The 57,249-nt window shown below is 62.9% G+C and carries 54 protein-coding genes (2 of these 54 running past the window's edge); 39 read left to right on the forward strand and 15 right to left on the reverse strand.

All coding sequences use genetic code 11. From position 1 onward, the window contains the following. The 9 genes from AC1DMA_RS20080 to AC1DMA_RS20120 all read right to left on the reverse strand — a co-directional run. Positions 1-269, reverse strand: partial view of an FHA domain-containing protein gene (locus AC1DMA_RS20080; RefSeq protein ID WP_478145309.1) — the 5' portion only. It extends 100 nt beyond the left edge of the window; only the first 269 of its 369 coding nucleotides appear in the window; it begins with the start codon at positions 267-269; the stop codon falls past the left edge of the window. Between the two features lie 70 nt (positions 270-339). Further along, on the reverse strand, positions 340-744 hold the full coding sequence (locus AC1DMA_RS20085; RefSeq protein WP_478145310.1) for a hypothetical protein: 405 nt from the start codon (positions 742-744) through the stop codon (positions 340-342). Positions 745-752: 8 nt separating this feature from the next. Next, entirely contained in the window at positions 753-914 is a 162-nt protein-coding gene (locus tag AC1DMA_RS20090; protein ID WP_478125429.1) for a hypothetical protein, read from the reverse strand. A gap of 136 nt (positions 915-1,050) precedes the next feature. Further along, positions 1,051-1,425, reverse strand: coding sequence for a hypothetical protein (locus AC1DMA_RS20095; RefSeq protein WP_478125430.1), 375 nt, complete (start codon positions 1,423-1,425; stop codon positions 1,051-1,053). Between the two features lie 77 nt (positions 1,426-1,502). Next, complete coding sequence (locus AC1DMA_RS20100) at positions 1,503-2,135, reverse strand: response regulator (protein ID WP_478125431.1); 633 nt, start codon at positions 2,133-2,135, stop codon at positions 1,503-1,505. A 107-nt stretch (positions 2,136-2,242) separates the two neighbouring features. After that, on the reverse strand, positions 2,243-3,898 hold the full coding sequence (gene pgm, locus AC1DMA_RS20105; protein WP_478125432.1) for a phosphoglucomutase (alpha-D-glucose-1,6-bisphosphate-dependent): 1,656 nt from the start codon (positions 3,896-3,898) through the stop codon (positions 2,243-2,245). Positions 3,899-3,909: 11 nt separating this feature from the next. Next, positions 3,910-5,979, reverse strand: a complete 2,070-nt coding sequence (gene tkt / locus AC1DMA_RS20110; protein ID WP_478125433.1) for a transketolase — start codon at positions 5,977-5,979, stop codon at positions 3,910-3,912. Positions 5,980-5,998: 19 nt separating this feature from the next. Further along, a complete protein-coding gene (gnd, locus tag AC1DMA_RS20115) occupies positions 5,999-7,033 on the reverse strand; it encodes a phosphogluconate dehydrogenase (NAD(+)-dependent, decarboxylating) (protein WP_478125434.1) in 1,035 nt (344 codons plus the stop codon). Between the two features lie 128 nt (positions 7,034-7,161). Further along, positions 7,162-8,760: a phospholipase D family protein gene (locus AC1DMA_RS20120; protein WP_478145311.1), complete on the reverse strand. Its 1,599-nt coding sequence runs from the start codon at positions 8,758-8,760 to the stop codon at positions 7,162-7,164. Between the two features lie 118 nt (positions 8,761-8,878). Between AC1DMA_RS20120 and AC1DMA_RS20125 the strand changes: the two genes are divergently transcribed. Together AC1DMA_RS20125 and AC1DMA_RS20130 are read left to right on the forward strand one after the other, a co-directional pair. Beyond that, complete coding sequence (locus tag AC1DMA_RS20125; RefSeq protein WP_478145312.1) at positions 8,879-10,996, forward strand: TonB-dependent receptor family protein; 2,118 nt, start codon at positions 8,879-8,881, stop codon at positions 10,994-10,996. 19 nt (positions 10,997-11,015) lie between these two features. Continuing rightward, positions 11,016-11,648: a phosphoribosyltransferase gene (locus AC1DMA_RS20130; RefSeq protein ID WP_478145313.1), complete on the forward strand. Its 633-nt coding sequence runs from the start codon at positions 11,016-11,018 to the stop codon at positions 11,646-11,648. A 74-nt stretch (positions 11,649-11,722) separates the two neighbouring features. Here AC1DMA_RS20130 and metK read toward each other — a convergent pair whose 3' ends face one another. Further along, on the reverse strand, positions 11,723-12,904 hold the full coding sequence (metK, locus tag AC1DMA_RS20135) for a methionine adenosyltransferase (RefSeq protein WP_478125438.1): 1,182 nt from the start codon (positions 12,902-12,904) through the stop codon (positions 11,723-11,725). A gap of 183 nt (positions 12,905-13,087) precedes the next feature. On the opposite strand from metK, the gene AC1DMA_RS20140 reads away from it, so the two are divergent. Further along, positions 13,088-13,978: a lysophospholipid acyltransferase family protein gene (locus AC1DMA_RS20140; RefSeq protein WP_478125439.1), complete on the forward strand. Its 891-nt coding sequence runs from the start codon at positions 13,088-13,090 to the stop codon at positions 13,976-13,978. Then, entirely contained in the window at positions 13,975-14,859 is an 885-nt protein-coding gene (locus tag AC1DMA_RS20145) for an LpxL/LpxP family acyltransferase (RefSeq protein ID WP_478125440.1), read from the forward strand. The genes AC1DMA_RS20140 and AC1DMA_RS20145 overlap by 4 nt, the downstream gene beginning before the upstream one ends. Here the strand turns inward: AC1DMA_RS20145 and AC1DMA_RS20150 are convergent. Further along, the gene (locus tag AC1DMA_RS20150; protein ID WP_478125441.1) at positions 14,853-15,788 is read right to left on the reverse strand and encodes an alpha/beta fold hydrolase; all 936 of its coding nucleotides are present in this window, start codon (positions 15,786-15,788) and stop codon (positions 14,853-14,855) included. The genes AC1DMA_RS20145 and AC1DMA_RS20150 overlap by 7 nt on opposite strands. 75 nt (positions 15,789-15,863) lie before the next feature. Beyond that, on the reverse strand, positions 15,864-16,622 hold the full coding sequence (gene yihA / locus AC1DMA_RS20155) for a ribosome biogenesis GTP-binding protein YihA/YsxC (RefSeq protein ID WP_478125442.1): 759 nt from the start codon (positions 16,620-16,622) through the stop codon (positions 15,864-15,866). A gap of 70 nt (positions 16,623-16,692) precedes the next feature. On the opposite strand from yihA, the gene AC1DMA_RS20160 reads away from it, so the two are divergent. From AC1DMA_RS20160 to AC1DMA_RS20180, 5 genes are all read left to right on the forward strand, one after another. Further along, complete coding sequence (locus AC1DMA_RS20160; protein WP_478145314.1) at positions 16,693-17,367, forward strand: c-type cytochrome; 675 nt, start codon at positions 16,693-16,695, stop codon at positions 17,365-17,367. 106 nt (positions 17,368-17,473) lie between these two features. After that, positions 17,474-19,612, forward strand: a complete 2,139-nt coding sequence (locus AC1DMA_RS20165; RefSeq protein ID WP_478145315.1) for a cytochrome c biogenesis protein ResB — start codon at positions 17,474-17,476, stop codon at positions 19,610-19,612. Then, entirely contained in the window at positions 19,609-20,925 is a 1,317-nt protein-coding gene (gene ccsB, locus AC1DMA_RS20170; RefSeq protein ID WP_478125445.1) for a c-type cytochrome biogenesis protein CcsB, read from the forward strand. Before AC1DMA_RS20165 ends, ccsB begins: the two co-directional genes overlap by 4 nt. A gap of 85 nt (positions 20,926-21,010) precedes the next feature. Then, the gene (gene msrP, locus AC1DMA_RS20175) at positions 21,011-22,009 is read left to right on the forward strand and encodes a protein-methionine-sulfoxide reductase catalytic subunit MsrP (protein ID WP_478125446.1); all 999 of its coding nucleotides are present in this window, start codon (positions 21,011-21,013) and stop codon (positions 22,007-22,009) included. 11 nt (positions 22,010-22,020) lie between these two features. Further along, entirely contained in the window at positions 22,021-22,668 is a 648-nt protein-coding gene (locus tag AC1DMA_RS20180) for a protein-methionine-sulfoxide reductase heme-binding subunit MsrQ (RefSeq protein WP_478145316.1), read from the forward strand. A gap of 30 nt (positions 22,669-22,698) precedes the next feature. Here AC1DMA_RS20180 and lysA read toward each other — a convergent pair whose 3' ends face one another. Next, positions 22,699-23,982 (reverse strand): diaminopimelate decarboxylase, encoded by a 1,284-nt coding sequence (gene lysA / locus AC1DMA_RS20185; RefSeq protein WP_478145317.1) that lies wholly within the window; start codon positions 23,980-23,982, stop codon positions 22,699-22,701. Continuing rightward, a complete protein-coding gene (gene lptM / locus AC1DMA_RS20190) occupies positions 23,979-24,275 on the reverse strand; it encodes an LPS translocon maturation chaperone LptM (RefSeq protein ID WP_478145318.1) in 297 nt (98 codons plus the stop codon). Before lptM ends, lysA begins: the two co-directional genes overlap by 4 nt. A 12-nt stretch (positions 24,276-24,287) precedes the next feature. On the opposite strand from lptM, the gene cyaY reads away from it, so the two are divergent. Beyond that, on the forward strand, positions 24,288-24,620 hold the full coding sequence (gene cyaY, locus AC1DMA_RS20195) for an iron donor protein CyaY (RefSeq protein WP_478125450.1): 333 nt from the start codon (positions 24,288-24,290) through the stop codon (positions 24,618-24,620). A gap of 46 nt (positions 24,621-24,666) precedes the next feature. On the opposite strand, the gene AC1DMA_RS20200 is transcribed toward cyaY, so the two are convergent. Then, entirely contained in the window at positions 24,667-27,075 is a 2,409-nt protein-coding gene (locus AC1DMA_RS20200; protein WP_478145319.1) for a penicillin-binding protein 1A, read from the reverse strand. 240 nt (positions 27,076-27,315) lie between these two features. Here AC1DMA_RS20200 and AC1DMA_RS20205 point away from each other — a divergent pair, with 240 nt between their 5' ends. The 29 genes from AC1DMA_RS20205 to hisC all read left to right on the forward strand — a co-directional run. Next, on the forward strand, positions 27,316-28,395 hold the full coding sequence (locus tag AC1DMA_RS20205; protein WP_478098530.1) for a pilus assembly protein PilM: 1,080 nt from the start codon (positions 27,316-27,318) through the stop codon (positions 28,393-28,395). Continuing rightward, positions 28,392-29,039, forward strand: coding sequence for a PilN domain-containing protein (locus tag AC1DMA_RS20210; RefSeq protein ID WP_478145320.1), 648 nt, complete (start codon positions 28,392-28,394; stop codon positions 29,037-29,039). Before AC1DMA_RS20205 ends, AC1DMA_RS20210 begins: the two co-directional genes overlap by 4 nt. A gap of 9 nt (positions 29,040-29,048) precedes the next feature. Next, a complete protein-coding gene (locus AC1DMA_RS20215; RefSeq protein ID WP_478125453.1) occupies positions 29,049-29,723 on the forward strand; it encodes a type IV pilus inner membrane component PilO in 675 nt (224 codons plus the stop codon). Beyond that, positions 29,720-30,259, forward strand: coding sequence for a pilus assembly protein PilP (locus tag AC1DMA_RS20220; protein ID WP_478125454.1), 540 nt, complete (start codon positions 29,720-29,722; stop codon positions 30,257-30,259). The genes AC1DMA_RS20215 and AC1DMA_RS20220 overlap by 4 nt, the downstream gene beginning before the upstream one ends. After that, positions 30,256-32,388 carry a type IV pilus secretin PilQ gene (locus AC1DMA_RS20225; protein WP_478145321.1) on the forward strand — a complete coding sequence of 711 codons (2,133 nt, stop codon included), beginning with the start codon at positions 30,256-30,258 and terminating at the stop codon, positions 32,386-32,388. The genes AC1DMA_RS20220 and AC1DMA_RS20225 overlap by 4 nt, the downstream gene beginning before the upstream one ends. A gap of 52 nt (positions 32,389-32,440) precedes the next feature. After that, complete coding sequence (locus AC1DMA_RS20230) at positions 32,441-33,994, forward strand: Ig-like domain-containing protein (protein ID WP_478125456.1); 1,554 nt, start codon at positions 32,441-32,443, stop codon at positions 33,992-33,994. A 189-nt stretch (positions 33,995-34,183) separates the two neighbouring features. Continuing rightward, positions 34,184-34,729 carry a shikimate kinase gene (locus AC1DMA_RS20235; RefSeq protein WP_478125457.1) on the forward strand — a complete coding sequence of 182 codons (546 nt, stop codon included), beginning with the start codon at positions 34,184-34,186 and terminating at the stop codon, positions 34,727-34,729. Positions 34,730-34,765: 36 nt separating this feature from the next. After that, positions 34,766-35,866 carry a 3-dehydroquinate synthase gene (aroB, locus tag AC1DMA_RS20240; RefSeq protein WP_478125458.1) on the forward strand — a complete coding sequence of 367 codons (1,101 nt, stop codon included), beginning with the start codon at positions 34,766-34,768 and terminating at the stop codon, positions 35,864-35,866. A 20-nt stretch (positions 35,867-35,886) separates the two neighbouring features. After that, the gene (locus AC1DMA_RS20245) at positions 35,887-37,017 is read left to right on the forward strand and encodes a deoxyguanosinetriphosphate triphosphohydrolase (protein ID WP_478145400.1); all 1,131 of its coding nucleotides are present in this window, start codon (positions 35,887-35,889) and stop codon (positions 37,015-37,017) included. Then, positions 37,014-38,276, forward strand: coding sequence for an MFS transporter (locus tag AC1DMA_RS20250; protein WP_478145322.1), 1,263 nt, complete (start codon positions 37,014-37,016; stop codon positions 38,274-38,276). The genes AC1DMA_RS20245 and AC1DMA_RS20250 overlap by 4 nt, the downstream gene beginning before the upstream one ends. A gap of 1 nt (position 38,277) precedes the next feature. After that, positions 38,278-38,853, forward strand: a complete 576-nt coding sequence (locus AC1DMA_RS20255; protein ID WP_478145323.1) for a DUF1415 domain-containing protein — start codon at positions 38,278-38,280, stop codon at positions 38,851-38,853. Then, positions 38,850-39,710, forward strand: coding sequence for a class I SAM-dependent methyltransferase (locus AC1DMA_RS20260; RefSeq protein ID WP_478145324.1), 861 nt, complete (start codon positions 38,850-38,852; stop codon positions 39,708-39,710). Before AC1DMA_RS20255 ends, AC1DMA_RS20260 begins: the two co-directional genes overlap by 4 nt. A 25-nt stretch (positions 39,711-39,735) precedes the next feature. After that, positions 39,736-40,431: a transposase gene (locus AC1DMA_RS20265; RefSeq protein ID WP_478125462.1), complete on the forward strand. Its 696-nt coding sequence runs from the start codon at positions 39,736-39,738 to the stop codon at positions 40,429-40,431. 181 nt (positions 40,432-40,612) lie between these two features. Then, complete coding sequence (locus AC1DMA_RS20270; protein WP_478145325.1) at positions 40,613-45,361, forward strand: glutamate synthase-related protein; 4,749 nt, start codon at positions 40,613-40,615, stop codon at positions 45,359-45,361. A 33-nt stretch (positions 45,362-45,394) separates the two neighbouring features. Further along, entirely contained in the window at positions 45,395-46,873 is a 1,479-nt protein-coding gene (locus AC1DMA_RS20275; RefSeq protein WP_478145326.1) for a glutamate synthase subunit beta, read from the forward strand. Positions 46,874-47,021: 148 nt separating this feature from the next. Continuing rightward, positions 47,022-47,846, forward strand: a complete 825-nt coding sequence (locus tag AC1DMA_RS20280) for an ABC transporter ATP-binding protein (RefSeq protein WP_478125465.1) — start codon at positions 47,022-47,024, stop codon at positions 47,844-47,846. Beyond that, on the forward strand, positions 47,843-48,625 hold the full coding sequence (gene mlaE, locus AC1DMA_RS20285; RefSeq protein ID WP_478145327.1) for a lipid asymmetry maintenance ABC transporter permease subunit MlaE: 783 nt from the start codon (positions 47,843-47,845) through the stop codon (positions 48,623-48,625). The genes AC1DMA_RS20280 and mlaE overlap by 4 nt, the downstream gene beginning before the upstream one ends. A 26-nt stretch (positions 48,626-48,651) precedes the next feature. Next, positions 48,652-49,140, forward strand: a complete 489-nt coding sequence (mlaD, locus tag AC1DMA_RS20290; protein WP_478125467.1) for an outer membrane lipid asymmetry maintenance protein MlaD — start codon at positions 48,652-48,654, stop codon at positions 49,138-49,140. Positions 49,141-49,160: 20 nt separating this feature from the next. Next, positions 49,161-49,865 carry an MlaA family lipoprotein gene (locus tag AC1DMA_RS20295; protein ID WP_478145401.1) on the forward strand — a complete coding sequence of 235 codons (705 nt, stop codon included), beginning with the start codon at positions 49,161-49,163 and terminating at the stop codon, positions 49,863-49,865. Between the two features lie 127 nt (positions 49,866-49,992). Then, positions 49,993-50,655 carry an MlaC/ttg2D family ABC transporter substrate-binding protein gene (locus AC1DMA_RS20300; RefSeq protein WP_478125468.1) on the forward strand — a complete coding sequence of 221 codons (663 nt, stop codon included), beginning with the start codon at positions 49,993-49,995 and terminating at the stop codon, positions 50,653-50,655. A gap of 6 nt (positions 50,656-50,661) precedes the next feature. Continuing rightward, positions 50,662-50,934 carry an STAS domain-containing protein gene (locus AC1DMA_RS20305; RefSeq protein WP_478145328.1) on the forward strand — a complete coding sequence of 91 codons (273 nt, stop codon included), beginning with the start codon at positions 50,662-50,664 and terminating at the stop codon, positions 50,932-50,934. A 34-nt stretch (positions 50,935-50,968) separates the two neighbouring features. After that, positions 50,969-51,916 carry an ABC transporter ATP-binding protein gene (locus AC1DMA_RS20310; protein WP_478125470.1) on the forward strand — a complete coding sequence of 316 codons (948 nt, stop codon included), beginning with the start codon at positions 50,969-50,971 and terminating at the stop codon, positions 51,914-51,916. Beyond that, complete coding sequence (locus tag AC1DMA_RS20315; RefSeq protein ID WP_478125834.1) at positions 51,916-52,680, forward strand: ABC transporter permease; 765 nt, start codon at positions 51,916-51,918, stop codon at positions 52,678-52,680. The genes AC1DMA_RS20310 and AC1DMA_RS20315 overlap by 1 nt, the downstream gene beginning before the upstream one ends. Positions 52,681-52,687: 7 nt before the next feature. After that, a complete protein-coding gene (locus tag AC1DMA_RS20320) occupies positions 52,688-52,942 on the forward strand; it encodes a BolA family protein (RefSeq protein WP_478125471.1) in 255 nt (84 codons plus the stop codon). An 18-nt stretch (positions 52,943-52,960) separates the two neighbouring features. Continuing rightward, entirely contained in the window at positions 52,961-54,247 is a 1,287-nt protein-coding gene (gene murA / locus AC1DMA_RS20325) for a UDP-N-acetylglucosamine 1-carboxyvinyltransferase (RefSeq protein ID WP_478125472.1), read from the forward strand. Beyond that, on the forward strand, positions 54,244-54,885 hold the full coding sequence (gene hisG, locus AC1DMA_RS20330) for an ATP phosphoribosyltransferase (protein ID WP_478125473.1): 642 nt from the start codon (positions 54,244-54,246) through the stop codon (positions 54,883-54,885). The genes murA and hisG overlap by 4 nt, the downstream gene beginning before the upstream one ends. 13 nt (positions 54,886-54,898) lie before the next feature. After that, positions 54,899-56,215, forward strand: a complete 1,317-nt coding sequence (hisD, locus tag AC1DMA_RS20335) for a histidinol dehydrogenase (RefSeq protein WP_478145329.1) — start codon at positions 54,899-54,901, stop codon at positions 56,213-56,215. 39 nt (positions 56,216-56,254) lie between these two features. Further along, a complete protein-coding gene (locus AC1DMA_RS20340) occupies positions 56,255-56,608 on the forward strand; it encodes a hypothetical protein (protein ID WP_478145330.1) in 354 nt (117 codons plus the stop codon). Between the two features lie 5 nt (positions 56,609-56,613). Then, positions 56,614-57,249, forward strand: the 5' portion of a protein-coding gene (hisC, locus tag AC1DMA_RS20345) for a histidinol-phosphate transaminase (RefSeq protein WP_478145331.1). It continues 456 nt past the right edge of the window; 636 of the gene's 1,092 nt are visible here — the first part of the coding sequence; the start codon lies at positions 56,614-56,616; its stop codon lies off the right edge, out of view.

The following is a 57,249-nucleotide window of genomic DNA, read 5'->3' on the forward strand; positions in this document are numbered from 1 at the left end:
GCTTCGACCTTGCTGAACTCCTGGTCGCCGGCGATGAAACGGATTTCATACTCGCCCAATCGGATCACGTCATCATGAACCAGCATTTGGGACAGGATCCGGTCGCCATTGACGAAGGTGCCGTTGCGGCTGCCCAGGTCGGTGATCGTGACGAATGCCGGCTCGACCGTGACCACCGCATGCACGCGGCTTGCCTGGGGCGAGTCGACGGCGATGCTGTTTTGCGGGCCTCGGCCGATGGTGTTTTCATTGGGTGCGAGCGAGATCAACCTCGTTTCGCCAGAGATCGTCTTCATGATCAATTGAGGCATGTCGCGGAGTATGAGTTGTTTCGCCCGGTCAAGGGGGCGTGCGATGTCTCGGCCGCTTGAGGTAGGCATCGCGAACGATCAGCGCCATCGTCTCGACAGGGGTGAAGACAAGCGATGCGCTCGCAAACACGGCCAAGCAGAAGTCGCCAAGCTGGAACACCGGCGCCGGATCCGGCTGAGCGAGAAACCCGCTGAGAGCCACCGCGTGGATGACGAAGAGAAGGAAGTTGGTTGCGACCGCCACCGCGAGCAATCGGTTCGGAAACATGGCGGAGCAGATGAGCGCCTGCAATGTCGCGGCGGCCAGGAGCGCCATGGCAAGGGGATATCCCGCGGTATATGCCTCCAGGCCCAGCGCCGCGAGGATGAGCGACGCCGCGGCGAGAAGCGCAGATTTGCGACGAACCGACGCAATGGCGGCCGGCGGCCGCATCGACGCCATCAGCGGTCTGGCGTGCCGCCGATCGCGTCAGCGGACCGGCCGAGCTGCAGACGGAGTTCACGCGCAAGATCGGAGTTGCTCCATGGTCCGGCATGGTTCATCAGCCATCCGCACATGAGCACCATCGCAAGCACGCCCAGGGTGTAGAAGTCGGTTTCCATGTCCGTATTCCTCGCTGTTCCGATGCGTGCAGTCTGCAGCGTGACGGATCGATTGGATATCTGCCAATCGACAGGTGTCGGCAGGTGTTGACAGGTGTTGCCCTTCGGCACCTATTGCTTTCGACATCGGATTCCTTCACTTCCGGCGCGACCCGAGCAACCTGGATCGGTCTTTCTCCAGTTGCCTGAGCTGATCCAGCTGTGCAGGGCAATCGGCCTGGGTTCCGATGAGCATGACGGGGTTTCTTCGCAGAGTGGTGACGGTCTTTTCGACTTGCACCGGATCCCGATGTTTGACGACCAGGCCGGCGGCGACGGCCGCCTTCGACTGCTTGTAGAAGCCCCTCTCGAAAGCCGGCGTGCCACAGCGCGCAGCGATCACGCGGTAGTCGGCCTCCTGTTGCTCGATCGACAACGGCGAAGCATCCACGGCTTGCTGGGCTGCAGCAAACCACGGAGCCCCGAGCGATATCGGAAGAAGACTTGCGGCAAAGACGAAGCGCGCATTCATGGATACCTCGCATTCACGCGGTGCGCGAATGAAGATAAGAGCGCGTTTCGACCGAAGAGTTGCGACTCGTCAACTGATCAGCTGATCAACTGGTTTTTCAGCGCGTAGTAGGTCAGGTCGCTGTTGGACGAAAGATTCATCTTCTCCATCAGGCGGCTGCGATACGTGCTCACTGTCTTGACCGAAAGCGAGAGGTGTTCCGCGATGCTGCCGGCGGTCTCGCCGGTCGCGAGCTTGAGGAACACCTGGAACTCCCTCTCCGACAACTGCTCGTGCGGTGCCACATCGTTGTTCCGGTCGAGCTGGCGCGCGAGGAGTTCGGCCACGCCGGGCGTGATGTAGCGACGCCCCAGCGAAATCGTGCGGATGGCCTCGACGATCTCCGCCGGATCGCATTCCTTGTTCAGGTAGCCGCTCGCGCCCTGGCGGATCAGGTTCATGGCGTAGTGTTCTTCGGGATAGCCGCTCAGGATCAGAATGCCCGTATCGGGTGCCTTGGCGCGAACCATCGCAATGGCATCGATGCCACTCTGGCCCGGCATGGAGAGGTCCATGACCAGCACGTCGATTTCTGTTGAGCGAACGAGGTCGATGGCTTCGCGGCCGCTGGATGCCTCGCCGACGACGCGCAGGTCAACATGCTGCGAGAAAAAGTCGCGGAGACCCGAACGCACGATGGCATGGTCGTCCACGATTCCGATCTTGATCATCTGATTCCCCTCGTTGTTGGCAGCCGAGAGAATGCCCTCGAAGGACGCAGGAGCCCGTCTGCCTCGGCGCCGATGGCGCGTAGGAGAGAGGCCAAGATCGCCGAAGGTCAGGGGGCGGGCGCGATCGCCTTGTCGACGATGGACTGTGCCTCAGCCAAGATGCGTTGCAGATGTTCGGCGCCGCGAAAGCTTTCACCGTAGATCTTGTAGATGTTCTCGGTCCCTGAGGGTCGGGCCGCGAACCATCCGCCTTCAGAGATGACCTTGATGCCGCCGATGGCCGCGCCATTTCCGGGTGCGTGGCTCAGCACGTTCACGATCTTGTCTCCGGCGAGTTCGCTCGCGCTCAACTGCTGCGGAGACAGCGCGGCCAGCTGTTTCTTCTGCGGCGGTGTTGCTGGCGCATCGATCCGGTCGCCCACGGGATGATCGAATTCGTCGGCAAGCGCTGCATAGAGCGCTCCCGGATCGCGGCCTGTGCGCGCAGTGATCTCGGCCGAGAGCAGTGCCGCCGTGATGCCGTCCTTGTCGGTCGTCCACACCGAGCCGTCGCGCCGAAGGAAGGTGGCGCCCGCGCTTTCTTCGCCGACGAACCCGAGTGACGCGTCCTGCAAACCGTCCACGAACCACTTGAATCCAACCGGCACTTCATAAAGGCGCAGGCCCAGCCTTGCGGCGAGCCTGTCGATAAGCTGCGTCGAGACGACAGTCTTGCCCACGGCGGCGCTGGCGGGCCACTGGGGTCGATGTTGGAACAGGTAGTCGATCGCCACCGACAGATAGTGGTTCGGCGCGAGCAAACCCGCGCTGCGGGTGACGATGCCGTGGCGATCGTGATCGGTGTCGCAGGCAAAGCCCACGTCGAAGCGATCCTTCATGTCGAGCAGCCGCTGCATGGCGTACGGGGACGAAGGGTCCATGCGAATCTGGCCGTCCCAGTCGAGCGTCATGAAGCCGAACTGGGGGTCGACCGCTTCGCTGACCACGGCGAGGTCGATGTTGTACCGGTCTGCGATCGCCGCCCAGTAGTGCACGCCTGCGCCGCCGAGCGGATCGACGCCCATGCTGACCTTGGCGCCACGGATTGCGTCCATGTCGATGACGTTGCCCAGGTCGCCCACGTAGGCGTCGATGAAATCATGACGGCGCGTCGTCGCAGCCCGCAATGCCGCGCCGTGCGGAATGCGCTTGACGCCATCGAGCCGCCGCTCGAGATAGCGGTTGGCAGCGGCTTCCATCCAGGACGTGATGCCCTGGGCAGCCGGGCCCCCGTTCGGCGGGTTGTACTTGAAGCCGCCATCGCGCGGCGGGTTGTGCGACGGCGTGATCACGATGCCGTCGGCCAGGCGATCCGGAAGGCCGCGGTTGTGCGTCAGGATCGCGTGCGATACGGCGGGCGTGGGAGTGAACTCGTCGTTCGTCGCGATCATGACGTCCACGCCGTTGGCCGCGAGGACTTCGAGCGCGCTTTCGCCCGCGGGGCGCGACAACGCGTGAGTGTCGATGCCGAGGAACAGTGGGCCATCGATGCCCTGGGTCTTGCGGTAGTCGCAGATTGCCTGCGTGATCGCAAGCACATGCCATTCGTTGAACGAGCATTCCAGCGCCGTGCCGCGATGCCCGGACGTGCCGAAAGCGACGCGCTGCGCAGCAACGCCGGGGTCCGGAACGTTGTCGCGGTAAGCGGCGATGAGTCCATCGACGTCGATCAGCGACGCCTCGGGCGCCGGCTTTCCGGCGAGGGGACTGAGTCGTGTCGACATGGAGGCCTCACCTATGGGTTATGCGCATGCCTCGCCAATTGCGCCTTGGCAGCAGCAACGACATGCGCCGCGTCGAAGCCGAAATGCGCCTCGGCAACCTTGCCGGGCGCCGAGAGCCCGAAGCTGCGCATGCCGATGACCGCGCCGCCGCGGCCGACATAGCGCTCCCAGCCCAGCGCCGAGGCTTCTTCGACGGCGACGCGCGCGGCAACGTCCGGCGGCAGCACGCTGTCGCGGTACTCATCGCGCTGTTGTTCGAAGAGGTCCCACGAAGGCATGCTGACGACGCGTGCCTTGATGCCCTCTGCCTTCAACTGCTCGTAGGCATCGATGCAGAGCCTGACCTCGCTTCCGGTGCCCAGCAGCAGAACGTCCGGTCGCCCGCTGTCGGCATCGGCGAGCACATAGGCGCCGCGTGCTACGCCGCTGGCGCTGGCGTACTTGCCGCGGTCGAACGTGGGCACCGCCTGCCGCGAGAGCACGAGGCTTGCCGGACGATCGGTGAGGCGCATGACGATCCGCCAGGCTTCGACGACTTCGTTCGCGTCTGCCGGACGCAGCAACACCATGCCGGGCATGGCGCGGAACGAGGCGAGTTGTTCGACCGGCTGGTGGGTCGGTCCGTCTTCGCCCATGCTGATCGAATCGTGCGTCCACACGTAGATCACGGGGATGCCCATCATCGCGCTAAGCCGCACCGCGCCGCGGCAGTAGTCCGTGAAGATGAAAAAAGTCGACGCGTAGGCGCGCAGCTTCGACAGGGTCATGCCGCTCACGGCTGCGCACATCGCGTGCTCGCGGACACCGAAGTGGAAGTTGCGGCCGCGATGTCCGGCACTGTCGAATTCGCCTGCGCCCTCGAAGCCGAGCGAGGTCTTCGTCGACGGCGACAGATCGGCAGCGCCACCGAGCAGCCACGGCATGCGCTTGGCGATGGCGTTCAGCACCTTGCCTGAAGATTCGCGCGTGGCGACGCCCTTTGCGTCCGCCGGAAAGGTCGGCAAATCGCTGTCCCATCCGACGGGGAGTTCGCCGCGCTGCATGTGTTCAATTTGCGCCGCGAGGTCGGCATGCTGCGTGCGGTAGGCGGCGAAGCGTTCGTTCCATGCATCGCGCGCGCTTGTTCCGCGCTGGCCGAAGTTCGCGTGGAAGTGCTCCCGCACGCCGTCCGGCACGGCGAACTGAGCGTCCGGATCGAAGCCGTAGAACTGCTTGGCCAGCCGCACTTCATCGGCGCCGAGCGCCTCGCCATGCGCTTCCTTGGTGTCCTGCCTGTGCGGCGCGCCATAGCCGATGTGGCTGCGGACGATGATGAGCGTCGGCCTGTCTTGGGTCTCGCTGAATTCCTCGAGGCCTCGGGTCACTGCTTCCAGGTCGTTTGCATCGGCAACGCGAAGGACCTTCCATCCATAGGCCTCGAAGCGGGCGCCGACGTTCTCGTCGAAGGCCAGCGAGGTCGAGCCTTCGATGCTGATCTGGTTGGCGTCGTAGATCCAGCAGAGGTTCGATAGCTTCAGGTGTCCGGCGAGCGATGCGGCTTCGGCACATACACCTTCCATCATGTCGCCGTCGCCGCACAGCGCATAGACGTTGTAGTCGAACAGCGCATGGCCCGGCTTGTTGTAGGTGCCCGCCAGCCATTCCCCCGCGATGGCCATGCCGACGCTGGTCGCCGCGCCCTGGCCCAGCGGGCCGGTGGTGGTTTCCACACCGGAAGTCCATGCATATTCAGGATGGCCGGTGCAACGGCTTCCGGCCTGGCGAAAGGTCTGGAGATCTTCCATGGTGACCGCAAGGCCTTCGCCCTCGTAGTGAGGTCCCTTGCCCTTCACGCCGCACAGATACAGCATGCTGTACAGCAGCGCCGAAGCATGTCCGGCGGACAAGACGAAGCGATCGCGATTCAGCCACTCAGGATCGTTCGGGTCGAAGCGCAGGAAGCGCTGCCAGAGGCAGTACGCAGTGGGCGCCGCACCCATCGGCGTTCCCGGATGTCCCGAGTTCGCCTTTTGAACCGCATCGATCGACAAGGTGCGCAGCGTGTTGATGCACAGCAGGTCGAGGGTCTTGTCTTGCGTCATCGCATCCGTCTCCGAAGGATCATCCTTGGGTTTTCGGCGGCCGCTCGGGCTTTTCCGCATGTCCGCCGAATTGGTGCCGCAGTGCCGACAAGACACGGTTCGAAAAATCCGCCTCGCCGCGCGAACTGAAGCGCGCGTAGAGTGCTGCGGTCAGTACTGGCGCCGGCACGCCTTCGTCAATGGCGGCCTGCACGGTCCAGCGGCCTTCGCCGGAATCCGAAACCCGCCCCTGGAAAGTCTCCAGCCCCGGATCGGTCGTGAGCGCGGCGGCAGTCAGGTCGAGCAGCCATGAACTGATGACGCTGCCCCTTCGCCAGAGTTCCGTGATCTCCGGGAGGTTCATGTCGTACTGATAAAGCTCGGGGTCGCGCAGGGGGGTGGTTTCGGCATCGATGTCGTGCGTGTGCTTGCCGATCCCGGCGCCTCGCAGGATGTTCAAGCCTTCCGCATAGGCAGCCATCAAGCCATATTCGATGCCGTTGTGAACCATCTTGACGAAATGACCTGCGCCATGCGGCCCACAATGCAGATACCCCTGTTCGGCGGTTCCGCTGCCGGGTACGCGCCCGGGTGTCGGCTTGAGATCGCCCGCGCCGGGCGCCAGTGTCGCGAACAGCGGCGAGAGGTGCTGAACGGTCTCAGGCTCGCCGCCGATCATCAGGCAGTAGCCGCGGTCGAATCCCGCGACACCGCCGCTGGTGCCGACATCGACGTAGTGCAGGCCTGAATTGCGCAACAGGGTCGCGCGGCGGATGTCGTCGCGGTAGTAGGAGTTGCCGCCGTCGATCACGATGTCACCGGCGTCGAGCAACGGTGTCAGGCTTTCGAGCGCCGAATCGACAACCGCAGCGGGCACCATCAGCCAGATTGCGCGCGGGCGCGTCAGCTTGGCGACGAAATCCTGCAGCGTGGCCGCGCCGGTCGCGCCTTGCGCGGCAACCCGTTCGATCGAAGCCGGGGCGTTGTCGTGCACCACACATTGGTGACCCCCGCGCATCAGGCGGCTGGTCATGTTGGCGCCCATGCGTCCGAGTCCGATCATGCCGAGTTGCATCGTTTGCTCCTGCCCGTTCAAAGCCATTGGTTGAGGATCGTGATCGGCGATCATCTTCCCGGCCAACCGAAATGTCGAGCGCGCCCCTGTAGGCCAACCGCGCTTCTGAACCCATCCTTCAGAGGCGATCAGAGCAGGTCGGTCGGCACGAACCACGAGAACAGCAGCAGCTTCAGCTTGACCAGCGCGCTGGCGTCGGGCTCCCGATCGAGGACCATGTTTTCGCCGTCGGTGGTGACCCACTGGATCGTGTCGGTGCCCGGCTTCAGCCGGACCTTGTAGACGCTTTCGACGTTGTCGATCTGGAACGCATCGAGCAACCGGTGCGTCACCTCATAGCTTTGCAGGCGCACGCCGAGTTCGGTGTTGATGTAGGCCGAACGCGGATCGAAGTTGAGCGAGCCGACCAGCGCCCATTCACGATCGATCAGCGCGAGCTTGGCGTGCAGGGCGCCGCGCGACTGCTTGAACACCTTGCGCAGATTGATGCTTCGCTTGATCTGTTCGGAGCTCACTTCATAGAGCGTGACACCGAGCTTCAGCATCTCGACTCGGAAGCGGTTGTAGTGGAAGTTGACGAGCGGCTCGTCGGTGTCGGCCAGCGAATTGGTTGCGACGGTGACGCGGATGCCGCGCGCGCGCAATCGCGCAATGTGATCCATGCCCGCATCGCCCGGCAGGAAGTACGGCGTGATGATGTTGATGTCCGACTTGGCCTCGTCGAAAAGCTCGCGCATCCGCTCGGCGACGGTGGGTGGGCGATTCGGCGGGGGCTCGTCGTCGTCCTCCAGCAGAAGCGCCTTCGTTGGCGAATCCGCAACGGCATTGGCGCGGGTCGGAACCAACTCCAGCTTGCCTTGCGCGAGGGCGGCGCTCACGGACGGGTCGCCGAACATGTCGCCATCCGCGAGGGGTGGAGGCGGCGGCGCCTCGGTCGGCGAAGTCAGCTTGTCGAACCTTGCGCGCGACGCCTCTGGTGGTTCAGTGGGCTGCACGATGTCGTGGAGCGGATAGACCACTTCGCTGTTCCAGTAGTTGTCGAAGATGGTTTCGAGTTCGGTCACCACCGGCCCCGCAAGCAGCACGTCGAGGTCGATGAAATTGGCGCCGGCGCTGCGCAGGAAGTACTCGTCAGCGAGATTTCGCCCCCCCGCGATCGCGATGGCACCGTCGACGACGAAGAGCTTGTTGTGCATCCGATGGTTGAGTCGCCGAAAGTCGGTCGCGAAGTTGAGCCATCGGGTCGCACTGTGGTCCCGACCCGCAACGATGGGGTTGAAGAGTCGGATCTCCACGTTCGGATAGGCGGCAAGCCCCAGCAGCATCGGGTCGAGCTTGGTGGTGTAGAAGTCGTCGAGCAGAAGCCTGACGCGCACACCCCGGCGAGCAGCGTCGCGCAACTCGCGCAGGATCAACTTGCCGGTCTTGTCGTTGCCCAGCAGGTAATACTGCAGGTCGAGCGCGGTCTGGGCGTGCCGAATGAGGGCGAGGCGCGCATCCAGCGCGTACGCCGCCTGCGGCAGCACCCGCGCGCCGGACAAGCCCTCGGGCTCCGCATGGACGGCCGCGGTCAGCCTGCCCAGTTCGGTAGCCGGGGAAAAGGTGGCGGCCGGCTCATAGCTCACTGCGGTGCGCGATGGCAAGCTGGCGCAGGCCGAAACCAGGCAGACGAGCGCAATCGCGAAACAACGAAACGCAGTAGCAAGCAACACGCGAGATTTGGACATGGACCGCCGGTGAACCGGCGGGCGGATGGTAGCCGCGCCCGCGCGTCCTGGCTGCATAGGGGCGATCCTAGGGTCAGTCCCCGCATCGCAGGCGCGCGGCCGCCTCAGAATCGCCGCGATGAAGTTTTCCGTTGTCGCCTCTGCCTGCCTGTTGCTCGCCAACTCTTTGGCGGCCCATGCGCAAGACGTCGGCAACCCCCCGACACTCGGCGAGGTCACCGTCTCCACGCCGCGCGGGACCGAGCCGGTCTTCGATGTCGCCGGCTCCGTGGATCGTGTGGAAGGCGCAGACATGCGCGACAGCCGGCTGGGCGTGAACCTGTCGGAGAGCCTGAACTCAGTGCCCGGGCTGCAGATCCAGAACCGCCAGAACTACGCGCAGGACCTGCAGTTGTCCATCCGCGGCTTCGGCGCGCGCTCGAGCTTCGGCGTGCGCGGCGTGCGGCTGTACGTCGACGGCATCCCCGCGACCTTGCCCGACGGACAGGGGCAGACCTCCAACATCGACATCGGCTCGATCGACCGCGTCGAAGTACTGCGCGGGCCTTTTTCCTCGCTCTACGGCAACTCCTCGGGCGGCGTGATCCAGACCTTTACCGAGACCGGCGAAGGTCCGCCCAAACTGGGCTTCTCGATCGCCGGGGGGAGCTTCGGCACGCTGCGGATCGGTTCGATCATCAGCGGCTCTTCCGGCGCGGTGGACTACCTGCTGAGCGGCAGCCACTTCGAGACCGACGGCTATCGCGACCACAGCGCCGCAACGCGCGACATCGTCAACGGCAAGTTGGGCATCACCTTCGACGACGGCAGCCGCCTCAGCCTGGTCGCCAACACGGTGCACCTCGATGCCCAGGACCCACTGGGGCTCACCGCCGATCAATATGCGCTGAACCCCCGCAGCGCGAGCGTGGCCACGCAGTTCGATACCCGCAAGAGCGTCGACCAGACGCAAGCAGGCCTGACCTACGACCGCCGCATCGACGCGGACAACACATTGCGCCTCATGGTGTATGGCGGTGAGCGCAAGACCAGCCAGTTCCAGGCCATTCCGCCTTCGGCCCAGGTGAGCCCGCTGAGTGCCGGTGGCGTGATTGGCCTCGCGCGAGACTTCGGCGGTGTCGACCTGCGATGGACGTCGCAGCTGAAGCTGGCCGATCGCCCTTTCGAGCTCGTCGCGGGGCTGGACTATGACGACCTGCGCGAGCACCGCACCGGCTACGAGAACTACATCGGCGCGGTGTCCAAGCCCATCCTGGGCGTGCAGGGCAGGCTGCGGCGCAACGAGACCAATACGGTGCACAACCTGGACCCCTATGTGCAGGGCACCTGGCACTTTGCCGAGCGCTGGACGCTCGAAGCGGGCGTGCGCCGCAGCACGGTCGACTTCGATTCGCGGGATCAATACATCATCGGTGCGAACCGGGACGACAGCGGCAGCGCTCGCTACGCCGAGACGCTGCCCGTGGCGTCGCTGCGCTACCAGCCGACGCGCGACCTGGCGTTCTACACCTCCGTGGGCCGCGGCTTCGAGACGCCGACGCTCAACGAGTTGTCCTACCGCGCTGATGGCTTGGGGGGGCTGAATTTCGCCCTCCAACCCGCGACCAACGAAAGCGTCGAAGTGGGAGCCAAGGCGCGCATCGCAGGGGGCCTGCTCACTGCCGCGGTGTTCCAGACGCGCACCGACGACGAGATCGTGACCGCCACGAACATCGGGGGCCGGGCAACCTACCAAAACGCCGGCCGCACCCGGCGCGATGGCTTCGAGCTGGCCTGGCAGCACGAGACGGAAAACCACTGGCGCACCCAGCTTGCCTACACCTGGCTCGATGCGCGCTACAGCGACCCGTTTTGCTCGACCGTGCCGTGCAGCGCGGGCAGCTTCGTGCCGGCCGGCAATCACATCCCGGGCATTGCCCCGCAGATGTTCTTCGCCTCGTTCGGCTGGGTGCCGCCTGAGGGCTGGCGCGCGGGCACCGAAGTGCGAGCGATGGCGAGCGTGCAGGCCAACGATCGCAACACGATCAGCGCACCGGGCTATGGCCTGCTGGCGCTGTTCGCGGGCTACGTCAAGCATTGGGAGCACTGGGAAATCAACGCCTTCGCGCGCATCGACAACGTGCTCGACAAGCGCTACATCGGCTCGGTCATCGTCAACGAGGGCAACTTTCGTTACTTCGAGCCGGCACCAGGGCGCAACTGGACGCTGGGCGTGAGTGGGGCGTATCGTTTCTGAATTCCGACAGGGGGTGCCTATGGAATTCAAGGATCGACACGATGCGGGCCGCGTGCTCGCCAAGGCGCTCGATGCATGGCGCGGGCGTCAGGATGTGCAAGTGCTGGCGCTGCCGCGCGGCGGTGTGCCCGTTGCGTGGGAGGTCGCGCAAGCATTGGGAGCGCCGCTGGACGTGCTGGTCGTGCGCAAGCTGGGCCTGCCAGGGCACGAAGAGTTCGCGATGGGCGCCATCGCATCGGGCGGCGTGCGGGTGATGGAAGAGCTGAGCCACGCCTGGCCCGTGTCCGAAGAGGCGGTCGAAGCGGTGGTTGCGCGCGAGCAGGCCGAACTGGTGCGCCGGGAGCAGCTTTATCGCAGCGGCCGGCCGCCGCTGGAACTGGCAGGGCGCGTGCTGATCATCGTTGATGACGGCCTGGCAACGGGTGCCACCATGCGCGCGGCCGTGATGGCGGCTCGGGCGGGCAAGCCTGAACGGATCATCGTCGCGATACCCGTAGCGTCTTCAGAGGCCGTGCAGAGTGTGGGTGCGGTTGCCGATGAGGTGGTTTGTGTTTTCGCGCCGGAGCACTTTCGTGCCGTGGGCCTCTGGTACCAGGACTTCGAGCAGACGAGCGATGAAGAGGTCAGGCAATTGCTGACCGGCAGCCGTTGACTTCGAGAAAGCAAAAAGGCCCGCCGGACGCTTGAAACGTCTGCGGGCCTTGGTCGGCGATGCGCCGAACTGAATCAGAGACCGGCTGCCTCGCGCAGGGCGGCGGCTTGTGCCGTGCTCTCCCACGTGAACTCGGGCTCTTCGCGGCCAAAGTGGCCGTAAGCCGCGGTCTTGGCATAGATCGGGCGCAGCAGGTCGAGCATCTGGATGATGCCCTTGGGACGCAGATCGAAGTGCTCTTGAATCAGCGCTGCGATCTTGTCGTCGGAAATCACGCCCGTGCCTTCGGTATAGACGGTTACGTTCATCGGCTTTGCCACACCGATCGCGTAGGCGACCTGGATCTGGCATTGCCGCGCCAGCCCGGCGGCGACGATGTTCTTGGCGACGTAGCGTGCAGCGTAGGCGGCCGAGCGGTCGACCTTGCTCGGGTCCTTGCCCGAGAACGCGCCGCCACCGTGCGGGCAAGCGCCGCCGTAGGTGTCGACGATGATCTTGCGGCCGGTGAGGCCGCAGTCGCCCTGTGGGCCGCCGATGACGAAGCGGCCGGTCGGGTTGATCAGGTAGCGCGTGTCCTTGAGCCATTCCTTTGGCAGCACCGGCTTGATGATTTCCTCGATGACCGCCTCGACGAAGGAAGGCTTCATCTGGGTTGCGGTCTCGCTCTGGTCAGGGTGGTGCTGTGTGGAAAGCACGACGGTGTCGATGCTGTGCGGCTTGCCGTCGACATAGCGCATCGTCACCTGGCTCTTGGCATCGGGACGCAGAAAGGGCAGGCGGCCGTCCTTGCGCAACTGGGCCTGGCGTTCGACGAGGCGATGGGCGTAGTAGATGGGCGCCGGCATCAGTTCGGGTGTCTCGTCGCAGGCATAGCCGAACATCAGGCCCTGGTCGCCGGCGCCGGTGTTGAGGTGGTCGTCGCTCGCGTGGTCCACGCCCTGTGCGATGTCGTTGGACTGCTTGTCATAGCAGACCATTACTGCGCAGCCCTTGTAGTCGATGCCGTAGTCGGTGTTGTCGTAGCCGATGCGCTTGATGGTATCGCGCGCTACCTGGATGTAGTCGACATGCGCGTTGGTGGTGATTTCGCCGGCCAGCACGACGAGACCGGTGTTGGTCAGCGTCTCGGCAGCGACGCGCGAGCGGGGGTCCTGTGCAAAGATCGCGTCGAGGATTGCATCGGAAATCTGGTCGGCCACCTTGTCTGGATGGCCCTCGGAAACCGATTCGGAAGTGAAGAGAAAGTCGTTCGCCATTTCGATGTAACTCCATGCTGGTCGGTTGGCGCGTTGCCAACCCTATTGGAGCTTTGGCGAACGCTTTAGCAGTGTTGTTTAAGGTCGCCCTGCAAGTAGTTCCATAACTCAGCGACAATTTGGATTCTATTCGAGCCGCGCTGTAGGCTGCGCGCGCGTCATGGTTTCACCCCCCTTGCTTCGATGATTTTTCTGTTCCGATTGCTTGCTCGTGTGCCGTTGCCGTGGATGCACGCGCTCGGCGGCGGCCTGGGCTGGCTGGTCTGGTGGACGGCGCCGGACTACCGCCGGCGCTTTCGGGAAAACGCCGAGGCAGCCGGCTTCACGCCCGGCGAGTACCGCCCGGCCATTGCCGCGGCGGGGGCCATGGTGGGCGAACTTCCGTGGGTCTGGGCTCGGCCACGGGGTGAAAGCCTGCTGCCGCACATCGTGCGATGGGACGGCATCGAGGCATTCGAAGCAGCGCTGGCCGAACGCAAGGGCGTGATCCTCGTGTCGCCTCATCTCGGCAGTTGGGAAACGTTTGGCCAAGCCGTGGGCGAACGCTTCTTCGAGAAGTACGGACCGATCACGGCACTCTTTCGACCCGCTCGCAAGAAATTCATGGCCAATCTGATTGCCGGCTCGCGCGACAGGCCTGGTCTGCAGACCTTGCCGACCACTGTTTCCGGCGTGCGTGGACTCATCCGCACGTTGCGCGGCGGGGGCTACACCGGCATCCTGCCCGACCAGGTACCGCCGCTCGGGCAGGGCGTCTGGGCTCCGTTTCTCGGCCGGCCGGCCTACACGATGACCTTGCTGCCGCGTCTTGCTCAGCAGACGGGCGCTCGCGTTTTCCTCGGCGTGTGCGAGCGGCTACCTCGCGGCGCAGGCTACGCCATACGCTTCGAGCCATTCGATGGCACCGCCATGAGCGATCCCAAGGCCACGCCAGAGGCCGCCGCCACCGCGATGAACCAAGGGATCGAGCGGCTGATCCGCAGCCTTCCTGGCCAGTACGTTTGGGACTACGCGCGCTACAAGCAGCCGCGCGCCGAAACGGTCACGGCGGCATCGCCAGGGGATCGCGCATGAGCCTGACTTCCAAGCTCGGCATCGAGTTCATGCGGGCCTTGGCGCATGTGCCATTGCCACTGATACGCGGCTTCGGCAAGGCGCTCGGGCCGGTCTTGCACGCGCTCGCCGCGCCGCGCCGGCGTGTCGTGGATGCCAATCTGGCGCTGTGCTTTCCCGAAAAATCCGCGGCGGAGCGTCGGCGCATCGCGCGCGAGACGTTTGTCTACGTGGCGCAATCGTGGCTGGACCGAAGCTGGCTCTGGCATGCGCCGGAGCACGTTGTCGCCAGCCGGCTCAAGGTGGTGGGCGCTGCCAGCGAAATCGACGAAATTGCCAATGGCAAGGAGCCGATGATTTTGTTCGCGCCGCATTTCTACGGCCTCGATGCCGCAGCCACGGCGCTGACCATGCATACGGCGCGTCCTTCGACCACCATCTACACCACGCAACGCGACCCCCTGATCGACGAGTGGATCAGCGAAGGCCGCAAGCGCTTCGGCAACGTGATCACGCTCAACCGCGTCGACGGCATCAAGCCCATCATCGCGGGTCTGCGAAAAGGAGGGTTGCTCTACCTCTTGCCGGACATGGATTTCGGCCGCGACCAGACTGTGTTCGTGCCGTTCTACGGTGTACAGGCTGCCACCGTGCCGTCGCTCTCGCGCTTCGCGCGGTTGGGGCGCGCCAAGGTGGTGCCGATCGTGTCGAAGCTCGTCAAGGGGGGCTATGAAATCCAGGTGCTGCCCGCCTGGCAGAACTTCCCGACCGATGACGTGATCGCCGATACGACGCTCATGAACGAGCGCTTGCAAGGCTATATCGACACGATGCCGTCGCAGTACTACTGGGTGCATCGCCGCTTCAAGACGCGACCCGAAGGAGAAGCGAGCGTCTATTGAGAGGGCTTTCGAGAGGGATTTCGGTTCCCCTTGACGAAGGCTTCTATTTCGGCGGCGACCCGTTGAGACTGTTCGTGAACGATCCAGTGCGTAGCGCCCGGGATCTTCCTGATGTCGAGGTCCGGCACGTAGTCGTCCAGACCGTCGAGCAGACCCGGCAGGAGCGCTGCATCATCCATGGCCCAGAGCACCAGCGTCGGGGCGCTGACGGTCAAGCGTTCTCTCGGCAGCGTCGGAATCTGTGACGGCTGCCCGGGCATCGGCGGCTTCAGCGGAGTCACGCGGTACAGATTGCACGCCCCGGTCAGGCCGGCGTCCCATACCTCGCGATATTGGTTCTTGACGTCTTCCGTAAGCCAGCCGAAGCCATCGGCGCCGGCCTTCATCAGTTCGAAGAACGGCCACATGCGGCGATAGTCGTCGGCTGAAAGCAGCGTCTCGGCATCGGGCCGTGCAAGGAAGTTCATGTAGGCGCTGGCGGCCTGCTGTGCGGGGTTGTTCTGCAGTTCTCGCATGAACGTGCCCGGGTGCGGCGAATTGATGATGACCAGCTTGCCGAGTTTGTCGGGATGTTGGTTTGCATAGCCCCAGCCAAATGCACCGCCCCAGTCGTGCGCGACGAGCACGTCGATCTTTCCGTCCTTGCTTTCGCTTGCGGCAAGCTCGAAGACGTCCTGCACGAGCAGATGCGGGCGATAGGCCGCCACGTCTTTGGGCGAACTGGATTTCTCGAAGCCCCGAAGGTTTGGCGCCACGCACCGAAAGCCGCCATGCTCGGGCTTGGCGAAGTGCTCGAGCAATTCGTCCCAGATGAAAGCCGCTTCGGGAAAGCCATGCAGGAACAGCATCAGCGGCCGGCCGGGCGCGCCGGTCGCCCTGCAGCTGAGCGTGGTGCCGTTGGGGAGCTGGCGGGCGAAAGTTTCGATCACGGGGTCTCCTTCATTGCGCTTCGTTGAATGTCACGGTTCGTCCGGAGGCAAGAGGAAGAAGGAGTCGCCGTCGCGTCAGGGCCCTTCGTCAGCCGATCCGGCCGATCCAGCCGGTTCGGTCGGCTCGGCAGCATTTGCGTCGCCCGGATGCGCCCACTGCCACAGCAACTCGGCGGCTTCGTCCACCCCTTGCAGCTTCAATGCGGAGAACAGTTTGACCTCGCCGCCGCCGGCTTGCAGTCGCGTAATCGACAGCACCTTCGCTCCGTCGGAGCGCGTGAGCTTGTCGGCCTTGGTGAGCAGCACGAGGAACTTGAGCCCTTGCTCGACCCTCGGCCGGATGACCTCGAGCAGGATCTCGTCCAGTTCGGTGAGGCCGTGGCGTGGGTCGCACATCAGCACGACACCCCGCAGGTTCTCGCGCGTCATCAGATAGTTTCCCATGACGCGCTGCCACCGCAACTTGGCTTCCCTGGGCACTGCTGCGTAACCGTAGCCGGGGAGGTCGGCCAGCACTGCGTCGTCGACCTTCTGCTTGCCGACGCCGAAGAGATTGATGTGCTGCGTGCGGCCCGGCGTCTTGGATGCGAAGGCGAGCCGGGTCTGCTGGGTCAGCGTATTGATGGCAGTCGACTTGCCCGCGTTGGAGCGACCGACGAAGGCGATCTCCGGCAGGTCGAACATGGGTAGGTGCTCCAGCTGCGGAGCACTGGTGAGGAAGTGGGCGGTGTGCAGCCATCCGCGCGCGACACGAACGCGCTCGGCGGTTGCGGCGTCGACGGCGGGCGCCGTGCGGGAATAGGATGCGGCCGGCTTGCGCGGCGGGGTGGTCATCAATGAGCTTTCGTAGCGGGGCGCCATTGTAGAATCGCCGGGTTTTGCGCCATAAATCTAAGCCCCCGATATGAAGTTGTTTGCCCATTTTCTGCTTGCAGCCCTTCTGGGCGCCGCCGCCAATGTCAGCTTCGCGGCTGACGAGCCTGCCGACAAGGCGGCTGCCGAAGCACCCGCCAAAGCGGCCAAGCCGGATCCGGCCAAGGGGGACACCCTCTTCAATACGGCACCTCCGAACARCCAGAGCTGTGCGTCGTGCCACAACGCCGACGGCAATTCGGCCATTGCGGGCAATCCCAAGCTGGCGCAACAGCATCCCGAATACATCTTCAAGCAGTTGCAGGACTTCAAGTCCGGCAAGCGCAAGAGCGCGATCATGAGGCCCATGGCCGAGCGCCTGTCTGAAGAGGACATGCGCAACATCGCCTGGTTCGTCGGATCCAAGAAGGTCAAGATCGGCTATTCGAAGGAAAAGGACCTCGTAGGCCTTGGCGAAAAAATCTTCCGCGGCGGCCTGGCCGATCGGCAGATTCCGGCCTGCGCCGGCTGCCACAGCCCAGACGGTGCCGGCATTCCCGCGCAATACCCGCGCCTGGGTGGCCAGCATGCCGAGTACACGGTGGCGCAGTTGACCATGTTCCGCGACGGCGGGCGCCTCAATTCGCCGCAGATGAAGGGCGTCACCGCCAAGCTCAGCGATCGCGAAATCAGGGCGGTGGCCGACTACATTGCCGGACTGCGTTGACCCCCTGCGGTTCATCGTGAACTAACCGCCAACAACAAACCCCAAACAGGGCGGGCCGATCCAGACAGGATGGCCCGCCTTTTTGCTTTTCAACGACTTGCTCTCCATGTCAGTTTCCACGCACGGGCTTCGAGTACGACACGGTCCCCAGGCGGTCCGTGCGGCGGTGGAGTTGTTTTCTTCGATGCGCTTTGCGATCGCCTTGCTGACGATCATCTGCACTGCATCCATCATCGGCACCGTGCTGAAGCAGCACGAGCCAATCGGCAACTATGTCAACCAGTTCGGACCTTTCTGGGCGGAGCTCTTTCACACGGCGAAGCTGGACACGATCTACAGCGCCTGGTGGTTCCTGCTCATCCTCACATTCCTGGTCATCAGCACGTCGCTGTGCATCGCGCGCAATACGCCGCGCATCTTTGCGGACCTCAAGACCTACAAGGAAGACATCCGGGCGCAAAGCCTCAAGGCATTCGGCCAGCGCGCCGAAACCGTGCTCGACGAAACGCCTGACGTCGCCGCCAATCGAATCGGGCAACTTCTGGTCAGCGGCGGTTGGAAGGTCAAGCTCCAGCAGCGCGAGGGCAAAGGCTGGATGGTCGCTGCGCGCGCGGGCGGCGCACACAAGCTCGGCTACATCGCCGCGCACAGCGCTATCGTGCTCGTGTGCATTGGCGGCTTGTTCGACGGCGACCTTGTCGTGCGCGCCCAGACCTGGTTCAACGGAAAGAGCGTCTACACGGGCGGCGGACTGATCTCCGACGTTGCACCGCAGCACCGGCTGTCGCCGAACAATCCGACCTTCAGGGGCAACATTCTGGTGCCGGAGGGCGGACAGTCGAGCGTGGCGATCCTGAATCAGGCAGACGGGGTGCTGCTCCAGGATCTGCCCTTTTCGATCGAGCTGAAGAAGTTCATCGTCGACTACTACTCGACCGGCATGCCCAAGCTGTTCGCGAGCGAGGTGGTGCTGCACGATCGCGAGACGGGCAAGGAGATTCCGGCGCGCATCGAGGTGAACCATCCGGCCAGCTACAAAGGCGTCGAGATCTATCAGTCGAGCTTTGACGATGGCGGGTCGACCGTGAAGCTCAAGGCCGTCCCCATGGGTGCGGCATCGAAGCCGTTCGAGATTGAAGGCACCATCGGGAGCAGCACCGAGATCACCAACGGCAGCGATCGGCTCACGCTCGAGTACACGGCTCTGCGCGTGATCAACGTCGAGAACTTCGGCGATAGCTCTGGCGAGATGACGAGCGGGGCGGACGTTCGCAAGGTCGATCTGCGCGGGGAACTCGAATCTCGCCTGGGCGCCGCCAACAAGACCAACAAACCGAAAACCTTGCGCAACATCGGCCCGAGCATTGGCTACAAGTTGCGCGACGCTGCCGGTCAAGCGCGCGAATACCAGAACTACATGGTCCCCGTCGACACCGGCGACGGCCACCCGGTCTTCCTGCTCGGCGTGCGTGATCGCCCTGAAGATCCCTTCCGTTATCTTCGCGTGCCCGCCGACGACAAGGGCTCAATGGACGGTTTCGTGCGCATGCGCGAGACGCTCGCGGACCCCAAGGGGCGAGCGCTCGCCATCGACCGCTACATCGAGCGGACCACCGATCCGAAACGTCCCGAGCTGGCGAACCAACTGCGCACGTCGGCCACGCGCGCGCTCGCGCTGTTCGCGGGCACGGAACGGGCCAAGGCCGATGCGGTGAGCACCGGCGGCTGGCAGGCCATTGCCGAATTCATGGAGGCGAACGTGCCCGAGGCCGAGCGCGAACGCGCGGGCGCGGTGCTGGTGCGCATCCTCAACGATGTGCTCTTTGAAGTGCTCAATGTGAGCCGGGAGAGGGCGAGTCTCGCTCCGCTGCCGCCTGACGAGAACTCGCAGGCATTTCTCACCCAGGCCGTCCTGGCGATCAGCGATGCGCACTTCTATCCCGCCCCGGTGGCGATGATGATGACGGACTTCAAGCAGGTGCAGGCCAGTGTCTTTCAGGTGGCTCGGGCGCCGGGCAAGAACATCGTCTATCTTGGATGCCTGTTGCTGATCATCGGCATTTTTGCGATGCTTTACGTCCGGGAGCGCAGACTGTGGGTCTGGCTGACGAAGGACGGCGTGACGAGACCCGGAACGTCCGCCACCATGGCTTTTTCGGTCAATCGCAAGACCATCGATAGCGATCGCGAATTCGAGCATCTGAAAGACAAGCTGCTCGCCATCAGGAAAGACACGGCGTCATGACTACCACCACCCTCACGCTCAACGACAGCTGGCTGTCGCGCCGAAACACCTTCGACTGGATCTTTGCGGCCCTGGTCGTGGCGGGCGGGCTCTTTGCCTTCTCGCGCTATGCCGGCTCGATGGACTATTACGAAAAGGTGATCCTGGTCGCGGCGATGGTCGCCGGTGTCTGGATCGGCTGGTTCTGGCGGCCCCTGCGGGTGCTCGCCATCGTGGTTGGGTGTGCGACGCTGCTGGCGATCACGTCTTACCAGGGTGATCTGGCGCGTGCCGATTCGGTCTTCTGGCTCAAGTACTTCCTGTCGAGCCAGTCGGCCATCCTGTGGATGAGCGTGCTCTTCTTCATGAGCACGCTGTTCTACTGGATCGGCTTCTTCGGTGGCAAGCAGGGTGACGCCATGGATCTCATCGGCTCGCGGCTGGCCTGGGCCGCTGTGACGATGGCGCTGATCGGCACGATGGTTCGCTGGTACGAGAGCCATCAGCTGGGCCCGGATATCGGCCATATCCCCGTCAGCAACCTGTACGAGGTATTCGTCTTGTTCTGCTGGCTGACGGCGAGCTTCTATCTCTACTTCGAGTCGCGATATCGCACGCGCGCGCTCGGCGCCTTCGTGATGCTGGTGGTGAGCGCCGCGGTGGGCTTTCTGCTTTGGTACACGCTGGTGCGCGATGCCCACGAGATCCAGCCATTGGTACCGGCCCTGCAGAGCTGGTGGATGAAGCTGCACGTGCCGGCCAATTTCATCGGCTACGGCACCTTCTCCCTTGCAGCCATGGTGGCCTTCGCCTATCTGATCAAGGAACAGGCGGATGAGACCCGCTGGTACAAGCTCACGCCTATCTGGCTGCTCGGGGTGGCGCTGTGCTTCGTGCCCGTGGCGTTCCGCCAGCGGGCGCAGGAGGCCGGCGGCAGCTACTGGGTCGGCTATGCCGTGATTTCGGCGCTGATCGCGGCAGGAATCCTGCTCGGCCGCCGCCGCATTGCTGCGCGCCTGCCCGCGAACGAGGTGCTGGACGACGTCATGTACAAGTCCATCACCGTCGGCTTTGCCTTCTTCACCATCGCGACCGTGCTCGGGGCGCTTTGGGCGGCCGACGCCTGGGGCGGCTACTGGAGCTGGGACCCGAAGGAGACTTGGGCGCTGATCGTTTGGCTCAACTATGCGGCCTGGTTGCACATGCGGCTCGTCAAGGGGTTGCGCGGCACTGTGGCCGCTTGGTGGGCCCTTGGCGGACTCGCAGTAACCACTTTCGCGTTCCTGGGCGTCAACATGTTCCTGAGCGGATTGCACAGCTACGGAACCCTGTAGAGCCGTGAATCGGCTTGCCGCGTAACCAGATCGTTGCCGGGAACGAACTCAGTCATGCATACCCATTCTGTCGAAAAGGCGTCCCATGTTGATTCGGTCTCGTGACAACGGCTTTATCCATCCGCATTCGAGCGAAATCACGCCCAAAGGCGTGTACGAAGGCAGGCGTGACACGCTGAAGTGGCTCGCCACCGGCGTAGCGGGCGCCGCGATGGCGTCGTGGGCATCCCGCGAGGCGCTCGCACAGGTCGCCGCACCCGGCAAGCTGGCGCCGCTTCCAAGTGTGAAGTCGACCGTTCCAGGTGCGCAGACCATGGAAAAGCTGACCGACTACAAGGACGTCACCAGCTACAACAATTACTACGAGTTCGGCACCGACAAGGAAGATCCGGTCAAGAACGCGGGCACGCTCAAGACCAAGCCTTGGACGGTGGAAGTCGAAGGCCTCGTCAAGAAGCCGGGCAAGTACGGAATCGAAGACCTGATCAAGCTCAGCGCCCAGGAAGAGCGCATCTACCGGCTGCGTTGCGTCGAAGGTTGGTCGATGGTCATTCCGTGGGTTGGCTACTCTCTGGCCGAGTTGATCAAGAAGGTCGAACCACAGGGCAATGCGAAGTACGTGGAGTTCGTGACGCTCGCTGATCCGAAAACCATGCCCTTTGTCGGCTCGCGCGTTCTCGACTGGCCCTACACCGAAGGCCTGCGCATGGACGAGGCCATGCATCCGCTCACCTTGCTGACTTTCGGCATGTATGGCGAGGTGCTGCCGAATCAGAACGGCGCCCCCGTGCGAATCGTGGTGCCCTGGAAGTACGGCTTCAAGAGCGGCAAATCGATCGTGAAGATCCGCTTCGTCGAAAAAGAGCCCGGCACCGCGTGGAACAAGGCCGCGGCGCAGGAGTACGGCTTCTACTCCAACGTCAATCCCAACGTCGATCATCCGCGCTGGAGCCAGGCGACCGAGCGCCGCATCGGAGACGGCGGCGGCCTGTTCGCCAAGCGGGCGAAGACGCAGATGTTCAACGGCTACGAGGCCCAGGTCGGTCAGTTGTACGCCGGCATGGATCTCAAGAAGTACTACTGAGCGAGCCTGTCGTGAACAAGCTCCTGATGCACCCGGCCGCCAAGCCGGTGGTGTTCGTCGTCTGCCTTCTGCCGTTCGCGTGGTTGTTCTACGGTGCGCTCACCGACGGGCTAGGCGCGAATCCGGCGGAGCACCTCATCCGCTCGACGGGTGACTGGACGCTTCGCTTCATCTGCATCGTGTTGGCCGTGACACCTTTGCGGGTGATCACCAAGACGAACGCGTTGGCGCGTTTTCGCCGGATGCTGGGGCTCTTTGCGTACTTCTATGTTGTTGTCCACCTGTTGAGCTACAGCTGGTTCGACATGGGTTTCGAAGTGCAGGACATCGCCAAGGACATCGCGAAGCGGCCGTTCATCCTGGTGGGTTTCACCGGTTTTGTGCTGCTGACGCCGCTCGCCGCGACATCGTTCAATCGGGCCATCAAGGCAATGGGCGCAAAGCGCTGGCAGGCGCTGCACAGGCTGGTCTATGTGATCGCCGGGCTTGGCTTGCTGCACTTCTTCTGGATGCGCGCGGGCAAGAACAACTTCTCTGAAGTGTTCGTCTACGCGGGGATCATTGCTGTTCTGCTGGGATGGCGGCTGTGGAACTTCGCCAGCAAGACAAAGCAGAAGCTGGCGCCCTCGGTCGCCCCCCGCGCGCAGTTGAGCAAGTAAGAGTTTTCGGCGGTCTGCGGCGGCGGACGCTCAGTCGCTGAAGCGTTCGCTTCGGAGTTGCTCTTCGACGCTTTCGCGGCGGCGGATCAGTTTCGCGGTTTGTCCGCTGACGAGGACCTCAGCCGCGCGGCCGCGTGTGTTGTAGTTGCTGGCCATTGCCATGCAATAGGCGCCGGCCGAGAGCACAGCCAACAGATCGCCGGCTTCGGTACGCAGGGCACGATCACGCCCGATCCAGTCGCCGCTTTCGCAAATCGGGYCCACCACGTCGTACAGCACGAAAGCACCGTCCTGCCGCTCCGCGACAGGAACGATCTGGTGGAAGGCTTGGTACATGGCCGGCCTCGGCAAATCGTTCATTGCCGCATCGACAATGCAGAAGTTCTTTTCTTCGCCGGGCTTTGTGTAGAGCACCTCCGTCACGCAGACGCCCGCGTTGCCCACCAGCGAACGGCCAGGTTCGACGATGAGCCGACGCTCGCCGAAGTCTCGCGCATCGAGACGGGCCAGCATCTGGCGCCAAAGCGTATCGGCACCGGGGGGTGTATCGCCGTTGTAATCGATGCCGAGCCCACCGCCGAAGTCGAGGTGGTGCAGCTTGATGCCGGTCTTTTCGATAGCCTCGACGAGGTCCAATACACGCTCGAGCGCTTCGAGGTAGGGGGATGTGTCGGTGATCTGCGAGCCGATATGGCAGTCGATGCCGACGACCTGCAATCCCTTGAGAGAAGCCGCGTGCTGATAAATTGCCACTGCTCGGTCGTGGGCCACGCCGAACTTGTTTCCCTTGAGGCCGGTGGAAATGTAGGGGTGCGTCTTCGGGTCGACGTTCGGGTTGATGCGCACACTGATGGAAGCGCGGCGCCCCTCTTCAACGGCGACTGCGTTGAGCACGTCGATTTCCGCTTCGCTTTCCACGTTGAAGCATGCGATGCCGGCGGCGAGCGCCTGGCGCATCTCGGCGCGCGTCTTTCCGACGCCGGAAAAGATCACCTTGGCGGGATCAGCGCCCGCTGCCAGCACGCGTGCCAGTTCGCCGCCGGAAACAATGTCGAAGCCGCAGCCGGCCTCCGCGAACACGCGCAGGACGCCGAGTGATGAATTTGCCTTGATTGCATAGCAGATCAGCGCGTCGCGACCTTCGAAACCGCGCTGGTAGGCCGCGAGCGCGTCCAGCATCCATTGCCTCGAATAGACGAAGAGAGGAGTGCCATGCTCCCGGGCGAGCGCGGAAAGCTTCTGTCCTTCAACATGCAATTCGCCGTCCCTGCGTGCAATGTGAGGATGGCCGGGGAGTCGTGCGACTTCGCTCACTTGGTATCTCCGTGCGGCGTTGCCGGTGCGTTCGGTGCAGTCGAGTCGTTCAGTGTGGACGGCGGCGGGGCGGCGTTCGTCGGAGGTGTTGGTTGTTCAGGCTGAGGGGCGGCCTTTGTCGCCGAGTCGGACTTTCCAATGCCCGGAAGCAATGCCTGCGGCAGCGTGGCACGCTCCTTCGCAGCGGGATCCGTAGGCAGGTAGAGCGAACCCTTCTGGCCGCAGCCCGTCAAGGCGACCCCAACGAGCGTCAGGCCGACGGCGCTCACTAGAATTTGGCGAACATTCAACATGGCGAAATTGTAATGACCGACCCCGAGTACATGGACCGCGCAGAAGCAGCGCTCGCAGCGATCGAACGTGGTTGCGATCGCATCAACGATTCGACCGATGCAGACATCGACAACCAGCGCGTCGGCGGGATGATCACGATCACGTTTCGCAATGGAAGCCAGTTGATCATCAACCTGCAGAAGCCCTTGCAGGAAATCTGGCTGGCCGCGCGTTCTGGCGGTTATCACTACCGCCATGACGGCAGCGCCTGGGTGGACACCAAGACGCGCGAGGAATTCTTCGAGAATCTCTCGCGCGAAGCGACCCTCCAGGCCGGTCAACCTCTGAGGTTCTCCGCCGACTGACGACCCATCATTCGCCCGGCTCGTTCGATTCGGCCGGTTCGACAGGTCAGTTGCGGAACAGGTCGAGGATCTTGCTGCGTTCTTCCGGCGCCGGCGTCGGGCTGATCGGTGCTCCGCTGATTGCTTCCACCGGCTGCGTCGGGCCGCTTTCGACACCTAGCGTCGCAACGCCCCGGCCCGGTGCGTAGTCGTCGTAATACCACTCGCCGCCCACGTTGACGACACCGGCAGGCGCGGGTACTTCAGCGACTGGAACGCCCTTGATGGCGGTCTCCATGTAGTTGATCCAGATCGGCAGACTCAGGCCGCCGCCGGTTTCGCGATCGCCGAGCTTGCGTGGCGTGTCATAGCCCATCCACGCGATGGCAGCCATTGTTGGCTGGAATCCCGCAAACCACGCATCGAGCGAATCGTTGGTGGTCCCGGTCTTGCCGTAAATGTCCGTCCGCTTGAGCGTGGCCTGCGCCTTGGCCGCCGTGCCGCCGCTCGCCACTGATTGCAGCAGGCTGTCCATGATGTAGGCATTGCGCTGCGGGATCGCTCGCATCGATTCGTTGAGCAAGGGCGGCTGCTTGTCCACCAAGACTTTGTCCTTGTGGTCGGTCACGCGCGTCACGAGATAAGGATTGACGCGATATCCGCCGTTCGCGAACACGGAATAGGCGGTCGCCATCTGCATCGGCGTGACCGAACCGGCACCAAGGGCCATTGGCAGGTAGGCCGGGTGCTTTTCTCGCTCGAAGCCGAAGTTGGTGATCCAGTCCTGTGCGTAACGCGTTCCGATCGATTGCAGGATCCGGATCGACACCATGTTCTTCGACTTCATCAACGCGCGACGCAAGGGCATGGGCCCTTCGAAAGCGCCGTCGTAGTTCTTCGGCTCCCAGGGCTGGCCACCGGTCGTGCCGGCGTCGAAGAACAAGGGCGCGTCGTTGATCACCGTGCTGGGCGTGAAGCCCTTTTCCAGCGCCGCCGAATAGATGAATGGCTTGAAGCTCGAGCCGGGTTGCCGCCAAGCCTGAGTGACGTGATTGAACTTGTTCTTGTCGAAATCGAAGCCCCCGATCATTGCCTTCACGGCCCCGTCGCGCGGGTCCATTGCGACGAAAGCGCCCTCGACCTCGGGCAATTGGGTGATTTCCCATGATCCCTTCGGCGTCTTGACCACGCGGATCACTGCGCCGCGGCGAACCCTGATGTTGGGCGGTGCCTTTTCTGAGAGGCCGGATTGCGCCGGCTTCAAGCCGTCACCCACGATCTGCAAGGTGTCGCCGTTGCTGCGAACCGCGGTGATTTCCTTGACGTTGGCCTTGAGCACGACCGCCGACATCACATCGCCGTTGTCGGGATGTTCGGCCAGCGCATCGTCCACGGCTTCGTCGAGTTCTTTCGGGTCGTTCGGAAGATCGACGAACTTTTCAGGCCCGCGGTAGATCTGGCGGCGCTCGTAATCCATGATGCCCTTGCGAAGCGCGCGGTACGCCGCTGCCTGATCGTCCGCCACCAGCGTGGTGTAGACCTTCAGGCCGCGCGTGTAGGTGCTGTCGCCGTATTGCGCATACATCAGCTGCCGAACCGTTTCGGCGACGTATTCGGCATGCAGGCGCGTGGGGTCGGCGGCGTCGCGCAGGTGAAGGTCTTCCTTCTTGGCTTCGGCCGCCTGTTCGGCGGTGATGAAGCCCGCTTCCTGCATGCGGTCGATCACATAGAGCTGCCGGCCGCGTGCGCGCGTCGGATTGTTGACGGGATTGTTCGCGCCCGGCGCCTTCGGGAGGCCCGCCAGCATCGCCGCCTGCGCAATGGTGATGTCCTGCAGGGGCTTGCCGAAATACGCTTCCGACGCAGCCGCAAAACCATAGGCCCGATTGCCCAGATAGATCTGGTTCAGGTAGATCTCGAGGATCTGGTCCTTCGTGAGCAGGTGCTCCAGCTTGAATGTCAGCAAGACCTCATAGATCTTGCGGGTGAGGGTTTTCTCGGAACTCAGGTAGACGTTTCGAGCGACCTGCATGGTGATGGTCGACGCCCCTTGGCTCTTGACGCGATTCATGTTCGCGAGTCCGGCCCGCAGCATGCCTTTGTAGTCGACGCCGCCATGGTCGTAGAAGCGCGCGTCCTCGGCTGCGAGGACGGCATCCTTCATGACCTTGGGAACTGTGGCGATTGGCGTCAGATTTCGGCGCTCTTCGCCGAATTCGCCGATCAGGATGCCTTCGGACGAAAAAACCCGCAGGGGAAGCTTCGGACGGTAATCAGCCAGCTCGGAGATGTCCGGAAGGTTCGGATAAGCGACGGCCAACGCGACGGCAATGACGCAAATGACGGCGATCGCGCCCGCGGCAGCGAGGCCCAGGCACCACAATATGATTCGGATCAACCATTTCAGCCAGGCCGGTCGTTTGGGGGCAGGAGCAGGGGCTTTTGCGGCGCCCTTGGGTCGGGAAGTTTCTGGCATTGAGGCTGTTTGAGTCTTTGAGCATTATAAAAACGCGCTTGATGGAGGCGGAGAGTTCGTATCAGTTAGGACCCAAGTACTCCTATTTGTGACGTAAGTTGCAGATGGGAACTGTTGCGTCGACTTTTGACAACGATTGGTGATGCCGTGAGGGGTTCGTCTCTTGGTTGGCGTACTACCTGCTGCTAGCATGCAACCACACGCAAATTTTTCCAATCGTTACAAACGGACGGATCGAACTTGACAGACTTGGGATCGTTGTTTCGCCGCCAGCCCGCGCCATTGCTCGGGCTGGACGTCAGCTCGTCCAGCGTCAAGCTGGTCGAACTGGGCCGTGACGCGAGCGGCAAGTTGGTGCTGGAGCGATGCGCCATAGAGCCGCTCGAGCGCGGATGGATCACCGACGGCAACGTGGAAAAATTCGATGAGGTGGCGGAGGCCGTGCGGCGCGTCGTGCGCAAAAGCGGCACGCGCACCAAAAACGTCGCGCTTGCTTTGCCGCCGTCTGCGGTAATTACCAAAAAAATAGTCTTGCCGGGTGGAATGAGCGAGCAAGAACTCGAAATTCAAGTCGAGTCCGAGGCAAATCAATACATTCCTTTTTCCTTGGACGAGGTGAGTCTTGATTTCTGCGTCATTGGCCAGAGCGCGAGTTCGGCGGGCGACGTCGAGGTATTGATTGCCGCATCGCGCAAGGAAAAAGTGCAGGATCGCCAGGGCTTGGCTGAAGCGTCGGGCCTCAAGGCGGTGATTCTGGATGTTGAATCCTACGCATCGCGTTTGGCGACTGCGCGCCTCATCGAGCAACTTCCCGGTCAAGGTCGTGACGCCGTCGTCGCATTGTTCGAAGTAGGTGCCTTCACGACCAGCATGCAGGTCCTGCGCAACCAGGAAGTGCTGTATGACCGGGACCAGGCATTCGGCGGCGCTCAGCTCACCCAGCTCATTGTTCGCCAATACGGCTTTTCCGCAGAGGAAGCCGAAGCCAAGAAGCGAAGCGGCGATCTGCCCGAAGATTACGGCTCGGGCGTGCTCAAGCCCTTCGTCGCCAGCATCGCCCAGGAAATTGCCCGGGCGCTGCAATTCTTCTTCACGAGCACACCGCACAACCGCGTCGACTACGTGCTGTTGGCCGGCGGCTCGGCATCGCTCCCCGGCCTGACCAGCGCGGTCACGCGCCAGACTTCGTTCGCTTGTTCGCTCGTCAATCCTTTCGACGGAATGGAAATTGGCAGCGGGATCCGGGAAAAGAAGGTGCGCCGTGAAGCGCCCTCCTACCTGACATCGTGCGGCTTGGCGATGCGGAGGTTCCTGCAGTGATCCTCATCAACCTGCTCCCTCACAGGGAAGCTGCGCGCAAGCGTCGTCGAGAGACTTTTTACGCGACGCTGGGGCTTGCCGCCATTTTGGGCGCGGTGCTCGCCGGCGGGACTTACCTCTGGTACCAGGCCCAGATATCAGGCCAGCAGGCCAAGAACAGCCTGCTGCAAACCTCCATCACCAAGCTCGAAACCGAAATCAAGGAAATTTCGACCCTGCAAGCTGAAATCGCAGCACTGCGCGCGCGGCAGCAGGCGGTCGAAGATCTGCAGGGCGATCGAAATATGCCGGTGCACTTGCTCAACGAGCTTGTGAGGCAACTTCCTGACGGCGTGTACCTGACGAGTATGAAGCAGGACAACCAGACGGTGACCCTGCAAKGCATGGCGCAGTCCAACGAGCGCGTGTCCGAGTTGCTGCGCAATCTTGGCAACAACAGTCCATGGCTCGTCAAGCCGGAACTGATCGAGATCACATCGGGCAGTGTCAGCCTGAGCCCGCGCGACCAGCGACGAGTAGCGAACTTCACGATGCGCATCGGCCTCAAGCGGCCCACCGATGCGCAGAAGCCCGCGGCCGGCAAGCCCGCGGCCGGCAAGCCTGCGGCACCAGCAACAACAGCAGCACCAGCAGCCAAGGGTTAGGCGTTCATCATGGCAACTAAACGCTCTTCCCAAAAGTTCGACGTGGGCGCCGCAGTGCAGCGCCTGGGCCGGCAATTCCAGGGACTGAATCCGAACGATCCTTCGGTATGGCCGCCTGTGCCTCGCTATGCGCTGTGTGTGGCCGTCGCCGCAGCCGTGTTGGCAGCTCTGTGGTTTGTCTGGCTGACCAATTCGAACGACGAGCTCGAAGCGGCGCGTGCAAAGGAAGTCACTCTCCGTGCCGACTACCAGAAGAAGGTCGCGCAAGCGGCCAACCTCGAACTGCTCAAGAAGCAGCGCGAACAGGTCCAGCAATACGTCACGCTGCTTGAAAAGCAATTGCCGAGCAAGGCTGAAATGGATGCCCTGCTTTCCGACATCAATCAGGCGGGGCTTGGCCGCAGCCTTCAGTTCGAACTGTTCCGGCCCGGGCAGATTTCGGTGAAGGACTACTACGCCGAACTGCCGATCGCTGTGCGCGTGACCGGTCGCTACCACGACATGGGTGCATTCGCGGCCGACGTCGCGAACCTCTCGCGCATCGTGACCCTGAACAATCTTTCCGTGACTCCGCAAAAAGACGGGGCCCTTGTCATGGATGCCACTGCGCGGACCTACCGCTATCTGGATGAGGAAGAGCAAAACATGCAGAAGCGTGCGGCGGCGGGGGCAAAGAAGAAATGAGAACGCTCGGTTTTCTGGGTCTCTGTGTCGCCGCGGCGGTCCTGAGCGGCTGCATGGGGTCCGAACAAGAGGATCTGCAGCGCTGGATGGACGAGCAGCGCGCGCAGGTCAAGCCGACCGTGCCTCCGATCACGGAGCCCAAGAAGTTCACTCCGCAAGCCTATACGGAAGGCAGCGCCGTCGAACCGTTCGACATGCAGAAGCTGACGCAGGCGCTGCGTCGCGACTCCAGCCAGCCCAGCACCTCCGCACTCATCGCTCCGGAATTGACCCGCCGCAAGGAAGCGCTGGAAGCATTCCCGCTCGATTCGATGTCGATGGTGGGAAGCCTGAATCGCAATGGCCAACCGGTCGCGTTGATCAGTGTCGACAAGTTGCTCTATCAGGTCCGGGTCGGCAACTACCTCGGACTCAATTACGGGCGCATCACCCATATCAGTGAAACCGAACTCGGCTTGCGTGAAATCGTGCAGGACGCCGCCGGTGAATGGATCGAACGCGTGGCGACGCTGCAGTTGCAAGAGAGGACGAAATGAACCAAGAAAAATCAATGCTTGCGCAGTGGCTGCGCGCTGCCGGCGCGGCCGTGCTGGCCCTCAGTGCCGCTGCCGTCGTCCATGCCCAGAACGCGATCGAGTCGGTCACGAGTTCGATGCAGTCCGGTTCGGAGGTCGTCCGGATCGACTTCTCCCAACCGTTGGCTGCGCCGCCGACGGGCTTTGCCATTCAATCGCCGGCACGCGTCGCGCTCGATTTTCCGGGCGTCACCAATGCCATCGGACGCTCGGCCGTCGAAGTGAACCAGGGCAACCTGAAGTCCGTCAATGTGGTTCAGGCGGGCGAACGCACGCGTCTGGTCCTTAACCTGAAACAGGCGACGGCGTACAAGACCGAAATCCAGGGCAAGTCGCTCCTGGTGTCGCTCGAGCCCGTCGCTGGCGCGGCCTTGGCGACCACCATGGCGCAGTCGACCTTTGCCGAAAACCGCAACCGCGACATGCTGCCTCTGCGCGATGTCGATTTCCGGCTCGGATCCGACGGCACCGGTCGCGTGATCGTCGACCTCGCCAACAATCAGGTGGGCGTGGACATCCGCCAGCAAGGCAAGAACCTTGTCGTCGAATTCACCAAGTCGACCCTGCCGGAAGGCTTGCGTCGCCGGCTCGACGTTTCCGACTTCGGAACGCCCGTTCAGTTGGTGACGACGCAGCAAGTCGGCGACCGCGTGCGCATGACCATCGAGCCCAAGGGCGAGTGGGAGCACAGCGCCTACCAAAGCGAAAACCAGTTCGTCGTTGAAGTTCGTCCACGCAAGGTCGACCCGACCAAGCTGACCCAGGGTGTTGGCTACAGCGGCGAAAAACTGTCTCTGAACTTCCAGAACATCGAGGTGCGATCGCTTCTCCAGGTGATTGCCGACTTCACGAACTTCAACATCGTGACGTCAGATTCGGTCACCGGTGCGCTGACGCTTCGCCTGAAGGATGTTCCATGGGATCAGGCGCTGGACATCATCCTGCAGGCCAAGAACCTCGGCATGCGCAAGAACGGCAGCGTCCTCTGGATTGCTCCGAAGGATGAGATCAACGCCAAGGAAAAGCTTCAGTTCGAAGCCGAGAACGCCATCCAGAACCTGGAGCCGCTGCGCACGCAGTCCTTTCAGCTCAACTACACCAAGGCAGTTCAGATTGCGCAGGGCCTGACCGGCACCGGTTCGGGCAGCGGTGGTGGCGGCGGTACGGCGACGCGAATCCTGAGCCCCCGCGGCAGCGTGCTCGCCGAAGCACGGACCAACCAGATCTTCGTCTCCGACATCCCCTCGCGCCTGGCGCAAGTGGCCGAACTGATCCAGAAACTCGATGTGCCTGTGCGTCAGGTGCTGATCGAAGCGCGCATCGTCGAGGCGACAGACACGTTCGGCAAGTCGCTGGGCGTCAAGCTCGGCGGCGGCATCATCAACACCAACGGCACAGTTGGAGCCAACCCCATCGTCACGCCGAATCCGGTCGTGAATGGCGTGTTCCAGAACCAGCCGACCGCAACAACGGTTTTCACGAATTCCAATTTCGTGAACCTGCCTTCGACGGGTGTTGCAGGCAACGGAAATGCGGCTGGAACCTTCGCGATTTCGCTGTTCAATTCGAGCTTGTCGAGAATTCTGAATCTGGAAATCTCCGCACTTGAAGCTGACGGAAAGGGCAAGGTCGTGTCGAGCCCACGTGTCGTGACGGCCGATCAAACCAAGGCTTTGATCGAACAGGGTACGGAACTCCCGTACCAGGTCGCGACATCCAGCGGTGCCACTTCCATCGCTTTCCGCAAGGCCAACCTGAAGCTCGAGGTGACGCCGCAAATCACCCCGGAAGGCAACATCATCCTGACGCTCGACGTCAACAAGGACACCGTCGGCCAAAACACAACGGCTGGTTTTGCCATCAACACCAAGCACGTTCAAACCGAGGTGCTCGTTGAAAACGGCGGCACCGTGGTGATCGGCGGTATTTTTGAATTGACGGAAGCGACCGATGAATCGCGCATCCCGGTCCTCGGCGAAGTGCCTTACGTCGGAGCGCTTTTCCGTACGCGAAATCGCACGGCGAACAAGACTGAATTGCTGGTATTTATTTCGCCCAAGATGATCACCGACCGCAATGCGGCTCGCTGACAATTTAATTCACCATATCACGTGACACGTGACACGAAATCTGAGGGAACTGATGAGATATAGGAAATTCCTGGCTGTCGCTTTGATGGCCGGCGCATTGATTTCGTGTGGTGGTGGGGGCGGCAGCCCCGGCCTGCCACCCGTGGCGAATACCGGTACAGGTACCGCCCCCGGCGGCTCAACTGGTCAACCGGCAACGCCTGCGCCGAAAGTCTCGGTCGATGTGTTCAATGGAAGTGGAAGTTCCACTTCCAGCATCTCTGGCGTGGAAATCGCCCAGGTCAAGGCGGTGTTGAAGGACTCCCAGGGGGCTGCGGTACCAGGCGCGATCGTTACCTTCAGCGAAACTGGCGGCTCGCTTCTCACCTATTCACCGTCCTCCAAGACCGCTCTGACGGATGCCACGGGGACCGCCGTGGTGGAAATCCGCGCTGCGTCTGCGGCGAATACCGGCGCCACAGCTGTTTCCGCGGGCGCGACAGTCGGGACGACCGCGGTCACCGCGCAGAAGGCCATAGCCATTACGAGCGCGCCTTCCAGCGGTACGACCGATCCGCAACTCCTGGCGACGGCAATCAACTTCCTGGATGTCAATCCTTCGGACAGTTCTATTGTCCTGAAGGGTTCGGGCGGCAATGGCCGGCTTGAGTCCGCAACCCTTCGCTTCCGGATCGTGGACTCGAACAACAGTCCGGTCAAAGGTGCTGGTGCGACCTTCTCCGTTACCCCCGCGGCGGACGTGACGTTGAACATCCCAACTGCCACAAGCGATTCCGACGGAGTGGTGGTGACCACTGTTTCCTCGAAAACGGTCCCGACTGCCGTTGTCGTCAAAGCCACGATCAACGGCAAGACAGTCAGCACCCAGTCTGATCAGTTGACTGTGACCACCGGTGTCGCGACCCAAGAGGGCTTTGACATGTCGGCGAGCAAATACAACCTGAACCTCAACAAGACGGGTGACAAATCCACAGTCACGATCCGGGTTCGGGATGCACATGGCAACCCCGTGTCAGACGGCCTTCCGATCGTCGTGACTGCGGACTACGGCGTGGTTGGCACGTCCACTCGCGGTGGTTGTGTCACATCGGGCGGCGCGTGTTCGGTTGACTATCTTGTCCAGGATCCGCGGCCCGCTGATGGCGTGCCGGCCACGGTGACCGCGTCGACTGCACTCGGTGATGGCACGCCGATCGGCAAGTCGCTGTCCTTCCGCATGGTTGATGCAGGATTGCTCAATGTGTTTAGTGCAAGTACCGGCGGGACCGTGGTCGCACAGGTGTTCAAGAACGCGTGCGCCGCTGAGACGTTCTCTGCGTTCGTGGGCACTCCGGCGAATTTCCCACCCGCGGCCGGAACGACGATCACCCTCAAGCCGGTGACTGCCGGGTTGACGGCCAAGCTGATCTCGGCGTCACCGGTGACGGATCAACTCAGCGTGGTCCCAAGCCGTATTTCGATGGACTTCCAACTGGATCTGAGCGCTTTGACGACGAATCCTTGCGCTCCCGCCGGCTCCACCCCGACTACGGCTTCGTTCGACGTCGAATTCGCGGCCGACGGAATCGTCTCGTCGCGTCGCCTGACGGTGAACTACCTGAGGTAGTAGTACCAGGCAGGGGCGGCATCATTGCCGCCCTGGGGCCTCCGGCTGCCTCGGCACCCGGAGGCCTTTGTACGTTCGGCTTCCGGTCAATTGGGATGCTATCTTTTGCATCTACTATGCGAACCATCTTGCGCTCATACTTCCAGAGTCCCGGCAGCCCGTCGCTTCAGTCCGCGATGGATGAATAGCATGGCGGTTGCACTCGTCGGCTTGCCTGGCGCCGGAAAATCCGCAGTGGGTCGACGCCTCGCCCAGCGCCTTGAACTGCCCTTCATTGACAGCGACCATGTGATCGAGGAGCGGATCGGTTGCTCGATCCGGGACTTTTTCGAACGTGAAGGGGAGGCCCGTTTCCGTGAACTGGAGCAGACGGTTATCGCAGAATTGGCAGCGACGCCGTACGGTGTGGTCGCGACCGGCGGCGGCTCCGTATTGCGCGAGATCAACCGTATCCAGCTGCGGAAGGGTTTCCACGTCATTTATCTGCGCTCAGCGCCCGAGGACCTCTTTCGCAGGTTGCGCCATGACGTAAAGCGCCCGTTATTGCAAGTGGCAGATCCTCTGGGCCGCTTGCGTGAGCTTTATGGAGCACGCGACCCGCTCTACCGCGAAACCGCACACGACGTGGTCGAAACAGGCCGCCCTACTGTGGCCATGCTCGTCAACATCATCGTCATGCAACTCGAACTCGCGGGCATCGTTTCGCCGGGCGCAGAAGGCGATCTTCCGGACTGAGTCGGCCAGCGGCGGCATGGACCTAAACTCGGGGTCATGCGATTGTCCGTCCCCCCTGAAAGCGTTGAGATCCACCTCGGCGAGCGCAGCTACCCCATATTCATCGGCAGCGAGCTGCTCGAAGACCCGCACAGTTTCGCGGCGTTGCCCGCAGCAGCAACGGCCCTGATCGTCACCAACACCACTGTGGCGCCGCTTTATGCCACTGCCCTGCGTGATGCACTGGCCGAACGCTACCCCTCCGTGCACGTCCTCGAACTCCCCGACGGCGAGGCACACAAAGACTGGCAAACGCTCAACCTGATCTTCGACGCACTGCTGTCTCACGGGAGCGATCGCAAGACGGTATTGTTCGCGCTCGGCGGTGGCGTGGTGGGCGACATGACAGGCTTTGCCGCCGCGAGCTACATGCGCGGCGTCCCGTTCGTCCAGGTACCGACCACTCTGCTCGCCCAGGTCGACTCATCGGTTGGCGGCAAGACCGCCATCAATCATCCGAGGGGCAAGAACATGATCGGCGCGTTCTACCAGCCGCAGCTCGTGTTGTGCGACTTGGCAACGCTCGCGACTTTGCCGGCCCGCGAACTCAGCGCCGGGCTGGCGGAAGTCATCAAGTACGGCCCGATCTATGACATGGAGTTCATGTCGTGGATTGAAGCGAACATCGACGCTCTGGTGGCGCGCGAACCCGCTGTACTGGCGCTCGCCGTCAAGCGGAGCTGTGAGATCAAGGCCGCAGTCGTCGGCCAGGACGAGCGGGAGACCGGGCTTCGCGCGATCCTGAACTTCGGCCACACCTTCGGGCATGCCATCGAATCCGGCCTGGGGTATGGAGAGTGGCTGCACGGCGAAGCCGTCGGCTGCGGGATGGTGATGGCCGCGCACCTGTCGCAGCGCCTTGGCGGCGTCGACGCCGCTTTTGTGCGGCGGTTGACGGCACTGATCCAGAAGGCCGGCCTTCCGGTGGTCGCGCCGGCGCTTGGCGCAGATCGCTATCTGGAACTGATGCGCATCGACAAGAAGTCCGAGGCCGGCGAGATTCGCTTCGTCGTGATCGACAAGCCGGGATCGGCTGTGATGCGCAGCGCCCCCGATGCGATGGTGCGAGAGGTGATCGCGCATTGCAGCGCACACTGAGCGGCACCGCCGCAGCCGAAGTGAGCCTCGCTCCTTACGCAAGCCATGCCGCGCACTCGCGCGGGCGCAGGTATGCCGAAGCGCCCGCACCGACGCGGGACGCGTTCCAGCGCGACCGCGACCGCATCGTGCATTCGACGGCGTTCCGGCGGCTGGTCTACAAAACCCAGGTGTTCCTCAACCACGAAGGGGATCTGTTCCGGACGCGGCTGACTCATTCGATCGAGGTGGCTCAACTTGCGCGATCGATTGCCCGCGCGCTTCGACTCAATGAGGATCTGGTCGAAGCCATCGCGCTGGCGCACGATCTGGGGCACACGCCATTCGGCCATGCGGGGCAGGATGCGCTCGATGCATGCATGCAGCATCACGGCGGTTTCGAGCACAACCTGCAGAGCCTTCGCGTGGTGGACGAACTGGAGCATCGATATCCGCAGTACGACGGCCTGAATCTCAGCTTCGAAACCCGTGAAGGCATTCTCAAGCACTGCTCGCGTGCCAACGCCGAGCGGATCGAGGCTCAGGAACCCGGCGGCGTCGCGCGACGTTTTTGCGATCGCACGCAGCCGAGCCTCGAGGCGCAGCTTTGCAATCTCGCGGACGAGATCGCCTACAACGCGCACGACATCGATGATGGCGTGAGGTCGGGCCTGATCGGCATCGAGCGGCTGAGCGAAGTCGCGCTCTTCGACCGGTACCGCCGCCAAACGTTGGACGAATATCCGGAGCTGCAAGGCAGGCGAGTCCTCTACGAAACCATCCGGCGCATGCTCAGTGCTCAGGTCTACGACGTCATCGATGCGACGACGGCGGCCCTGGAATCGACCGCGCCTTCGGATGCCGACGCCGTGCGCAAGGCGCCGCCGTTGGTGTTGTTCAGCAAAGCGATGCGACTGGAGTCCACGGAACTCAAACGTTTTTTGTATCGCAATCTCTATCGGCATCCTCGCGTGATGCAGACGGCCAATCAGGCGCAGGACGTCGTCCGATCGCTCTTCGCTGCCTATGTCAACGATGCCGCCCTGATGCCCGAAGCCTATGCCGCGCGCGACGACCGGTACCGCGCGGTGGCGGACTATATTGCCGGCATGACCGATCGATTTGCGATCCGCGAATACGAGCGCCTCACTGGGCAGCGGTGGACCGAATGACGACGCCTGGCCGAGCCGGAACACGCATACCCGCCGCCGCACTGGCGGTGATTGCCGCGGGCGTCGCCGCCGCGTTGCACCTCGGCAAGCTTCCGCCGGCAGTCCCGGCTCTGCAACTCGACCTCGGCATCGGTTTGGTCGAAGCCGGGTTCCTGCTTTCGCTGGTGCAGGTCGCCGGCATGACGCTCGGTCTTTTCGTCGGCCTGGCGGCGGATGCCATCGGGCTCCGGCGGAGCATGCTGACCGGACTGGTCGTCGTCACCCTCGCCAGTTTGCTGGGCGGCGCGGTCGGACTCTGGGCCGGTGACAAGTCGCAGGCGCTGCCGTTGTTGTTTGCGCTTCGGGCGATCGAGGGATTCGGCTTTCTGCTCGCGGCAATGCCTGGGCCCGGGCTGATCCGGGCTTTGTCGCCCGCCAGCGCAGAAAAGGCTGCGATGGGTTTGTGGGGCGCCTACATGCCCATCGGCGTGGCGCTGGCGCTGCTTGTCGGGCCGGCGCTGATCTCGCGCGTTGGCTGGCAGGGCTGGTGGTGGACGCTATCGTGCGTCTCCGCGGCCGCGGCCATCTGGGTGGCGCTGGTGGTTCCTCGCGACAGCGCCCGACGAGCGGCGGCGGGCGCATCGACAGAGCCCTGGACGGCGCGATTGCGTGTCACGGCGGGCGCCAGCGGGCCGTGGACGCTCGCGCTGGCTTTCGCGGTGTACTCGTCGCAATGGATGGCCGTGATCGGTTTTTTGCCGGCCATCTATGTCGAAGCAGGCGTTCCGGCGACATGGACTGCGGCGTTGACGGCGCTTGCCGCCGCAATGAACATCGTCGGCAATGTGACGGGTGGGCGGCTGCTGCAGCGCGGGGTGGCGCCTGATCGATTGCTGCGGTGGGGCTTCGTCGTGATGGCGCTCGGAAGTGTTGCGGCGTTCGCGCAAATCGGCGGCTCGCACGACGCGCTCGGCCTTCCTCCCGCGCTGCGCTACCTGGCGGTTTGCATGTTCTCGCTCGGCGGGGGCGTGGTGCCGGCGACGTTGTTCATGCTCGGCGTGCGGCTCGCTCCGGGGCCATCGACGGTGTCGACAACGATCGGGCTGATGCAGCAGGCGTCGTCGCTGGGCCAATTCATTGCGCCGCCAGTCGTCGCGTGGATCGCGCACCGCGCGGGCGGGTGGCAATGGACCTGGGTGGTCACATTGATTTGCTCGCTGGCCGGCCTTGCATTCGCCGCCAGGCTTTCGCCGGCAGTTCCGCGTACGGAAGCGGCATGAGATGAGCGCTCCCAAAGTCGTGTCACCTTTGCAGGCCGAGGCGGATACGCGCCGATGGCTCGAGCGCGCCGTGATCGGGCTCAACCTGTGCCCGTTTGCCAAGGCGGTGCATGTCAGGGGCCAGATCCACTATTCGGTCTATCTGCCCGACAGCGATTCCGAGCTCATCGACGCGCTGCTTGTCGAAGCCGAAGCGCTTTCCGCCATGACCGCCGCCGAGCGCGACACCACACTCTTGATTGCACCGAATACCTTGGCAGATTTTCTCGATTTCAATGACTTCACCGCCCGCGCCGAGCGGCGGCTGGCGCGCGAAGGCTATGGTGGCGAATTCCAGTTGGCCAGTTTCCATCCCCAGTTTCAGTTCGCCGGCACCGCTGCGGACGACATCACCAACTCGACCAACCGCGCGCCGTACCCGACCTTGCATCTCCTGCGCGAAGACAGCGTAAGCCGCGCGGTTGAAGCCTTTCCTGACGCGGAAGCCATCTTTGGCCGCAACATCGAGACGCTGGAAACGCTGGGTGCCGAGGGATGGCGCGCGCTGGACGTCGGGCCGGGAGGGGCGGGGCGATGAACAAGACAGCAAAAACCTCCAAGGCTGAAGCCGACGTGTTGAACGAACTGCGCCCGGGGCAATCGGTGGAGCTTTTGAAGGAACTGCACATCCTCACGCGCGAAGGCCGGCTCAATCAGGATTCGAGGCGCAAGCTCAAGCAGGTCTATCACCTCTTCCAGTTCATCGAAAAGCTGCTGCATGAACTGCCCGCAGAAGGCGCGCAAGCCACGCTGGCCGATCACGGCGCGGGCAAGTCGTACCTCGGATTCATCATCTACGACTTGTTCTTTCGTGCGCGAGAGGGCGGTCACGTCTACGGCATCGAAACTCGGGCGGATCTCGTCGACAAATCACGCGCGCTCGCCGAGCGGCTGCAATTCAGTCGCATGTCGTTTCTCAACCTGACGGTGGCGGAATCTGCGGCATCTGCCGCCTTGCCGCCCCGCATCGACGTCGTGACCGCGCTGCACGCTTGCGACACAGCCACCGACGACGCGATCGCTTTCGGACTCGCGAAAGAGGCGCGCTTCATGGTGCTTGTGCCTTGCTGCCAGGCGGAGATTGCTGCGTGTCTGCGCCAGACGAAGGCGCTGGCGTTGTCGCGTACGCCACTGGCCGAGTTGTGGCGTCATCCGCTGCACACGCGCGAGATTGGCAGCCAACTCACCAACGTGTTGCGCTGCCTATACCTCGAAGCCAATGGGTACCAGGTCACCGTCACCGAACTGGTGGGGTGGGAACACAGCATGAAGAACGAGCTGATCATCGCGCGGCACACGGGGCAACGAAAGGCCAGTGCGGCGGCGCGCTTGCGGGACCTGCTGGGCGAGTTCGGTCTCGAGTCGCTGATGGAGACACGCTTCAGGCTTTCCTGAGTCGTTCATCCTCCATATTCGCGCCATGGCAAGACTGCCCCGCCTCACGCTGGCCGACCAGCCGCATCACATCATCCAGCGTGGCAACAATCGACAAGTTGTCTTCGTCGATCGGGCGGACCACGAAATGTTTTTGGCCCTCGCCGGGGAGAACGCCATCGCTTCGGGCGTCGCCCTTCATGCCTACGTGCTGATGGACAACCATTTCCATCTCCTGGCGACGCCATCGACCGCCGAAGCGCTGCCGCAATGGATGCAGGCGATCGGCAGGCGCTACGTTCGGTATTTCAACGACAGGCACGGCCGCTCTGGCACCTTGTGGGAAGGGCGCTACAAGTCGACCTTGATCCAGACGGATCGCTATCTGCTGGCATGCATGGCGTACATGGACCTGAACCCCGTGCGCGCCGGCATCGTCGAGGACGCGCGAGACTATCCGTGGTCAAGTTACGGCCACTATGCGGGCCTGCGCCACGACAAGCTGGTCACGCCGCATTCGCTCTATTGGGCGCTGGGGAACACGCCGTTCGCTCGAGAAGCCGCGTATGCCGAATTGGTGCGCAGAGGCGTTTCGAGTGTCGATCAGGCAATGCTGACGGACGCCACACTCCATGGTTGGGCGGTCGGCGACGGCGGTTTTCTGGAGTCGTTACAAAAAACGACAGGCCGTCGGACGCACAAAGGCCGTCCGGGACGTCCGCGGGCGACGCGCGGACATTGATGGACCGGCTGCACGCTGCGCCAGCCGGTGATCGAGCGCTATGCTTTTTGATGTGTCCCCGATTAATAAAAAAACGGAACCGTCGCCGGTAAATATTGATCTGACCCCCTTTAAACTGTTTGGCATTATTTGTGCAAAGCAATATGCTCCTTTTCCCTGCGAAAACTGAAGGAGCACGCCCATGACGACGGCTGCCGAGATCGAGCATCTCCAACAACACGGTCTTTATTCCGCCGCTGACGAGCACGACGCGTGCGGCGTTGGCTTCGTGGCCCATATCAAGGGCGAAAAGAGCCATGCCATTGTGTTGCAGGGCCTCAAGATACTTGAGAACCTGGACCACCGCGGCGCAGTAGGCGCTGACAAACTGATGGGCGATGGCGCGGGGATCCTGATCCAGCTGCCGGACCTGCTGTACCGCGAAGAGATGGCAAAGCAGGGCGTCACGCTTCCCCCTCCTGGCGAGTACGGCGTCGGCATGATCTTTCTGCCCAAAGAGCACGCCTCGCGCGAAGCCTGCGAGCAGGAAATGGAACGCGCCATCAAGGTCGAAGGCCAGGTCCTGCTGGGCTGGCGTGATGTGCCGGTCAACCGCGACATGCCGATGTCGCCCAACGTGCGCGCCAAGGAGCCGCTGTTGCGTCAGGTCTTCATCGGCCGTGGCAACGACGTCATCGTGCAGGACGCGCTGGAGCGGAAGCTCTATGTGATCCGCAAGACCGCCAGCGCCAACATCCAGCGCCTGAAGCTCAAGCACAGCAAGGAATACTACGTTCCGAGCATGTCGAGCCGCACGGTGGTCTACAAGGGTCTGCTGCTCGCCGATCAGGTCGGCACCTACTACCTCGATCTTCAGGACAAGCGTTGCGTCTCGGCCCTGGGCCTGGTGCACCAGCGTTTCTCGACCAACACCTTCCCCGAGTGGCCGCTCGCGCACCCGTATCGCTACGTGGCGCACAACGGCGAGATCAACACTGTCAAAGGCAACTACAACTGGATGAAGGCGCGCGAAGGCGTCATGTCTTCGCCAGTACTGGGCGCCGACTTGCAGAAGCTCTATCCGATCAGCTTTGCCGGCCAGTCTGACACCGCGACCTTCGACAATTGCCTCGAACTGCTCACCATGGCTGGCTATCCGATCAGCCAGGCCGTGATGATGATGATCCCCGAGCCGTGGGAACAGCACGCCACCATGGATCCGCGTCGCCGCGCGTTCTATGAGTACCACGCCGCGATGCTGGAGCCGTGGGATGGCCCGGCTTCGATCGTCTTCACGGACGGCCGGCAGATCGGCGCTACGCTCGACCGCAACGGCCTGCGTCCCTCGCGCTACTGCGTGACGGATGACGATCTGGTCATCATGGGTTCGGAATCCGGCGTGCTGCCCGTGCCTGAACAGAAGATCGTCCGCAAGTGGCGTCTTCAGCCGGGAAAGATGTTCCTCATCGACCTCGAGCAAGGCCGCATGATCGACGATGAGGAAGTCAAGGCGACCCTCGCGAACAGCAAGCCGTACAAGCAATGGATCGAAAACCTGCGCATCAAGCTCGACAGCGTCGAGGCTGAGACGGTGCAGCCGCCGTCGAGCCAGGTGAGCCTGCTCGACCGCCAGCAAGCGTTCGGCTACACGCAAGAGGACATCAAGTTCCTGATGAGCCCGATGGCCGCGGCAGGCGAAGAGGGCATCGGGTCGATGGGCAACGACAGCCCGCTGGCCGTGCTCTCAAACAAGAACAAGCCGCTCTACAACTACTTCAAGCAGTTGTTCGCGCAGGTGACGAACCCGCCGATCGATCCGATCCGCGAAGCCATCGTGATGTCGCTCGTGTCCTTCATCGGACCGAAGCCGAACCTGCTGGACATCAACCAGGTCAACCCGCCGATGCGGCTCGAAGTGAGCCAGCCAATCCTCGACTTTGCCGATATGGCCAAGCTGCGCGACATCGGCAAGTACACGCAGGGCAAGTTCAAGAGCTATACGCTCGACATCACCTATCCGCTCGGCTGGGGCGAAGAAGGCGTCGAAGCCAAGCTGGCCTCGCTCTGCGCGGAAGCGGTGGATGCGATCAAGGGCGGACACAACATCCTGATCGTGAGCGACCGCGGCGTCAGTCCCACCCAGATCGCCATCCCTGCGCTGCTGGCGCTGTCGGCGATTCATCAATACCTCGTTCGCGAGGGACTGCGCACCACGGCGGGCCTCGTCGTCGAGACGGGCTCCGCGCGCGAAGTCCATCACTTCGGCGTGCTCGCCGGCTATGGCGCCGAAGCGGTGCATCCGTACCTGGCGATGGAAACCCTCGCCGCGATGCATGAAGATCTCTCAGGCGACCTGAGCGCTGAAAAGGCCATCTACAACTACGTCAAGGCGGTGGGCAAGGGCCTGTCCAAGATCATGTCGAAGATGGGTGTCAGCACCTACATGAGCTACTGCGGCGCCCAGTTGTTCGAAGCCATCGGCCTCAACAGCGAGACGGTCGAGAAGTATTTCACCGGCACTGCGAGCCGCGTCGAAGGCATTGGCGTGTTCGACATCGCCGAAGAGGCGATCCGCATGCACAAGGCGGCTTTCAGCGATGACCCGGTTCTCTCGCGCATGCTCGACGCTGGCGGCGAATACGCCTGGCGTACGCGTGGCGAGGAGCACATGTGGACGCCCGACGCGATCGCCAAGCTGCAGCACAGCACCCGCGCCAACAACTTCAACACCTACAAGGAATACGCGCAGATCATCAACGACCAGAACCGCCGTCATCTGACGTTGCGCGGTCTGTTCGAGTTCAAGATCGATCCGGCCAAGGCGATTCCGGTGGACGAGGTCGAATCGGCAGCGGAGATCGTCAAGCGTTTTGCCACAGGTGCGATGTCGCTCGGCTCCATCAGCACCGAAGCGCATTCGACGTTGGCTGTGGCGATGAACCGCATCGGCGGCAAGAGCAACACCGGCGAGGGTGGCGAAGACCCGGCCCGCTATCGCAACGAGCTCAAGGGCATTCCGATCAAGGTCGGCGACACGCTCAAGAGCGTGATCGGCGAGGCGAACGTCGAGGTGGACCTTCCGCTGAAGGACGGTGACTCGCTGCGTTCGAAGATCAAGCAGGTCGCGTCCGGCCGCTTCGGCGTGACGGCCGAGTACCTCTCGTCCGCCGACCAGTTGCAGATCAAGATGGCCCAGGGCGCCAAGCCCGGTGAAGGCGGCCAATTGCCAGGCGGCAAGGTGTCCAACTACATCGGCCAGTTGCGCTACTCGGTACCTGGCGTCGGCCTGATTTCGCCGCCGCCTCACCACGACATCTATTCGATCGAAGATCTCGCGCAGTTGATTCACGACCTGAAGAACGTCGCGCCGCATGCGAGCGTCAGCGTCAAGCTGGTGAGCGAAGTGGGGGTCGGCACTATCGCGGCCGGCGTCGCCAAGTGCAAGAGCGACCACGTCGTGATCGCCGGTCATGACGGCGGCACGGGCGCATCGCCCTGGTCGTCGATCAAGCATGCCGGCAGCCCGTGGGAAATCGGCTTGGCCGAGACGCAGCAGACGCTGGTGCTCAATCGCTTGCGCGGCCGCATCCGCGTGCAGGCCGACGGCCAGATGAAGACCGGCCGCGACGTCGCCATTGGCGCGCTGCTGGGCGCCGACGAGTTCGGCTTCGCGACTGCGCCGCTGGTGGTCGAGGGCTGCATCATGATGCGCAAATGCCACCTCAACACCTGCCCGGTCGGGGTGGCCACGCAGGATCCGACGCTGCGCAAGAAGTTCTCCGGGAAGCCTGAGCACGTGGTGAACTACTTCTTCTTCGTCGCCGAAGAAGTCCGTCAGATCATGGCGCAGCTCGGTGTGCGCAAGTTCGACGACCTCATCGGCCGCGCGGACCTGCTGGACACCAAGAAGGGCATCGAGCACTGGAAGGCGCGCGGCCTGGACTTCAGCCGCCTCTTCGCGCAGCCGAACGTGCCGGCCGACGTGCCGCGCTACCACGTCGAATCGCAAGATCATGGTCTTCAGAAGAGCCTGGACAACAAGCTGATCGAGCGTTCGCGCCCGGCGATCGACAAGGGCGAGAAGGTCCAGTTCATCGAGGTGGCGCGCAACGTGAACCGTTCGGTCGGTGCGATGCTGTCCGGCGCGTTGACGAAGGTGCACCCTCAAGGTTTGCCGGACGACTCGATTCGCATCCAGCTCGAAGGCACAGGCGGCCAGTCTTTCGGCGCCTTCCTGGCGCGCGGCATCACGCTGTACCTGATCGGCGACGCGAACGACTACACAGGCAAGGGGCTTTCGGGCGGCCGTGTCGTGGTTCGACCAAGCCTGGACTTCCGCGGAGAGGCCATACGCAACACCATCGTCGGCAACACCGCGCTCTACGGCGCAACCACGGGAGAGGCCTATCTTTGCGGCGTCGCGGGTGAGCGCTTTGCAGTTCGGCTGTCGGGCGCCACGGCAGTGGTCGAAGGCACCGGAGACCACGGTTGCGAATACATGACCGGCGGCACGGTGGCCGTGCTCGGCAAGACGGGCCGCAACTTCGCGGCGGGCATGAGCGGCGGCGTCGCTTTCGTCTACGACGAAGACGGCCAGTTTGCTTCGCGCTGCAATCTCTCGATGGTGTCGCTGGACAAGGTGCTGACCTCGGCCGAGCAGGTGGCCAGCGTGCACCGCAAGGTCTGGCACGACGGCGAGACCGATGAAGCGCAGCTCAGGAAGCTGCTCGAAGACCACCACCGCTGGACGGGCAGCAAGCGCGCGCGCGAACTGCTCGACAACTGGGCGGTCGCCCGCACCAAGTTCGTCAAGGTGTTCCCGAACGAATACAAGCGCGCACTGGCCGAGATGCACGACCGCGAGGTCGAACTCACCAGCAGCGGCAACAACGCGCATGCCGGCATGGAGCCGCACGCAGCAACGGCTGCCAAGCCCGTCGCTGCAGTCTGACGCGCACGAGAACGAAGAACAGAGGAAAGCACGATGGGAAAAATCACCGGCTTCATGGAGCATGAGCGTATCGAGGAGGGCTACAAGCCCGTCGACGAACGGGTCAAGCACTTCAAGGAATTCGTCATCGGACTGGACGACACGCAGGCCAAGGTGCAGGGCGCGCGTTGCATGGATTGCGGCACGCCGTTTTGCAACAGCGGCTGCCCGGTCAACAACATCATTCCGGACTTCAACGACCTGGTCTATCGCGCCGACTGGCAAAGCGCTTTCGTGGTGCTCGATTCGACCAACAATTTTCCGGAGTTCACCGGCCGCATCTGCCCCGCGCCCTGCGAGGCGGCTTGCGTGCTCAATGTGAACGACGATCCAGTGGGGATCAAGTCGATCGAGCACGCGATCATCGACAGGGCCTGGGATGAAGGCTGGGTCACTTCGCGCCCTGCCAAGCACAGGACCGGCAAGAAGGTCGCGGTCATCGGCTCCGGTCCGGCCGGCATGGCGGCGGCCCAGCAATTGGCGCGCGCCGGCCATGACGTGACCCTCTTCGAGAAGAACGACCGCATTGGCGGCCTGCTGCGCTACGGCATTCCCGACTTCAAGATGGAGAAGGTGCACATCGATCGCCGCGTCGATCAGATGAAGGGCGAGGGCGTGACCTTCCGTACCGGCGTGATGGTCGGTGCTGCCAAGGATCCGCTGGGCAAGGGCTCCAAGGTCACCAATTGGGCCAAGGAAATCGTCACGCCTGAGCAGCTCGACAAGGAATTCGACGCGGTACTGCTCACCGGCGGCGCGGAGCAGTCGCGCGACTTGCCCGTGCCCGGCCGTGATCTCGACGGAATCCATTTCGCGATGGAGTTTCTGCCGCAGCAGAACAAGGTCAATGCGGGCGACAAGGTCAAGGGTCAGCTTCGCGCCGACGGCAAGCACGTCATCGTGATCGGCGGCGGCGATACCGGCTCCGATTGCGTGGGCACCAGCAATCGCCATGGCGCAGTGAGCGTGACGCAGTTCGAACTCATGCCCCAGCCGCCGGAAGAGGAAAACCGTCCGCTCACCTGGCCCTACTGGCCGTACAAGCTGCGCACCAGTTCGAGCCACGAAGAGGGTTGCGAACGCGAATTCGCCATCTCGACCAAGGAGTTCATCGGCGAAAAGGGCAAGGTCACGGGCCTCAAGACCGTTCGCGTCGAGTGGAAGGACGGCAAGATGGTCGAGGTGCCCGGCAGCGAACAAGTGCTCAAGGCCGACCTCGTACTGCTCGCAATGGGCTTTGTGAGCCCCGTCGCCAATGTGCTGGATGCGTTCGGTGTCGAAAAGGACGCGCGCGGCAATGCAAAGGCCACAGTGGACTTCATCGGTGGCTACGCAACGAACGTACCCAAGGTGTTCGCCGCCGGTGATATTCGCCGCGGCCAGTCACTGGTGGTATGGGCCATCCGCGAAGGCCGCCAGGCAGCGCGCGCGGTGGATGAATTCCTGATGGGATTCAGCGACCTGCCACGCTGAAGCGGCGGCCGAAGCGAGGGAAGCAGCGGGCGGAAAAAGGGGCCCCGCTTTCGGATTTGTCTGGGCCGGCCGGCCGCTTGTGCTTCCCGTATCATTGCGCCGTACCGCGAGCCGGGATGCCTTAGGGTGCCCGGCTTTTTCATTGCCCATGGACACATCCCCTCCCACCTCAGTTGTCGAATTTCACAACGTCATCTTCGGATACGGCGCGCGTGCCATCCTCGACGGCGTTACGTTCTCCGTGCCGCGCGGCAAGGTAACTGCCCTCATGGGAGCGTCTGGCGGCGGAAAGACGACGGTCCTGCGGCTGATCGGTGGCCAGTTGCGCGCGCAGCGCGGTGAGGTCCTGGTGAACGGGCAGGATGTCGGCAAGCTCGATTCCGACGCCCTCTATGCCGCACGGCGCCGAATGGGCATGCTGTTCCAGTTCGGAGCGCTCTTCACCGACATGAGTGTGTTCGACAACGTCGCGTTTCCCCTTCGCGAACACACGGCGCTTTCTGAATCCCTCATTCGCGACATCGTGCTCATGAAGCTCGACGCGGTCGGCTTGCGCGGCGCGCGGCAGCTGATGCCCAGCGAAGTGTCGGGCGGCATGGCGCGGCGCGTGGCATTGGCCCGGGCCATTGCACTCGATCCCGATCTCGTGATGTACGACGAGCCCTTTGCGGGGCTCGATCCCATTTCGCTAGGCACGGCAGCGCGACTGATCCGGCAGCTCAACGACACGTTGGGTCTGACCAGCATCATCGTTTCGCACGATCTCGAAGAGACATTCCGCATTGCCGACCACGTGATCATCATTGCCAACGGCGGCATTGCGGCGCAGGGCCGCCCTGAAGAAGTCCGTCGCAGCAACGACCCACTGGTTCATCAGTTCGTCAATGCGCTGCCCGAAGGACCGGTGCACTTCCACTATCCGGCCGTAGCGGTCGAGGACGACTTCGGCAACGCCCAGGGAGGGCGGGCATGAGTTGGTATCGGCCGGCGGACATTGGCTTCGCAGTGCGCAGCAAGCTCGCGGACCTGGGCCTTGGCGCCCGGCTATTCCTGAGATTGTTCATACGCGGAGCGGGCAGCTTGCGCCGCTTTGGACTGGTGCGCGACCAGATTCATTTCCTTGGCAACTATTCGCTTGCGATCATCGCGGTGTCCGGTCTGTTCGTCGGGTTCGTGCTCGGGCTGCAGGGCTACTACACATTGCAGCGCTACGGTTCCTCCGAGGCGCTGGGATTGCTCGTGGCACTCAGCCTCGTCCGTGAACTCGGCCCGGTTGTTGCGGCGCTGTTGTTCGCCGGGCGGGCGGGCACTTCCCTCACGGCGGAGATCGGCCTGATGAAGGCTGGCGAGCAGCTCAGTGCCATGGAAATGATGGCTGTGGATCCGGTGCAACGCATTCTTGCCCCGCGGTTCTGGGCCGGCGTCGTCACGATGCCGCTGCTGGCTGCGGTGTTCAGCGCTGTGGGCGTGTTGGGTGGTTACGTCGTGGGCGTCCTGATGCTGGGCGTCGACCCTGGGGCATTCTGGGGGCAGATGCAGACTGGCGTGGATGTCTGGAAGGATGTTGGCAATGGTGTCGTCAAGAGCATCGTGTTCGGGCTGACGGTCACCTTCGTGGCACTGCTGCAAGGCTATGCGTCACAGCCAACCCCTGAAGGCGTCTCCCGCGCCACTACACGCACTGTGGTCGTCGCTTCGCTCGCCGTGCTGGGGCTCGACTTCCTGCTGACCGCCATGATGTTCAGCATCTAGAAAAAACGATCAGGAGAGTGCAAGACATGCAACGTTCAAACAAAGATATCTGGGTCGGCCTGTTCGTGCTGATTGGTGCCGCCGCGCTGCTTTTTCTCGCGCTCCAGTCGGCCAACCTGTTGAGCCTCAACTTCCAGAAGACCTATACAGTGACCGCGCGTTTCGACAACATCGGTGGTTTGAAGCCACAGACGGCGGTCAAAAGCGCGGGCGTCGTTGTTGGGCGTGTCGAATCGATCACGTTTGACGACAAGAACTTCCAGGCCAGCGTCGCGATTGCGCTGCAAAGCCGATACAGTTTCCCGAAGGACAGTTCGCTCAAGATCCTGACCAGCGGCTTGCTGGGCGAGCAATACGTCGGAATCGAAGCTGGCGCCGATGAAAAGAACCTGCAGGCCGGCGACGTCATCACGTCGACGCAATCCGCAGTCGTGCTCGAGAATCTGATCGGTCAGTTTCTATACAGCAAGGCTGCAGAGGGCAGCACGCCGTCAGGCAATTCAAACAAGAAATGAACCCACGATCCCTTTTTGCCATGTCGAATGCGCTTGCTGCGTGCCTGCGAGGCTTGACCGTCGGCGCTCTTGTCATGCTCGCTGGTTGCGCAACTGGCCCGAACGCCAATCCGGCTGACCCGCTCGAGCCGCTCAATCGCCAGGTCGCGCGCTTCAACGACACCGTGGACGACGCCGTGCTGCGCCCGGTCGCGACGGTCTATCGCCGATTCCTTCCCTCACCGGTTCGCACGGGCGTGAACAACTTCTTCGGCAATCTCTCGGACGTGTGGAGCTTTGCCAACAGCGTGGCGCAGCTCAAGCTGCAAGACAGTGCACAAACCTTCATGCGCGTGAACGTCAACACGTTCTTCGGGCTTGGCGGATTGCTCGACATCGCGACAGAGGCCGGAATCGATCGCCACACCGAGGACTTCGGCCAGACGCTGGGTCACTGGGGTGTGCCAAGCGGTCCTTACCTGGTGCTTCCGCTGCTCGGTCCATCGACGTTCCGGGATACCGCTGCGCTCGTGGTGGACGTGAACGGCGACCCCGTCAACTATGTGACCAATATTCCGCTGCGAAACTCCATGTATGCACTTCGCTTGGTGGACCTGCGCTCCAACCTTCTGCGCGCGGGGCAGCTTTTGCAGGATGCCGCGCTTGACAAGTATTCGTTCACCCGCGACGCCTTCTTGCAACGTCGCCGCAATGACATTAACGATGGCAAATTGTCCGACGACTGAAGCCGTTGGATGACTGCGGGGTTTGCAATCCGTTGCTGCGAGCCTCGTGAGGCCATGGAACCGTGGCACTTGGTGCGGCGTCCAACACCGCTCGACCGATCAAGACTTCGAACAAGGGATTAGACCGATGAATCAGATTTTTCAACGCCGATTTTTGGGGCGCCTTGCGCTCGCCGGCCTGCTCATGGTCGGCGCGGCCTTGACGTTGGTACAGCCTGCCCGCGCAGCCGACGAATCGCCCGACGCGCTCGTCAAGCGCATTTCTGCGGACGTGCTCGACACCATCAAGGCTGACAAGTCGATCAAGGCCGGCGACATCAACAAGATCATGGCGCTGGTGAACACCAAGATCATGCCCAACGTGAACTTCGAGCGCATGACTGCTTCCGCGGTCGGGCCTGCCTGGCGTCAGGCGACGCCCGACCAGAAGCAACGGCTGGAAGAGGAATTCAAGAAGCTGCTGGTGCGGACTTACGCGGGGGCGCTCGATCAAGTCAGTGATCAGACCGTGAGCGTGCGGCCTTTCAGAGGCTCGCCAGACGAGAAGGAAGTGCTGGTTCGCACTGAAATCCGCGGCGGCGGCGATCCCGTGCAGCTCGACTATCGGCTTGAGAAAACGCCCGGCGAAGCAGGCGGCTGGAAGATCTACAACATCAATGTGCTGGGCGTCTGGCTCGTCGACACCTACCGCACGCAGTTTTCGCAGCAGATCAACAGCAAGGGCATCGACGGCTTGATCGACGCGCTGGTTGCGCGGAACAAGAGCAATTCTGCCAACGGCAAGGGCTGATCGGCCATGCTGGTCCTGCCGCAGAAGCTGACCCACGACCAAGCGCCCGCTTGCGTTTACATGCTCCAGCGCGGTCTGGCCGGGCAGACGGACACCGCCACGGTGATCGATGCCACTGCGTTGCAGCACTTCGATTCTTCAGCGCTCGCGGTGCTGCTCGAATGTCGGCGAGAGTCGAGCGCGCTAGGACGCGGCTTCGCCGTAAAGGGCCTGCCACCACGCCTGCGAGAGCTTGCTTCTTTGTACGGCGTTGCGGGACTTTTGCCTGCCGCGCCATAAAGAAGCGGCCAGACCTCTAAAATCGCGGGTTCCCATGCCCGCGATCTCCTTTCAATCGGTCTCAAAGACCTATCCTGCCTCACGCCAGCAACGGGCCCAGGGAACACCGGGTCTACGCGCCGTCGACAACGTGACCTTCCAGATCGAGGAAGGTGAATTCTTCGGCCTTCTCGGCCCGAACGGCGCAGGCAAAACCTCCCTCATCAGCATGCTCGCCGGACTTTCGCGTCCGACGGAAGGCGCAATCAGCGTGCACGGCTTCGACGTCCAGAAGCAGTACGCTGAAGCGCGCCGCCAACTTGGCGTGGTGCCGCAAGAGCTGGTTTTTGATCCGTTCTTCAACGTGCGCGAAGCTTTGCGCATCCAATCCGGCTACTTCGGCATCAAGAACAACGACGACTGGATCGACGAGCTCCTGCACAGCCTGGGGCTGGCCGACAAGGCCAATGCCAACATGCGTCAGCTCTCCGGCGGCATGAAGCGTCGCGTGCTGGTCGCCCAGGCGCTGGTGCACAAGCCGCCGGTAATCGTGCTCGACGAACCGACCGCAGGGGTCGACGTCGAATTGCGCCAGACCCTATGGCAGTTCATCGCCAAGCTCAACAAGCAAGGCAGCACGGTGCTGTTAACCACGCACTACCTGGAAGAAGCGGAGGCACTATGCCATCGCATTGCCATGTTGAAACTGGGTCGAGTGATCGCGCTGGACCGTACGAGCGAACTCCTCCGCTCCGCCGCGAGCAACGTTTTGCGCTTCAAGACCGACGGCATGCTGCCATGGTCCATTGCGCAGCACGCGCGCGTCACCGGACGCATCGTCCAACTGCCTGCCCAGAATGCTCGCGAAGTCGAGCAATTGCTTGCCGCAATCCGCGAAGCCGGCCTGGATGTCGAGGATGTCGAAATGCGCAAGGCTGACCTGGAAGACGTCTTTATCGACCTCATGGCCGGCGAGCAGACGCCCTTGGAGGTCGCAAGATGATGGTCAATGCGCTCGGGTGGCGCGCGCTGCTCTACAAGGAAACACTGCGCTTCTGGAAGGTAGGCTTCCAGACCGTCGGCGCCCCGGTGCTGACCGCAATGCTCTACCTGATGGTGTTCGGGCATGTGCTCGAAGACCACGTCAAGGTCTACGGGACTGTGAGCTATACGGCTTTTCTAGTACCGGGCCTCGTGATGATGAGCGTCTTGCAAAACGCTTTTGCCAATAGTTCGTCGTCCATCATCCAGAGCAAGATCATGGGCAGCCTGGTATTCGTGTTGCTCACGCCTTTGTCTCACTGGGGCTGGTTTTTTGCCTACGTCGGATCATCGATCGTACGCGGGCTGGCTGTCGGCTTGGGTGTGTTCGTCGTGACGGCGTTGTTCGCCGTGCCGGGGTTCGTCGCACCGTGGTGGATCGCCATTTTTGCCTTTCTGGGTGCTGCCATTCTGGGTACGTTGGGGCTGATTGCAGGTCTTTGGGCCGAGAAGTTCGATCAGATGGCCGTGTTCCAGAATTTCCTGATCATGCCCATGACCTTCCTGTCGGGCGTGTTCTATTCCATCGGCTCGCTGCCCCCTTTCTGGCAGACCGTCAGTCACCTGAACCCGTTTTTCTACATGATCGACGGCTTTCGCTATGGCTTCTTCGGTGTCAGCGACGTGTCGCCATGGCTGAGTTTCGCGATCGTCGGCACTGCGTGGTTGGTGGTCAGTGCGATCGCCGTTCACTTGCTGCGCATCGGCTACAAGATTCGCGGATAACCCTGATATGACTGCTGAAGAACTTCAATCGATCATCGCGGCAGGCATGGCCTGCGAGCACATCGCGCTCGAAGGAGATGGCAGGCACTGGTACGCGACGATCGTCTCCGCGGAGTTCGAGGGCAAGCGCGCCATCCAGCGTCATCAGCGTGTTTACGCCACTCTGGGTGCCAAAATGCATACCGACGAGGTGCATGCGCTCTCGATGAAAACGTATACGCCCGCCGAATGGGCGAGCCAGAACTCTTCGCCTTCTCGCTAGACCTCCGCTGGATTTCACATGGACAAACTTCTGATTCGCGGCGGGCGTACGCTTCGCGGCGAGGTACTCATTTCCGGCGCCAAGAACGCCGCCTTGCCCGAACTCTGCGCGGCACTGCTGACGGATCAACCGGTGACGCTGCACAACGTGCCTCGCCTCAAGGACGTGGCGACGATGCTCAAGCTGATTCACAACATGGGTGTCGCAGCCGAGCGAGATGACAACGGCACAGTCCGCATCAACGCGCGATCGCTCGAAGTCCCCGAAGCGCCATACGAACTCGTCAAGACGATGCGCGCTTCGGTGCTTGCATTGGGGCCGCTTCTTGCGCGCTTCGGCAAGGCCAAGGTGTCGCTGCCGGGCGGCTGCGCCATCGGATCGCGCCCTGTCGACCAGCACATCAAGGGCATGCAGGCCATGGGCGCTGACATCGTGGTCGAGCACGGCTATATGGTCGCGAGCGTCGGTGGGGGCCGCAAGCGCCTGCATGGCGCGCGCATCACCACCGACATGGTCACCGTCACCGGTACCGAGAATTTCCTCATGGCAGCCGCGCTGGCAGAGGGCGAGACGGTGCTCGAGAACGCCGCCCAGGAACCCGAGATTGCCGACCTTGCCGAGATGCTGATCGCCATGGGCGCAAAGATCGAAGGGCACGGCACCAGCCGCATCCGCATTCAGGGCGTGGACAAGCTGCGCGGATGCACCCACCAGGTGGTGGCGGACCGGATCGAAACGGGCACCTTCCTGTGCGCCGTGGCGGCTACGGGCGGCGACGTGCTCCTCAAGCACGGTCGGGCCGACCATCTCGATGCCGTGATCGAAAAGCTTCGCGCCGCAGGGGCTGAAGTGACCGCCGTCGATGGTGGCATCCGCGTGCAAAGTCGCGGCCGCCTCAAGGCGCAGAGCTTCCGCACCACCGAATACCCCGGCTTTCCGACGGACATGCAGGCGCAGTTCATGGCGCTGAACGTAATCTCGGAGGGCACTTCGACGGTGACCGAGACGATTTTCGAGAACCGCTTCATGCACGTCGACGAGATGCTGCGCCTGGGCGCCCGCATCCAGACCGACGGCAAGGTGGCAGTGCTCGAGGGAGTACCGCAGCTGTCGGGTGCAACGGTGATGGCAACCGACTTGCGCGCGTCGGCCAGCCTTGTCATCGCAGGACTCGTGGCGGACGGCGAGACGCTGGTGGATCGCATCTACCACCTGGACCGCGGCTATGACCGAATGGAAACCAAGCTGCGCGGACTCGGTGCCGACATTGAACGCGTCGCCGGGCCTGCCGAGGTGCAGCCATGATCACGCTGGCGCTCTCGAAGGGACGAATCTTCGAGGAGACCATGCCTCTGCTTGCTGCTGCCGGCATCGAGGTGACGGAAGATCCCGAGAAGTCCCGCAAGCTGATTTTGGCTACGACTCGGCCGGAAGTGCGTGTGGTGTTGGTGCGGGCGTCCGATGTGCCGACCTACGTGCAGTACGGTGGCGCCGACCTCGGCGTTACCGGGCTCGACGTTCTGCTCGAGCACGGAAACCAGGGCTTGTATCAGCCGCTCGATCTGCGCATCGCGGCCTGCCGCCTCAGTGTCGCGGTTCGCGCCGACTACGATTACGCTTCGGCCGTGAAGCAGGGTTCGCGCATCAAGGTCGCGACCAAGTACGTCGGATTGGCGCGCGACTTCTTCGCGAGCAAGGGCGTGCACGTGGACCTGATCAAGCTGTACGGCAGCATGGAGCTCGCTCCGCTGACGGGTCTGGCGGACGCCATCGTCGATCTGGTGTCGACGGGCAACACCTTGAAAGCCAATCAACTGGTGGAAGTCGAACGCATCATGGACATCAGCGCACGGTTGGTCGTCAACCAGGCTGCGCTCAAGCTCAAGCGTGAAGCGATCCGTCGCATCGTCGATGCTTTCGAATCTGCCATACCTTCTTCGTGACAGTGCACCCGCCATGAACCTGAAAGCAGTCCCCGCCCGTCTGTCGACCGGTTCGGCCACCTTCGAGGCCGAATTCAAGGCACGCCTCCATTGGTCCGCGGAGGCAGATGCTGCAATCGAGCAGGTCGTGGCGGACATTCTTGCCGACGTGCAACGTCGTGGTGACGCGGCAGTGCTCGAATACACCCGTCGGTTCGACCGGCTCGACGTGGCCACCATGGACGCACTCGAACTCACGGCCGTCGAACTGCGCGAAGCTTTCGAGTCGCTTCCTCACGCCCAGCGAGAAGCGCTGGAAGCCGCTGCAAGCCGCGTGCGCAGCTATCACGAAGCGCAGAAGACGGCGAGCGGCGAAAGCTGGAGCTACCGCGACGCGGACGGGACGCTGCTGGGGCAGAAAGTCACGCCACTGGACCGCGTCGGCATCTACGTTCCTGGAGGCAAGGCCGCCTATCCGTCGAGCGTCCTGATGAACGCCATTCCTGCGCATGTTGCCGGTGTCGGCGAAATCATCATGGTCGTGCCGACGCCCGGCGGCGAAAAGAATCCGCTGGTGCTCGCCGCGGCGCACGTCGCCGGTGTGACGCGCGCCTTCACCATCGGTGGGGCGCAGGCGGTGGCGGCGCTGGCTTACGGCACTGGCTCAGTGCCTGCGGTGGACAAGATCACGGGTCCGGGCAATGCCTATGTGGCGGCCGCGAAGCGCCGCGTGTTCGGCACCGTCGGCATCGACATGATTGCGGGCCCCAGCGAAATCCTGGTGCTTGCCGACGGCACGACGCCGCCGGATTGGGTGGCAATGGACCTGTTCAGCCAGGCAGAGCATGACGAACTGGCGCAAAGCATTCTGCTGTGCCCTGATGCGGCCTACGTCGAGCGCGTTCAGCAGGAAATCGATCGACTCCTGCCCTCCATGCCACGCGCGGAAATCATCGCGGCGTCCCTCAGCGGACGTGGCGCGCTGATCCACACGCGAAGCATGGAAGAGGCGTGCGAGATCAGCAACCGGATTGCGCCGGAGCATCTGGAGGTGAGCAGCCGTGAGCCGCATCGCTGGGAACCGTTGCTCAAGCATGCGGGTGCGATCTTTCTCGGTGCGTACACGAGCGAAAGCCTGGGCGACTACTGCGCGGGCCCGAACCACGTTCTGCCGACCAGCGGCACGGCGCGTTTCAGCTCTCCGCTGGGCGTGTACGACTTCCAGAAACGTTCGAGCCTCATCGAGGTCAGCGAAGCCGGCGCGCAGGTTCTGGGGCGCGTCGCCATGGTTCTGGCAGAGGGCGAGGGGCTGTCCGCGCACGCCGAGGCTGCACGCATGCGACTGCGCTGATGGTCTTTGGAAGGAATTCCTGAAGTGATGCAAAACCGAGTGAACACGCTCCGCGCTGCGCTGGCGTTGGCAGTGTGGGTCTTCGCTGCAAGTGCGCAAGCCATGACCATCCGCGAGCTTCGCACCCTCGAAGCGAACGAGAAAGACGGCAAACTCTACGCCAACTACTACCTCGTCGGCGTCATGGAGGGTCTGCGTGAAGCCAATGACGCGGATCAGCGGGAGCACCTCAAGCCGCGCTTCTGCGTCAACGGCCGCAAACTCGAGCCCGTCATGGCGCGTTCCCTCTACCAAACCGAACTGACCCGCAACGCCGACAACTACGAAGCGGACATGCCCGTGCAGCTGGTGCTTGCCGCTGCCTTGCGTAACAGCTATCGCTGCGCGCCTTGAATCGAATGACTTCCATGACCGCCATAAACCGCGCACTCGGCCGCATTCGTGCCGATGTGCAATCCATGCACGCCTATGCCGTCCAAGACGCGCGTGGCCTGCTGAAGCTCGATGCGATGGAAAACCCATACAGCCTGCCGCCAGAGTTGCAGACGGCTTTGGGACAGCGCCTCGGTGCCCTTGCATTGAATCGCTACCCGGGCGATCGGGGCGCCGATTTGCAACGCGCACTGGCGGAATACGCCGCGATGCCGGAAGGTTTTGCCCTGATGCTCGGCAACGGCTCGGACGAGCTGATTTCGCTCCTTGCCATGGCCTGCGACTTGCCGGGAGCAACCATCGTGGCGCCCGTCCCCGGTTTCGTGATGTACGCGATGAGCGCCCAGTTGCAGGGACTGCGCTTCGTTGGCGTTCCGCTGACGGCCGATTTCGAGCTGGATGAACCAGCGATGCTCACGGTCATCGAGCGCGAAAAGCCCGCCATCGTCTATCTGGCCTATCCGAACAACCCGACGGCCAATCTCTGGAACGACGCAGCGATCGAGAAGATCGTCGAAGCGCAAGGCGCGCAGGGTGGTCTGGTCGTCATCGACGAGGCTTACCAGCCCTTCGCCGGCAAGAGCTACATCGATCGCGTGAGC

The sequence above is a fragment of the Variovorax sp. 05N34 genome (assembly GCF_056397405.1).

Excerpts from the sequence above, each read along its gene's own strand:
- metK (WP_478125438.1), bottom strand. The coding sequence starts at position 12,904 with ATGGCGAACGACTTTCTCTTCACTTCCGAATCGGTTTCCGAGGGCCAT.
- cyaY (WP_478125450.1), top strand. The coding sequence starts at position 24,288 with ATGACCGACCCCGAGTACATGGACCGCGCAGAAGCAGCGCTCGCAGCG.
- AC1DMA_RS20265 (WP_478125462.1), top strand. The coding sequence starts at position 39,736 with ATGGCAAGACTGCCCCGCCTCACGCTGGCCGACCAGCCGCATCACATC.
- AC1DMA_RS20220 (WP_478125454.1), top strand. The coding sequence starts at position 29,720 with ATGAGAACGCTCGGTTTTCTGGGTCTCTGTGTCGCCGCGGCGGTCCTG.
- AC1DMA_RS20085 (WP_478145310.1), bottom strand. The coding sequence starts at position 744 with ATGCGGCCGCCGGCCGCCATTGCGTCGGTTCGTCGCAAATCTGCGCTT.
- murA (WP_478125472.1), top strand. The coding sequence starts at position 52,961 with ATGGACAAACTTCTGATTCGCGGCGGGCGTACGCTTCGCGGCGAGGTA.
- AC1DMA_RS20200 (WP_478145319.1), bottom strand. The coding sequence starts at position 27,075 with ATGCCAGAAACTTCCCGACCCAAGGGCGCCGCAAAAGCCCCTGCTCCT.
- AC1DMA_RS20295 (WP_478145401.1), top strand. The coding sequence starts at position 49,161 with ATGTCGAATGCGCTTGCTGCGTGCCTGCGAGGCTTGACCGTCGGCGCT.
- AC1DMA_RS20280 (WP_478125465.1), top strand. The coding sequence starts at position 47,022 with ATGGACACATCCCCTCCCACCTCAGTTGTCGAATTTCACAACGTCATC.
- AC1DMA_RS20270 (WP_478145325.1), top strand. The coding sequence starts at position 40,613 with ATGACGACGGCTGCCGAGATCGAGCATCTCCAACAACACGGTCTTTAT.
- pgm (WP_478125432.1), bottom strand. The coding sequence starts at position 3,898 with ATGTCGACACGACTCAGTCCCCTCGCCGGAAAGCCGGCGCCCGAGGCG.
- AC1DMA_RS20300 (WP_478125468.1), top strand. The coding sequence starts at position 49,993 with ATGAATCAGATTTTTCAACGCCGATTTTTGGGGCGCCTTGCGCTCGCC.
- AC1DMA_RS20140 (WP_478125439.1), top strand. The coding sequence starts at position 13,088 with ATGATTTTTCTGTTCCGATTGCTTGCTCGTGTGCCGTTGCCGTGGATG.
- tkt (WP_478125433.1), bottom strand. The coding sequence starts at position 5,979 with ATGACGCAAGACAAGACCCTCGACCTGCTGTGCATCAACACGCTGCGC.
- hisG (WP_478125473.1), top strand. The coding sequence starts at position 54,244 with ATGATCACGCTGGCGCTCTCGAAGGGACGAATCTTCGAGGAGACCATG.
- AC1DMA_RS20090 (WP_478125429.1), bottom strand. The coding sequence starts at position 914 with ATGGAAACCGACTTCTACACCCTGGGCGTGCTTGCGATGGTGCTCATG.
- ccsB (WP_478125445.1), top strand. The coding sequence starts at position 19,609 with ATGACTACCACCACCCTCACGCTCAACGACAGCTGGCTGTCGCGCCGA.
- AC1DMA_RS20255 (WP_478145323.1), top strand. The coding sequence starts at position 38,278 with ATGAGCGCTCCCAAAGTCGTGTCACCTTTGCAGGCCGAGGCGGATACG.
- mlaE (WP_478145327.1), top strand. The coding sequence starts at position 47,843 with ATGAGTTGGTATCGGCCGGCGGACATTGGCTTCGCAGTGCGCAGCAAG.
- AC1DMA_RS20165 (WP_478145315.1), top strand. The coding sequence starts at position 17,474 with ATGTCAGTTTCCACGCACGGGCTTCGAGTACGACACGGTCCCCAGGCG.
- mlaD (WP_478125467.1), top strand. The coding sequence starts at position 48,652 with ATGCAACGTTCAAACAAAGATATCTGGGTCGGCCTGTTCGTGCTGATT.
- AC1DMA_RS20250 (WP_478145322.1), top strand. The coding sequence starts at position 37,014 with ATGACGACGCCTGGCCGAGCCGGAACACGCATACCCGCCGCCGCACTG.
- AC1DMA_RS20305 (WP_478145328.1), top strand. The coding sequence starts at position 50,662 with ATGCTGGTCCTGCCGCAGAAGCTGACCCACGACCAAGCGCCCGCTTGC.
- AC1DMA_RS20120 (WP_478145311.1), bottom strand. The coding sequence starts at position 8,760 with ATGTCCAAATCTCGCGTGTTGCTTGCTACTGCGTTTCGTTGTTTCGCG.
- lptM (WP_478145318.1), bottom strand. The coding sequence starts at position 24,275 with ATGTTGAATGTTCGCCAAATTCTAGTGAGCGCCGTCGGCCTGACGCTC.
- AC1DMA_RS20315 (WP_478125834.1), top strand. The coding sequence starts at position 51,916 with ATGGTCAATGCGCTCGGGTGGCGCGCGCTGCTCTACAAGGAAACACTG.
- yihA (WP_478125442.1), bottom strand. The coding sequence starts at position 16,622 with ATGACCACCCCGCCGCGCAAGCCGGCCGCATCCTATTCCCGCACGGCG.
- msrP (WP_478125446.1), top strand. The coding sequence starts at position 21,011 with ATGTTGATTCGGTCTCGTGACAACGGCTTTATCCATCCGCATTCGAGC.
- AC1DMA_RS20235 (WP_478125457.1), top strand. The coding sequence starts at position 34,184 with ATGGCGGTTGCACTCGTCGGCTTGCCTGGCGCCGGAAAATCCGCAGTG.
- AC1DMA_RS20275 (WP_478145326.1), top strand. The coding sequence starts at position 45,395 with ATGGGAAAAATCACCGGCTTCATGGAGCATGAGCGTATCGAGGAGGGC.
- aroB (WP_478125458.1), top strand. The coding sequence starts at position 34,766 with ATGCGATTGTCCGTCCCCCCTGAAAGCGTTGAGATCCACCTCGGCGAG.
- AC1DMA_RS20130 (WP_478145313.1), top strand. The coding sequence starts at position 11,016 with ATGGAATTCAAGGATCGACACGATGCGGGCCGCGTGCTCGCCAAGGCG.
- hisD (WP_478145329.1), top strand. The coding sequence starts at position 54,899 with ATGAACCTGAAAGCAGTCCCCGCCCGTCTGTCGACCGGTTCGGCCACC.
- AC1DMA_RS20230 (WP_478125456.1), top strand. The coding sequence starts at position 32,441 with ATGAGATATAGGAAATTCCTGGCTGTCGCTTTGATGGCCGGCGCATTG.
- AC1DMA_RS20215 (WP_478125453.1), top strand. The coding sequence starts at position 29,049 with ATGGCAACTAAACGCTCTTCCCAAAAGTTCGACGTGGGCGCCGCAGTG.
- AC1DMA_RS20125 (WP_478145312.1), top strand. The coding sequence starts at position 8,879 with ATGAAGTTTTCCGTTGTCGCCTCTGCCTGCCTGTTGCTCGCCAACTCT.
- AC1DMA_RS20310 (WP_478125470.1), top strand. The coding sequence starts at position 50,969 with ATGCCCGCGATCTCCTTTCAATCGGTCTCAAAGACCTATCCTGCCTCA.
- AC1DMA_RS20095 (WP_478125430.1), bottom strand. The coding sequence starts at position 1,425 with ATGAATGCGCGCTTCGTCTTTGCCGCAAGTCTTCTTCCGATATCGCTC.
- AC1DMA_RS20225 (WP_478145321.1), top strand. The coding sequence starts at position 30,256 with ATGAACCAAGAAAAATCAATGCTTGCGCAGTGGCTGCGCGCTGCCGGC.
- AC1DMA_RS20145 (WP_478125440.1), top strand. The coding sequence starts at position 13,975 with ATGAGCCTGACTTCCAAGCTCGGCATCGAGTTCATGCGGGCCTTGGCG.
- AC1DMA_RS20260 (WP_478145324.1), top strand. The coding sequence starts at position 38,850 with ATGAACAAGACAGCAAAAACCTCCAAGGCTGAAGCCGACGTGTTGAAC.
- gnd (WP_478125434.1), bottom strand. The coding sequence starts at position 7,033 with ATGCAACTCGGCATGATCGGACTCGGACGCATGGGCGCCAACATGACC.
- AC1DMA_RS20320 (WP_478125471.1), top strand. The coding sequence starts at position 52,688 with ATGACTGCTGAAGAACTTCAATCGATCATCGCGGCAGGCATGGCCTGC.
- AC1DMA_RS20100 (WP_478125431.1), bottom strand. The coding sequence starts at position 2,135 with ATGATCAAGATCGGAATCGTGGACGACCATGCCATCGTGCGTTCGGGT.